The sequence below is a fragment of the Micromonospora sp. NPDC049274 genome (genome assembly GCF_040678875.1).
Taxonomy (GTDB): Bacteria; Actinomycetota; Actinomycetes; order Mycobacteriales; family Micromonosporaceae; genus Micromonospora.
Genome location: NZ_JBFAQS010000010.1, coordinates 1 through 57,671 on the forward strand (window position 1 = coordinate 1; position 57,671 = coordinate 57,671).

Below are 57,671 nucleotides of genomic sequence, written 5' to 3' on the forward strand. Positions count from 1 at the left end.
CAACCTCGACGCCATAACCACCCCAACGAAGAAAACGGAAGGGTGTTGCAACCACCAGTTGAGCCCGCCCTGAAGACGGAAACTGTCCAAGATCTGAGCGGGGCGGGAACATCGGGAGGGGTTGGCTGGTTGTGAAGCTGTGTCGGTGTGATCCAGTGTCCCCGGGCCTCACCTCAATGCCTTCGCGGAATACCGTTCGGCTGGAGCCGCGTCGCGCCACTCGCCGAGAGGCGACCTGCGCACCGACACCAGCGCCGCCCCCGGCCCAACCGGCCGGGGGCGGCGCTGTCTGTGCCGATCGGGCACCATGACCGGCCGGTGGTCGCGGCACAATGGGCCGGTGACTGTCGCTGGGACATGGTCGGAGCAGTCGGGGTTGCTCGTACTGCCCAGCGGGGCGTTGGTGCGCGGGCGTCGGGTCGCCGCGACCGCCCCACCGGCCGACTTCGCGCTGCTGTTGGCGCCCGGCCCGGAGCCGGCCTGGCCACACCGGCGGATCCGGTGGCCTGACTTCTGGGTGCCGCTCGATCGGGTGGACGCCCTCGATGCGTTGCGCGCGGCGCTGCGAAGGGCACACGACGGCGAACGCGTCGAAGTGGCCTGCCGGGGCGGAGTAGGCCGCACGGGAACGGCGTTGGCCGCGCTGGCGATCCTCGACGGCCTGCCGGCCGAGCGGGCGGTGACCTTTGTCCGGGCGGGCTACCACCCGAAGGCGGTCGAGACACCCTGGCAGCGACGCTGGCTGCGCCACATCGCCTGAGCATCGGCACCGCACGCCGCCTCGCGGGTGCGCCGCCACGCCGCTGGCACCGGAGGCCGCGCCGCCACGACGCTGGCACCGAACGCCGCGCCGCCTCGCCGCTGGCACCGGAGGCCGCGCCGGCTCGCCCCGGCCCGCCGCCCGCTGTGCAGCGACGGACGCCGGGCGGGCCGAGTCCGCGTCGACCGCCCCGCCGACCCCTCAACCTCGCGCCGCTGGCCGGTGGACGTACTCGCGCAGGTGGGTGGCGGTGAGGGTTTCCCCGTGGGCGACCAGGTCGGCCGGCGTGCCGGTGAAGACGACGCGCCCGCCGTCGTGCCCGGCGCCCGGACCCAGGTCGATGAGCCAGTCCGCGTGGGCCATCACGGCCTGGTGGTGCTCGATGACGATGACCGTGTTGCCGGCGTCCACCATGCGGTCCAGCAGGGCCAGCAGCTGGTCCACGTCGGCCAGGTGCAGGCCGGTGGTGGGCTCGTCGAGGACGTACGTGCTGCGCTTCTCCGCCAGGTGGATCGCGAGCTTGAGTCGTTGCCGCTCCCCGCCGGACAGGGTGGTCAGCGGCTGGCCGAGGCTGAGGTAGCCGAGCCCGACGTCGACCAGTCGGCGGAGAATGGGGTGCGGGAAGAAGTCGTACGCCTCGGTGACCGACATGGCCAGCACCTCGCCGATGTTCCTGCCGCGCAGCGTGTACGTGAGGACCTCGTCGGTGAACCGCCGCCCCTCGCACCGCTCGCAGACGCTCGCCACGCCGGCCATCATCGCCAGGTCCGTGTAGATCAGCCCGATGCCCTTGCAGGCCGGGCAGGCGCCCTCGGAGTTCGCGCTGAACAGCGCCGCCTTGACGCCGTTGGCCTTGGCGAAGGCGGTACGGATCGGGTCGAGCAACCCGCTGTACGTGGCCGGGTTGCTGCGTCGTGACCCGCGGATCGGGGACTGGTCCACGATCACGACGCCTGACCGGCCGCGTAGTGACCCGTGGATGAGCGAGCTCTTGCCGGAGCCGGCCACGCCGGTGACCACGGTGAGGACGCCGAGCGGGATGTCCACGTCCACGTCGCGCAGGTTGTGCAGGTCGGCGTGGCGGATGGTGAGCTGGCCGGTCGGTTGGCGTACCTCGTCGCGCAGTGTCACCCGGTGGTCCAGGTGCCGCCCGGTGAGCGTGTCGGAGCGGCGCAGGCCGGGGACGTCGCCGGTGAAGCAGATCTGCCCGCCGGCGCCGCCCGCGCCCGGCCCCAGGTCGACGACGTGGTCGGCGATGGCGATGGTCTCCGGCTTGTGCTCCACCACCAGCACCGTGTTGCCCTTGTCGCGCAGGCGCAGCAGCAGGTCGTTCATTCGGGCGATGTCATGCGGGTGCAGGCCGACGGTGGGTTCGTCGAAGACGTACGTGACGTCGGAGAGGCTGGAGCCGAGGTGTCGGACCATCTTCACCCGCTGTGCCTCGCCGCCGGAGAGGGTCGCGGACTCCCGGTCCAGGCTGAGGTAGCCCAACCCGATCTCGACAAGCGAGTCGAGCAGGTCACGCAGGTTGCCGACCAGCGGCGCCACCCCGGGGTCGTCGATGCTCCGCACGAACGCGGCCAGGTCGCTGATCTGCATGGCGGAGCACTCCGCGATGCTGCGTCCGGCGATCAGCGACGACAGGGCCGCGGCGTTGAGCCGGGTGCCGTCGCAGGTGGGGCAGGTGGTGAAGGTGACCGCCCGGTCGACGAAGGCGCGGATGTGCGGTTGCATCGAATCGCGGTCCTTGGCCAGGTAGAGCCGCTTCACCTTGACCGCGAGGCCCTCGTACGTCCAGTTGTTGCTGCCCATCTTGATCTTCGTGGCCGGCTTGTGGAGGAAGTCCTCCCACTGCTGTGGCGTGTAGTCCTGCAGTTTGACGTCCGGGTCGAACAGCCCGGAGCCGACGATGGTCTGCCAGTACCAGGAGTCCACAGCGAAGTTGGGCACGGTGATCGCGCCGTCGTTGAGCGAGCGCTCGACGTCCACCAGCTCGTTGACATCGAGGTCGGAGACCCGGCCCAGCCCCTCGCAGGTGAGGCACATGCCCTCGGGCAGGTTGAAGCTGAACGCGCCGGCGCCACCGACCGACGGCTCGCCGAGCCGGCTGAAGAGGATCCGCAGCATGGCGTACGCGTCGGTGGCGGTGCCGACGGTCGAGCGGGAGTTGACGCCCATCCGCTCCTGGTCGACCACGATGGCCGTGCCGAGGTTGCGCAGCGAGTCGACGTCCGGTCGGTTGAGGTTCGGCATGAACGACTGGAGGAACGCGCTGTAGGTCTCGTTGATCAGGCGCTGGGACTCGGCGGCGATGGTGCCGAAGACGAGCGACGACTTGCCGGAGCCGGAGACGCCGGTGAAGACGGTCAACCGGCGCTTGGGAATGTCGACCGAGACGGCGGCGAGGTTGTTCTCCCGCGCACCCCGTACCTCGATCATGTCGTGGCTGTCGGCGGCGGACCTTGTTGGCTGCGACATGCGAACCCTTCACGAGGTCGTGGCGGGAGATCTCCCGCCGGACTGGCGGATTACATTGTCTCATTCGTCCTCCTGTAGAGCCTTTTGTCGATAGGGCAGCGGGGGTCGCGTCGAAACAAGCAGGAAAGTCTCAAATCACGTGTCAACCGGTACGGTGGCAGCGTGGAGACCGTGCCGAAGGATCGCCTGCGGGCCGTGGACCTCGCCGCCACCGTCGGGATCTCGGTGCAGCAGGTCCGCAACTACGTCGAGGAGGGCGTGCTGCCGCCGGTGCGGCGCACCGCGAGCGGCTACCGGATCTTCACGACCGCGCACGCCCGCGCGCTGACCGTGGCCCGGCGGCTGGCCGAGGGGCACGGCTGGGGCCGTACCCGGGAGATCATGGCGGCGGTGCACCGGGGCGACGTGCCGGCGGCCCTGGCGGCGCTCGACGGCGGCCATGCCGAACTGGACCGGGAACGCGCCGACATCCGCCGCGTGCTCGGCGCCTTCGAGACCGTGCTGGCCAACCCGCCCGCGACCCGGCCGGCCCCGCGCCGCGGCGTCCGCATCGGCGAGGTCGCCGCCCTGGTCGGGGTTCGGACCTCGCAGCTGCGCCTGTGGGAGGCGCGCGACCTGCTGCGGCCGGGCCGCGCGCCCGGCACCAACTACCGGGTGTACGACGAGACCGAGCTGCGGGCGGCGCAGGTCGTCGCGCTCCTGCGCCGGGGCGCCTACCCGTTCGAGATCATCGAGGCGGTGCTGGGCGAGTTGCGCACCACCGGCAGTGCCCAGCGGGTGCGTGCCGAGCTGGCCCGCCGTGAGCAGGACCTGCACGCCCGCAGCCTGCGCCGGCTGCGGGGCAGCGCCGCGCTGCACGACTACCTCGTGGAGCGGGCCGCCGCGGGATGGTCGAGCGGCCAACCGCTCCCGCCGGGCGATCTTGTTGACTAGGGTCGGGCGCATGAGAGCTGCGCTGCTGGCGGTCACGGCGTCCGCCGTCCTGCTCGCCCCCGCGCCGGTCCCGGCCGCCGCGGCAGCCCGCACACCAACGGCAGCCCCGGAGGCCACCGCCGCTGAGGGCAGTACCGCCACGGAGGCCACCGCCACGCCGAGCAGCACCGCCACGCCGGGCAGCACCGCCACGTCGAGCAGCACCGCCACGCCGGGCAGCACCGCCGCGCGGGCCGTGCGCTGCCCACGGGTGGCGGCGCCGGCGGTGTCCCGCCCGCCACGGCCCTCGCCCCCGCCCGCCGTGCCGCAGGCACGGGTGGTCGGCGGCGCCGCGCTGGCCAGCAGCGGCCTGGTCGTGCCGGCCGGAGCGGGCGCGCCACCGGCGATCACCGCCACCTCGTGGTTGGTCGCGGACCTGGACTCCGGCCAGGTGCTCGGGGGCTGCGGCCCGCACGAGTACGGCACCCCCGCCAGCGTCCAGAAGTTGCTGCTGGCGGCCACGATGATGCCCCGGCTCGACCCCGCCCAGACGGTGACCGTGACGGAGGCGGACATGAACATCGAGCCCGGCTCCTCGGCCGTGGGCCTGGTCGAGGGCGGCCGCTACACGATCGAGACGATCTGGCTGGGGCTGCTGCTCAACTCCGGCAACGAGGCGGCGAACGCGCTGGCCCGGCTGGGCGGCGGGCCCGACGGAGCGGCCGGGGGAGTCCGCGCCATGAACGAGCAGGCGCACCACCTCGGCGCGCTCCAGACGCACGCGGTCACCCCGTCCGGGCTGGACGGCCGGGGCCAGTTCACCAGCGCGTACGACCTGGCGCTGATCGCCCGGGCCTGCTTCGCCCAGCCGACCTTCCGGCGGTACGCGCTCACCGAGCAGGCGACGATTCCGGCCCAGCCGGCGCAGCGCACCAAGGGCTTCCAGATCCAGAACGAGAACCAGCTCATCTACCGGTATCCGGGCGCGTTGGGCGGCAAGACGGGCTTCACCGACCTGGCGCGGCACACCTACGTCGGCGCTGCGGAACGGGACGGCCGTCGGTTGGTGGTGACGCTGCTGGGCGCCGAGCCGGCCCCGATGCGTGGCTGGGAGCAGGGGGCGGCCCTGCTGGACTGGGGCTTCTCGCTGCCGCGTGACGCCAGCGTCGGCCGCCTGGTCGAGCCGGGCGAGTTGACCGCCACGCCGTCGGCCGTGCCGTCCGCGCTGGCCGCGCCCGGTGCGCCGCGCCCGGCGGCGGCCAGCGGCCCGGCGCGTACCGGCTCCGGATGGCTGTGGTGGGTGGTCGCGCTGAGTGGCGCGGGAGTGCTGGCGCTGCTGGGCGGGTTGCTGTGGCACCGCCGCCGCCGGTTGCCCGGTCAGATCGACAACGGCGCTCGGCATCCATAGACTCCGGTCTTTCTGGCCAGCACGAGCCCAGGAGGATCCCTGTGTCGAGTGAACTCGGAACGCCGTCCGGCGCGGCGGCACCCCGCCGGTCGGTGCGCGCGCTGACCCGCCTCGCGGGTGTGACGGCGTTCGCCGCAACGCTCATCGTCGGCGCGTCAGCTGCCGCGGTGGCCGCGCCGGTCCCGGCCGACGACGCGGTGAGCGCCGCCGCCGATGCCCGCCCGCCGCGCACCACCCACGGCCCGTGCGCCTACACCGAGACGCCCGACGAGCCGGCCGCCCGGCCGGTGCCGCTGCCGCCCGACCCGCGCCGCACCCCGGAGCGGGGCAGCGTCCGGGTGACCCTCTCCACGAACCAGGGGCCGATCGGATTGACCCTGGACCGGGCCGCCGCGCCGTGCACGGTCCAGAGCTTCCTGCACCTGGTCGGCAAGCGCTTCTACGACCGCACCCCGTGCCACCGGCTCACCGCGTACCCGACGTTGAGCGTGTTGCAGTGCGGCGACCCGTCCGGCACCGGCGAGGGTGGCCCCGGCTACCGGTACCGCGACGAGCTGCCGACCGACCTGCCGCCGGCTCCCACCGACCCGACCGGCGTACGCCGGCTCTACGCCCGAGGCGTGCTGGCGATGGCGAACGCCGGGCCGGACACCAACGGCAGCCAGTTCTTCCTGGTGTACGCCGACTCGGCGCTGCGCCCCAACTACACGATCTTCGGCACGGTCGACGCGGCCGGGCTCGCCACCCTGGACCGGATCGCCGCCCTGGGGATCGCGCCGACGGCCGAGGACCCGGCGCCGGTCGACGGCGCGCCCGCGCAGCCGGTGACCATCCGGCGTGCCGTACGCGCACACCACCACCACTGAGCCGCTCGGCGCGGTGGACGGCCCCCGGGTCGCCCACCGCGCCGCGAGGCGTCCACGTCCGTCGCCCTGACCCGCCCGGCGGTCCCGCGGGTTCGCCGGTCCGGCGGTCCGGCGGGTTCGACGGTTCGGCGGGTCCGGCGGTCCGGTGGGTGCGGCGGGCCGGCAGGCTGGAAGCCGGAATTTTCGCGGCTCGACCGGAACAGGTGGAACCGGAATCCGACCCGGTTCGGCCGTCGGAAGGGAGGGGGTCAGCCGGTCGGCGGGACGGCGGTGCTGTCCCGGACGACCAGCTCGGTGGCCAGCTCCACCCGGGGCGAGTCGATGCCCTCGCCCTGGGCCAGTCGCAGCACCGTCCGCACCGCCAGTCGGCCCATCTCGACCAGGGGCTGCCGGACGGTGGTCAGCGGCGGCGACGCCCAGCGGGCTTCCGGCAGGTCGTCGAAGCCGACCACGCTGACATCGTCCGGAACCCGCAGTCCGCGGCGACGGATGGCCTCGTAGACGCCGAACGCCATCTGGTCGCTGGCCGCGAAGATGCCTGTCGGCGGGTCGGCCAGATCGAGCAGCGCCGTGCCGCCGGCGAAGCCGGAGGCGTGGTAGAAGTCGCCGGGGTAGATCAGCGCGTCGTCCACCGGCACGCCGGCGGCCTCCAGCCCGGCGCGGTAGCCGTCGAGGCGGGCCCGGCTGCACAGCAGGTGCGTCGGCCCGGCCACGAACCCGATCCGCCGGTGCCCGACGGCCAGCAGGTGCTCGGTCGCGGCGAGCCCGCCGGCCCAGTTGGTGGCGCCGATCGTCGGGACGTCCATGGCCGGTACGCCGGCCGGGTCGACGACCACCACCGGCACGTTGAGGCGGCGCAGTTGCGCGTGCAGCGGCGGGCTCAGGTGCGACGTCACGAAGATGACGCCGTCGGTGGCGCGCGTACGCAGGTTCTGCAACCACTGCCGGGCGGCAGTGGGCTGCCGGTGGATCGCGGAGACGACGGTGCCCACCCCGGCGCCGTGCCCGACGTCCTCCACGCCCCGGATGATCTCCACGGCCCAGGGGCTGTCCAGGTCGTTGAAGACCAGGTCGACGAGGCCCGCGCGGCGGACGCTGCGGCTGGTGCGGCGCCGGTAGCCGTGGTGGCGCAGCAGTTCTTCGACACGTTCCCGGGTGCCGGGGGCCACATCGGACCGACCGTTGAGCACCCGTGACACGGTCGGCACCGAGACCCCGGCCTCCCGTGCGATCGCGGTGATGGTCACCCTGCGTCCGTCGTCCGCGTCCACCCGCGTCTCCTTCACCGCTCCGGATGGACGACCACGAGCGTCGTCCATCCAGTGTCCCGGAACGGCACGCCCGCCCCTCGCGCCATCTTGCCTCACGGACGGGGGTTGACGACACGCCAGGTCGGTTCTAGCGTTCGGCTGAGTTACGGAAATGTTCCGGTAATTTGTCGGATGCGTATCGGCGTACGGTCCCGTCTGTGCCGCCCGGCTGTCGGCGTCGGCCACGCTGTGGACGCACCCTGTTCAGTGCCACGTGACAGACAAGGGGCGCCATGCACACGGATCTGCCCGAGGCGCAGCTACGCGAGTACCGCGGCGTGGTGCCGGACCCCGCCGACTTCGACGAGTTCTGGGCCGCCACCCTGGCGCAGGCCCGCGACGCCAACTGGCCGGTCCGGCTCGAACCCGTGGTGACCGGTCTGACCGCCATCGACGTGTACGACGTGACCTTCCCCGGGTTCGCCGGTCAGCCCGTCCGGGCCTGGCTGCGGGTGCCGCACGGGTCCGGCACGGCGCTGCCGACAGTCGTGCAGTATGTGGGCTACGGCGGCGGGCGCGGGCACGCGCTGGAGAACCTGCTCTGGGCGTCGGCCGGGTTCGCCCACCTGCAGATGGACACCCGGGGGCAGGGCTCGGGCTGGAGCCGGGGCGTCACCGCGGACCCGGGCGCGGCCGGCCCGGAGGCGCCCGGCGTGGCGACGCGGGGCATCACCGACCCCCGCACCTACTACTACCGGCGGTTGATCACCGATGCGGTGCGAGCGGTGGACGCGGCCCGGACCCTGCCGATGGTCGACCCGACCCGGGTGGCGGTGCTCGGGCACAGCCAGGGTGGCGCCCTCGCTCTCGCGGCCGGTGCGTTGGCACGCGGTGTGCGCGCCGTGGTCGCCCTCGTGCCGTTCCTCTGCGACATCCCGCGAGCCGTGGTGATCACCGACGCCCATCCGTACCGGGAGATCCGCGACTACCTGGCGATCCACCGGGACGCCGAGGATCGGGTGCTGACCACCCTGTCGTACGTCGACGGCGTCAACTTCGCCCGACGCTGCCGCCGGCCGGCCCGGTACTCGGTGGCGTTGATGGACGACATCGTGCCGCCGTCGGGGGTCTACGCCGCCCACAACGCGCACGCCGGGCCGACCGAACTGTCGGTGTGGCGCTACAACGGCCACGAGGCCGGTGGGATCGACGACGACGAGGCGGCCCTGCGTTTCCTCGACGCGCACCTGGTCGACACCCGCGACGCGGCGCCGACCGTGCCAGCTCCGGCTCCGCTGGCGGCCGGGGGTTGAGCGGGCTCGCGGCGGCCGAGCGCTGATCCGGCGCGTAACCCGGACCGCTGCTGATAGACAGGACGTGTGCGCTGGTCAGGGCGGCTTGGTGGCGGCGTCGCGCTCGCGCTCGTCGCGGTGCTCGGCGGCTGCTCCCATCCGCAACCGCGTCCCCGCCCGGCGGCCCCGGTCCCCGCCTCGGCCCCGGTCGCCACCTCGGCGAGCCCTGCACAGCCGTCGGCCACCCCGTCCCCGTCGGCGACCGGCGGGTTGCCGGGTTTCGTGGTGCTGACCGACCTCGACCCGCGCATCCACGCCGACATCCGCTACGCCACGGCGCACAACTTCGTGGGCCGGCCGATCGTCGGCTACCGCGAGCCGCTGTGCCTGCTCACCCGGCAGGCCGCCGAGGCGCTGCGCCGGGTCCAGGACGCCGCGCTCGCCGGCGGCCACAGCATCAAGGCGTACGACTGCTACCGCCCCCAGCCGGCGGTGGACGACTTCGTCGCCTGGTCGAAGCGCCCCGGCGAGCAGCAGACCAAGGCCGAGTTCTATCCGGACCTGGCCAAGGACCGGCTCTTCGCCGACGGGTACATCGGCGCGCCGACCGCGCACAGTCGGGGCAGCACGCTGGACCTGACCCTCGTCGACGAGCCCCCCGCCAGCCAACCCGCGTACGTGCCCGGGCAGCGTCTCGTCGCCTGCACCGCCCCGCCGGGACGGCGCTTCGCCGACAACAGCATCGACATGGGCACCGGGTTCGACTGTTTCGACGCCCGGGCGCACACCGCCGACGCCCGCATAACCGGCACGGCACGGGAGAACCGACAGTTGCTGCGGCGGCTGATGACCGACGTCGGGTTCGTCAACTACGACCGCGAGTGGTGGCACTACAGCCTCCGCGAGGAGCCGTACCCGGACACCTTCTTCGCCGCTCCGGTGGCCCGCTCCTCGCTCGGCTGACGGTCAGGTCCAGTAGAGGATGCGGCAGGCCGGTACGCGGGCGGCCAGCTCGGCGGTGAACCAGCCGCGCAGCTCCGCCATCGTGTCGCGGGGGTAGACGTACTTCACCGCGCCGAACTTGCCGTGTTTGCGGCTGCGGGACTCCTCGTCCATCTCCAGCCGGGTGTGCGGGTACCAGCCGAGCAGCACCTCCTTGCTGCCCGGCGTGAACCGGTGCGTGATCAGCTCGGCGGTCAGGTCCAGCTGGGGAACCCCGTCGACCGCCGCGCGGACCTGGTCGAGCAGCTCGCCGTAGCGTTCGCGCCAGTCCGGCAGCGGCATGATCGGGGCGATGGTCAGCCCGACGGGGTAGCCGTCGAGCGCGAGGCGGCGCAGCGCGGCGAGCCGGTCCGGCACCCGCGCGGTGCCGCCCTCGAACCGCTCGCTCACCGGGGCGCAGTTGACGCTGAACCGGACCCGGGTGCGGCCGGCGTGCGGCAGCCCGACGAAGGTGTCCACGTCGGCGTACTTGGTGGTCCAGCGCAACTGCACGGGCGCGTCCCAGTCGGCGAAGTGCTGCACCGCCCGCCGCCAGCTGCCGGTCAGGTGTTCCAGCGCGAGCGGGTCGGTGTAGCAGGACGCCTCGAAGGTGGTGCCCTCGTCGGCGCGGCGCGCGTTGCGGCTGGTCACCGTTCCGCGCCCGGCGTACGCGGCCAGTCCGGCCAGGATGTCGTCGAGGTCCGCGTACACCCGGGTCACCGGCGGGCCGGAGAGCGAACCGGCGAGGTAGCAGTACTGACAGTGCGCGGGGCAGCCCTCGGCGAGGTCGACGCGCCAGTCGGCGCTGGGGGCGATGGGTTGCAGAGCACGTCGCGAGGGTGGGCTCACCACGATCGCCATGGTCGCCTTGGCGCGGGCGTACGTCTCCCGGTCGGTCTGCCCGCGTACGCCGGTGAGCCGGTTGGACCGCAGTCGTTCCACCTCGATGCCCAGCGCCCGCACCCGCTCGACGATCCGCTGCCCGTGCGGGTGGTCCAGGGCGGCCGGGGTGGCCACCACCCGGCTCGGGGTCCAGCGACGTGCCGGTCTCGCCGCCGGGGCGAGCCCGGCCAGGTCGCGAGTCGGCACCCGCTCGCCGCTGGCGTCGTGCGGCGCGGCGGGCACGTCCACGGCGAGCGGCATGTCGACGTCGACGGCGTCCGGGCTGGTCATCGGGCCGGGGTACCCGCTGCCGCAGGAATCCCACCCGATCGGCCGGCCCGTGATTGACGCACCGGTCGGCGGCGCATAACCTTTCATCTATCTGTAAACCTTGTGAACAGATAGTTCACGTCGACGCGTCGGCGCGCGTCCCGACCGAAGGGACGATCAGGTGATCGCAGAACTTCCCTCCCGTACCCGAAGGATCCTGGCGGTGTTCGTCGCCCTCGTCGTCGCCGTGAGCGCCGGGCTCGGCCTCGGGGTCGCGCGCAGCGCGCAGGCCGCGCCGACGTTCAAGGTCCTGGCCTTCTACAACGGCACCTGGGACCCCGCGCACATCGACTTCGACCGGGACGCCCGCGCCTGGTTCCCGCAGGCCGCCGCCCAGTACGGCTTCTCCTGGGAGGCCACCACCAACTGGAGCCTGCTGAACACGTCGAACCTGGCCCAGTACAGGGTCGTCATGTTCCTCGACGACGCGCCGCCCGCCGCACAGCGACCCGCCTTCGAGCAGTACATGCGCAACGGCGGGGCGTGGCTGGGCTTCCACGTCAGCGCCTGGACCGACAACCCGTCGAGCTGGAGCTGGTACTACAACACGTTCCTCGGCTCCGGCTCCTTCCAGACCAACACCTGGGAGCCGACCCGCGTCACGATGCGCGTCGACAACCGCACCCACCCGGCCACCCAGGCGCTCCCGGCGACCTTCGCGTCGTCGTTCAGCGAGTGGTACTCCTGGAGCAACGACCTGCGGCAGAACCCGGACATCGACATCCTGGCCTCCGTCGACCCGTCCAGCTTCCCGGTCGGCACGGACCCCAACCAGTCCTGGTACGGCGGCTACTACCCGCTGGTGTGGAGCAACAAGCGCTACAAGATGCTGTACGCCAACTTCGGGCACAACCGCATGAACTACAGCACCAACACCGGCCTGTCCTCGACCTTCGACAGCCCGCAGCAGAACAAGCTGCTGATCGACGGTCTGCACTGGCTCGCCGGTGCCGGCACGGCGCCCACGTCGACGCCGACGCCCACGCCGACGGGCAGCGCCGGCCCGATCTCGCCGACCGCCTGGCACACGGTCGTCAACCGGGGCAGCGGCAAGTGCGTGGACGCGCGGGCCGCCGGCACCGCCAACGGCACGGCCATCCAGCAGTACGCCTGCAACAGCAGCGCCGCCCAGCAGTACCAGTTCGCGCCGACCAGCGGGGGATACCTGCGGGTCAACAACCGTGGCAACAGCGCCCAGGTGCTCGACGTGACCGACCGGTCGACAGCCGACTCGGCGCCCATCCAGTTGTGGTCCTACAGCGGCGGCAACAACCAGCAGTGGCGGGCGGAATCCGAGGGCGGCGGCTACTACCGGCTGGTCAACCGCAGCAGCGGCAAGTGTCTGGACGTGCCGGGCGCATCCACGGCGGACAGCGTCCAACTCATCCAGTACACCTGCAACGGCACGGCCGCGCAGTCCTTCCGCCTGGTGCCGCAGCCGTAAATCGCGGGCGGTAGCGTCCGCGCATGGCCATCCCCGATCGCGTGCCCATCGCGTACGAGTCCGACTATCGCACCCGCTACATCGGTCGGTACGACAAGGGCCAGTTCTTCGGCTCCGTCACCGCGACACTCGCCGACGGTGCCGGAGCCGAAGACGACTGGTACCGACACAAGCGGTGGTACGCGGTGCTGCACCGCTTCGACGCCGACGGCGTGCACACCGACTCGGACATCTGGTTCGCCGGCACCAGCGAGGACGAGGAAGCCTCGGGCACCCGTGCCGAGGCTCGCCTCCTCGACTGGCTCGACGGGCTGCCCGGCCTGGCCTTCGGCGACATCGCCATCGGACTGTTCCAGGTCGAGGTCGACGGGCACGTCTTCGGGCTGGTCGACTGGTCCGCGGAGTACGACGGCGCGGACCACGCCGAGTTTCTCCCCGACGACCTGGGCTTCGACCCGCCCTGGGACGGCTGCTACGACACCTGAGCCACGCGGCGCGGCGCGGCGGCTACCCAGGCCGCCGCAATATCCTTTGCGGACAGCTCCTGTCCCGCCTACCGTGATGTGGAGTACTGCCGACCGAGCACACCCGGGGGGAGCACGCCATGTCGCAACGCACAACCACCGACGCCACCTGGCGCGTGCCGGGTGCCGGTGCCGTCTTGCCGTCCGGCGCGTCGTACCGGTGTCTTGGCCGGCCCGCTCAGAATCGCAACCAGGACCGGTATCCGGGGCGGCGACCTCGCTGACGCCACGCGCGTCGAGCGCGGCCGCCCACCCCGCAGGGGTCGGCGGCCCTTTTCGTATCCGACGAGCTTTCACGCCGGCTTTACCCGGCGCGCGATCATTTACGGTCACCAGGTAGCGCTGGTGTCGGCACAACACGAGGAGACCACGATGGGATTCACCCCTCTCGCCGGTACCCGGGCACCGGTCCGGGTCTGGACCGACCCGTACGCCATCGAGCCGCAGGCCGCTAAGCAGCTGCGCAACATCGGCGCGCTGCCCTGGGTGCAGGGCGTCGCCGTCATGCCCGACGTGCACTTCGGCAAGGGCGCCACGGTCGGCTCGGTGATCGCCATGCGGCAGGCCGTCTCACCGGCCGCCGTCGGCGTCGACATCGGCTGCGGCATGTCGGCGGTGCGGACGTCGCTGACCGCCGCCGACCTGCCGGACGACCTGGCCGGGCTGCGCTCGGCGATCGAGGCCACCATCCCGGTCGGCTTCAACCAGCGGCAGGAGGCGGTCAACCCGCGCCGGATCCGTGGTCTGGAGCAGGCCGGCTGGGACGACTTCTGGAGCCGGTTCGCCGGCCTGGACCGGCGGGTGGCGCAGCTGGAGACCCGGGCCCAGCGGCAGCTCGGGACGCTCGGCGGGGGCAACCACTTCATCGAGGTCTGCCTGGAGCAGGGCGGCGCCGACGAGGGTCGGGTGTGGCTGATGCTGCACTCCGGGTCGCGCAACATCGGCAAGGAGTTGGCCGAGCGGCACATCGGCGTGGCCCAGCGGCTGCCGCACAACGCCGACCTGCCCGATCGGGACCTGGCGGTGTTCCTCGCCGGAACACCCGAGATGGACGCGTACCGGCGGGACCTGTGGTGGGCGCAGGAGTACGCGCGGCGCAACCGGGCGGTCATGCTGGCGCTGCTCTGCGGCATCGTGCGCGAGCACTTCCCGCAGGTCGGCTACGACGAGCCGATCTCGTGTCACCACAACTACGTGTCCGAGGAGAGCTACGACGGGGTGGAGGTGCTGGTCACCCGCAAGGGCGCCATCCGGGCCGGGCGGGGTGACCTGGGGATCATCCCCGGGTCGATGGGCACCGGGTCGTACATCGTGCGGGGTCGGGGCAACCCGGCCGCGTACTGCTCGGCCTCACACGGGGCCGGGCGGCGGATGTCGCGGGCGCAGGCCAAGCGGACGTTCAGCACCGACGACCTGGCCGCGCAGACCGCCGGCGTCGAGTGCCGCAAGGACGCCGGGGTGGTCGACGAGATCCCCGGCGCGTACAAGGACATCACCGAGGTGATGGCCCAGCAGGAGGACCTGGTCGAGGTGGTCGCGCACCTCAAGCAGGTCGTCTGCGTGAAGGGCTGACGAGGGTACGCGCGGGCCGGGAGCACCGGCCCGCGCGTTACCCGTCAGAAGCCGACGAAGACCCGACGCAGGTCGTCCAGGGTCAGCGGACCGGTCACCTGCACGCCGTCCGGCGTGTACTGCGGCCCGAGCCGGCCAACCACCAGCCGCAGCCACGTCTCGGCCGGCAGGGACAGTTCGCCATCGGGCTGCTCCGGCGCGTCGGTCAGCTCGATGTGCTCGCCCAGCCGCAGTCCGAACGTCCGCTCCGGGTCCCGCAGCCGTACCAGCAGGGTGGCCTGGCGGCCGGCCAGCTCCTGCGGCCGGCTCGTCCAGCCCAGCATGCCGCCGATCTGCTCGATCAGCAGCGGCACCGCCTCCGGCGTCACCGCCGCGAACGAGTTGAACGCGACCTCGGCGTCCCACTGGTGCAGGGAGAACTCGCTGAGCCGGAACCGGGCGGCGGTGGCGACGTCGACCGGCTCCGGCAGGAAGCCGAGGTCGATCCGCAGCGTCGAGCGGGTGTCGGCGTCCAGTGCCTCGTACGCCTCGACGAGCCGCTGGTTGGACTCCAGGAAACCGGCAGCGTGCTCCTCGGGGGACATGGCGTCCCAGCGCGCCCAGACGGTGCGGTTGAAGTCGCCGTCGGGCGCGGCGGTGCCCGCACGGGCCGCGGTGAGCGCCGCGAGGCCGATCTCCGCGCCGCTGCCGAGGTGGCTGAGCACCTGGGAGACCTGCCACTCGCTGGCGCCGGAGGGGCGGCGCAGGTCGTCTTCCTTGAGGTCGCGCACGAGAGCGGCCAGCTCCTCGTGGCCGGAGCGTAGCGCGTGGATGATCTGGTCGGCAGCCGTGGACATGTGTCTCCTCAACGGATCTTCGACGATGGTCCGGACGCTACCGGACGGGTACGTCGGCCGGCCCGCTCCGGTCGGGAGCGGGCCGGCCGTGTCACCCGGCTCAGCCCATGTGCACGGCGTTGCCGGCGGGGATGTCCTCCTTGCGCACCTTCACCAGGACCAGGGTGACCACCCCGGCGAGCACGATCAGGGCCGCGCCCCAGGCGAACGCCACGCGGTAACCGTGCACGAGCGCCTCGACCTGGGTGACCGGGTTCGGGGCCCGACCGACCAGGTACGCGGCGACCGCGCTGGTGTAGAAGGTGTTCAGCAGCGCGGTGCCCAACGAGCCACCGATCTGCTGCGTCGCGTTCAGCGTCGCGCTGGCCGCACCGGCGTCGTGCTCCGGCACCCCGACCAGGGCCAGGCTGGACAGCGGCACGAAGGTGAAGCCGAGGCCCATGCCGAGGACGACCTGGGCGGGCAGCAGGAGGGTGAGGAACGAGGTGTCCACGTCGATCTGGGTGAGCGTCAGCATGGCCACGGCGGCGAGCACCGCGCCACCGACCATCAGCGGCTTGGCACCCACCTTCGGCATGAGCTGGCTGGCGCCACCCGCCGCGATCAACACGCCCGCGGTGACCGGCAGCGACGCGAGCCCCGCCTCGAGCGGCTTGTACTGCAACACCACCTGGAAGTAGAAGGTGAGAAAGAGGAACGCCCCGAACAGGCCGGCGCCGATCAGCGTGGAGGCGAGGTACGCCCCGCCCCGGTTGCGGTCCAGGATGATCCGCAGCGGCAGCAACGGGTGGTTGGAGCGCAGCTCGATCACCACGAAGGCGGCGAGCAGCACCACACCGGCGGCGATGAAGCCGAGCGTGGCGGTGGCGTCCCAACCGTCCTCGGCGGCCTTGGTGAAGCCGTACACCAGGGAGACCAGGCCGGCGGTGACGACTACCGCGCCGGGCACGTCGTAGCGGGTGTTGCCGTGCGCCCGGCTCTCCGGCACCAGCGGGATCGCGAAGGCGATCGCGATGGCGGCGACCGGGATGTTGACCAGCAGGCACCAGCGCCAGTGGGCGTACTCGGTCAGCACCCCGCCGAGCAGCAGCCCGACGGCGGACCCACCGCCGGCGATCGCGCCGTACACGGCGAACGCCTTGGCCCGCTCCGTGGCCTCGGTGAACAGCACCGTGAGCAGCGCCAACGCGGCCGGGGCGAGCAGCGCGCCGAAGGCACCCTGCAACGCGCGGGCGGCGAAGAGCATCTCGCCGCTGGTGGCGAGGCCGCCCAGCGCGGACGCCAAGGCGAAGCCGACCATGCCGACGATGAAGGTGCGCTTGCGGCCCCAGTAGTCGGCGATCCGGCCGCCGAGCAGAAGCAGACCACCGAAGGCCAGCGTGTACGCCGTGATCACCCACTGCCGGTTCGCGTCGGTGATCCCCAGGTCGGCCTGGGCCTTCGGGAGCGCGATGTTCACGATGGTGGCGTCCAGGACGACCATCAGCTGGGAGACCGCGATCACCGCCAGCGCGATCCAGCGCCGCGGGTGCGGCGCGCCTGTCGACGTTCCGGCGGCGGGTGCGCCGGGGGAGGTCGAGGTGGTTCCGGACATGGTGAAGCCTTCCGTGGTGCGGATGTCGATGGATCAGGCCTGGGACGGGCGGTCGTGCTGGTAGCGGAGTACCGGGATCAGCACCTGGTCGACGACCTGGGTGAGGAACGCGTCGTCGGCGGGTAGCCCGTGCGCGAGGACGCGGGACATGGTGAGGGCGGGCGCCAGGTCGTGGAACAGCTCCCGTTCGCCGGCGTCCGGGGGGATCTCCCCGCGGGCGGCGGCGCGGACGAGGACGGCGGTGCTGGCCACCCGCCCGGCGGGCAGCACCTGGTGGCGCACCAGGCGTTCCAGCTCCGGGCTGGTCCGCATGGCGAAGGTCAGTGCCTGCATCAGGTCGCAGTCGGCGACGCAGATGGCGGCGGTGGCGCGCAGCAGCTCGATCAGGTCGCCCCGCAGCGAGCCGGTGTCGGGCGGGTTGTGCACGCCGACCTGGCGGTCGCTCAGGGCGGCGACGACCAGCTCGGCCTTGCCGTCGAAGCGCCGGTAGATGGTGGCCTTGCTGATGTGGGCCCGGGCGGCGACGGCGTCGATGGTCATCCGGTCGTAGCCGACCTCACGTAACAGGTCGATCACCACGGCGAACAGGTCGTCGGCGGTGCACCGCGCGGCCCGGGCAGCCGGCACTCCGGCTCCCGCGCTCACCTGTCGACCATCCAGCACCCGTTGACCCCCCGTGAAACGATGTCGTACTGACCCTAGTTCGCGGCCGGCCGTTTCCGCAGGCTTTTATGAGGTGCGTCGCACTCGGTCGACGAAACGATTACGTTTCTGCCTGACGTCTGGCGGGTGAACCCCGTGCTCAACTCCCGCTCGGCGCGAGGATCACCGGCACGGCGACCGTGTGCGTGCGGGAGCCGTCGCGCGCGGACACCTCGTACACCTCGATCGTGCCGTGCTGCTCCCGGGCCGTGCGCCAGCCGACCACCAGCCGGTAGGCGCCCCGGCAGCCACTGCCGCAGCTGGCGGCGCCGAAGCCGGTGGCCACCTCCCGGCCGGCGGCGTCCAGCACCCGGATGCTCACCGTGGCCTCGAACACGTCGGCGGTGCCGGTGACGGTGAGCGGGGCGGTCACCCGGTCGCCGACGCTCGGAGCGGTGACCACGATCGGCGCGAGCAGGTCCGGATAGTCGGCCCGGCCGACGGGCGCGCCGCCGGGAAAGCGGACCTGCCGGACGGTGGGGAACTGGGTGAGCGTCCACACCACCTGCGCCTCGCGCAGTCGCCGACGCTCCGCCGGATCGTCACCCCACGGGACGGGACCGAGCGTCGCCACGCCGTCGGCGATCCGGGTGACCTCGACACCTGCCGGCAGAAGGGTGACCATGCCGGTGGCGGCCTCGGCCGGCGTGGGCCCGGCGGCCAGTTCGGTAAGCGCGAGCCGGGACGTGGTGACGGTGGCCGGCCGGGTGCGCCGGGTGGGAACGAGCAGGCCGGACCGCACGTACCACAGCTCGATCGTCACCGGCTCGGGCCGGCGGGTGCCGGCGGACGTCGGTGCCGGTGGACGGGGCGCGGTGCGGGTGGCCGCCGCCGACGGGGTTGGCCCGGTCGGCGGCCCGCTCGGCGGGGTGGACGCGGCCGACGGGCGGGCTGTGGGTGGAGGGCTCGGCGGCGGCGCGGTGGGCGCCGCGCCCAGGACGCCGGAGCGGGGGGTGCCGCACGCGCCGAGCAGGAGCGCGGCGACGAGCACCGGCACGCCCACCGCGCGCCACCCGCCGCGCCGGCCCACCCCGACCGCGCCGCGCCGGCTCATCCGACACCCTCCGACGGGCCGGCGGCGGCCGCGGCGTCCTCGTCGGGGTTCCCCGCCGGGCGTGGTACGCCGCTGGGTGGCCCGCCTGGGCCGAGCGCCGGCAGCTCCAGACGGAAACGAGTGCCGGCGCCCGGCGCGCTGCGGACGCTCAGCACCCCGCCGAGCAGGGCGGTGTGCTCCCGGGCGATGGCCAGGCCGAGCCCGCTGCCCGGCGCGGACCGCGACGCGTCGACCTTGTGGAACCTGTCGAACACGTGCGGCAGGTGCTCGGCGGGAATTCCCGGCCCCTGGTCGGTGACCTCGACGACGACGAGCGGGCCGGCCCCGGTCACTGTCGCCCGGATCTCGCCGCCGCCGTGCTCGACCGCGTTGACCACCAGGTTGGCCAGGACGCGCTCCAGGCGGCGAGGGTCCGTGCGCAGCGCCACCGGGTCGCCGATGACCAGCACGCGGTCCGACCAGCCGCGCGCCGCGACGATCTCGCGCAGCAGCGCGGGCGCATCCACCGGCTCGACGCTCGGCCGTTCCCGCCCGGCGTCCAGCCGCGAGACCTCCATGAGGTCCTCGACCAGGCGGCGCAGCCGGGCCACGCCGCCCACCAGCAGCCGCGCCGCCGGCCGGGCGTCGTCGGGTAGCCGGTCCAGCTGCTCGCCCAGCAGCGAGGCCGCGACCACCAGGGCGGTCACCGGGGTACGCAGCTCGTGCGCCACGTCGGCGGTGAACCGCCGCTCACGGGCCTGTGCGGCCGACAGGGCGGCGATCTTCGACTCCAGCGCCTCGGCCATCTCGTTGAACGACGCCGCCCAGACGCTGAACTCGTCGCGCCCGCGTACCGGCAGACGGGTGGCGAGCAGCCCCTCGGTGAGTGACCGGGCGGCGCGGCTGGCTCGACCCACCGGCTCCAGGGTGCGCCGGGCCAGGAGGTGACCCACCCCGGCGGCGACCAGCACGACGAGCACCCAGCCGGCCAGCAGCGCGGTGCGCACCTGACCCAGGTCGGCGGCGATGTCGTCCTCCACGGTGATCACGTACAGCTCAGCGGTCGAGCCGGGGATGCGTCCGCCGACCACCAGCAGTCGGGGTCGCTGGGCCGGCGTCGAACGCTGGTAGGCGAGCTGCCCGTCGGCGACCGCCGCCCGCAGTCGCGCGCCCAGGGCGGGAGCGTACGCCGGGTGGGAGGGGCGGACGGGGCCGTCGACGAGGAGGACGTGCCGGCCACTGCCCTCGAAGCTGGTGAGCAGCTCCGTGCCGCGCTGCTCGGTCAGGGGCAGGAACTCGCCGGCGAGCAGGAGCTGGTAGCGGGCGTCGGCGGCGGCCTGGTGCAGCGAGGCGTCCAACCAGGACTGCCGCAGCAGCAGCCCGGCCCCACCGGCGAGCAGTCCGGCGGACACCCCGGCGACCAGCACGAACGCGATCGTCAGCCGGCGCCGCAGGCGGCCCGGTGCCACCGCTCGTCCGGCCATCGCCGACCTCCCGTCAGCCCGTGGACAGCTTGTAGCCGACGCCGCGCACGGTGCGGATGCGCCGTGGGTGCGCCGGGTCGTCCTCGACCTTGGCGCGCAGCCGCTGCACCGCCACGTCGACGAGCCGCGAGTCGCCCAGGAAACGGTGGTCCCAGACCAGGTCCAGCAGCAGATCCCGGGTGAAGACCTGGCCGGGGCGTCGGGCCAGCTCGAGCAGCAGACGGAACTCGGTGGAGGTCAGGGTCACCTCCCGGCCGTCGCGGCGTACCACGAAACCGCCCGGATCGATCTCCAGGTCGCCGACGGCGATGGTGTGCGAACCGACAGGCGCGCTCGCCCGCCGCAGCACCGAGCGGACCCGGGCCACCAGTTCGGGCAGGTCGAAGGGTTTGCGCAGGTAGTCGTCGGCGCCGCACTCGAGGCCGACCACCACGTCGAGCGTGTCGGTGCGGGCGGTCAGCATGAGGATCGGCACCTGGCTCGTCCGCCGGATCTCCCGACAGACCTCCAGGCCGTCCAGGCCGGGCAGCATGACGTCGAGCACGATCGCGTCGACCGGGTGGGCTCGCCAGGTCAGCAGCGCCTGCCGCCCGTCGACGGCGGTGTCGACCCGGAAACCGGCGCGACGCAGGCCGAGGGCGGTGACCTCCCGGATGGAGGCGTCGTCCTCGACCACCAGTACGCGGCCCTCCACCATCTGAGGGTAGACCCGCCGCGACGCTGCGCGGCCCTGGCGAAACGGTCGGTGTCGGCGGCCGGTCGGGGCGGTGACATGGGAACGGTGGTCCTCGACCTCCGGGGGGTGCTCCACGATCTTGGCAACGGCTACCATCGGGTCGCCAACAGCGATGGCCGACCCGCCCGGACCGCCGCCACCGCGTGACCCGTTCACCTGAGAGGACACGACGTGCAACGTCATGGCTGCGTGATCCGGCTTCGCCCGGAGCACCGGGAGACCTACCTGCGCCTACACGCCGAGGTCTGGCCGAGCGTCGAGAAGACGCTGCGCGAGGCGAACTTCCGCAACTACACCATCTTCCTCCACGGCGACCTGCTCTTCGGCTACTACGAGTACGTCGGCGACGACTACGAGGCCGACCTGCGGCACATCGCCGCCGATCCGCAGACGCAGGAGTGGTGGAAGCTGACCGACCCGTGCCAGGAATCGGTGGCCGAACCCGGTTCGGGAGACTGGTGGGCCCCGATGCGGGAGGTCTGGCACCTGGCCGACGAGGCGGATGCAGAGGCGGGTTCCCGCGGCTAGGTGGTGTCTCGCGGAGCATGAATCTCGCTCGAATGACGTGACGTGGTGGACAGCGAGTGGAGGGTTACCGGGCCCGCCGGCCGAGGATCCACTTGTCGTCAACATGCGAAACCTATCGTTCGAGCATGAGCACCGCAGACGCCGACGGCCCTGTCCTCGACGCGGAGCAGTTCGACCGCCTCGCCAGCTACGGCACCGAGGAAGAGGTCCAGCCGGGACAGGATCTGTACGCCGCCGGCGACAACTCCTACGACTTCTTCCTGTTGCGGACGGCCACCGCGGAGGCGGTCCGCGACGCGACGGCGCTGGAGCCTGAGCGCCTCATCTACCGGCGCGGACCAGGCGAGTTCCTCGGCGAACTGAGTCTCCTGACCGGGCAGCAGGTCTTCCTCACGGTCCGTGTCGTCACGGCCGGGACTGTCGTCCGGATCTCGGCCCCGGAACTGCGCCGCGTGCTCGCCGAGCAGGTCGACATCGCCGACGTCCTGATCGAGACGTTCCGCGCTCGGCGTGAACTGATGCGCGGTGCCGCCGGCAACGCCCTGGAGATCGTCGGTCGGCCGCACGCGGCGGAATCGCTGGAGCTGCGCACGTACGTGACCCAGATGCTCCTGCCGCACGCCTGGCTCGACGCGGCCTCGCCGGCCGGGCGGGAGCTCATGCGGACGGCAGGCGTCGGCGAGGACGACCTTCCGGTCGCGGTCACGGCCGGCCGGGTACTGCATCGCGCCACCCCGGGCACTGTCGCGGAGGCGCTCGGCCTGACCTACGTCGCCACGGCGCGCAACCCAGACCTGATCGTGGTCGGCGCCGGGCCGGCGGGGCTGGCCGCTGCGGTCTACGGCGCGTCCGAGGGCCTCGTCACCGTGTTGCTGGACGGCGCCGGCCTGGGCGGCCAGGCGGCCAAGAGCGCGCGGATCGAGAACTACCTGGGCTTTCCCGCAGGTGTCAGCGGCGAGCAGTTGACCCGGCTGGCGATGATCCAGGCGCTGAAGTTCGGCGTCCAGATCTACGCGCCCTGCGCGGTGGTCGGCCTCGATGTCTCGGACGAGTCGCGGCCCGTCGTGGAGCTGGCGGACGGGACCCGAATCGAGACGTCCGCGGTCGTCGCCGCCACCGGAGCGCGGTACCGCCGCCTGGACATCGAGCGCTGGGCGGAGTTCGAGCAGAGCGGATGCATCAGGTACGCCGCGACCGAGCTGGACCTGCGCGGCTACGAGTCGCAGCCGGTGGCGGTCGTGGGCGGAGCCAACTCCGCAGGGCAGGCGGCCCTCTCCCTGGCCGCACGCGGCTGCACCGTGCATCTGGTGGTGCGCTCAGCCGACCTCGGGGCGAAGATGTCGACGTACCTGGCCGACCGGATTCACGCCCATCCGCAGATCCGCGTTCACACCCGCAGCACCCTGCGAGAGCTTCAGGGTGACGACACACTGGCGGCGATCGTCGTGGCGGCAGAGGGCGAGCGCGAGAGGCTGGTCTGCCGAGGCCTGTTCTGCTTCATCGGCGCCGACCCGGCGTCGGACTGGATGAAGGGCATCGCCACTGACGACAACGGTTTCGTGCTGACCGACAGCCGGCTGCCTTCCGGCACGCACCAGGCGCCGCTGCCGTTCCAGACCAGCGCCCCCCGTGTCTTCGCGGTCGGCGACATCCGCTCCGGCTCCACCAAGCGGGTGGCCACCGCTGTCGGTGAAGGCGCCGCCGCGGTCTCCGCGGTGCACGCCGTACGGGCCAGCTGAGCCTGGTCTCCGATCGGTGTCGACCGTCCGGCGGGCCCGCACAGTGGTCCCGCCGGACGGAGACGATCGAGGTTACGCGCCGGCCCGGCTCACCAGCGAGATCAGCTGATCCGCCGCCGGACCCGAGGAAGCCGGGTTCTGGCCGGTGATGAGCAGCCCTTCGCTCACCACGTAGGACTCGAAGTTGCCCGCCTTGGAAAATTCGGCACCCTTGGCGACCAACTCGTCCTCGACGAGGAAGGGCACGACCTTGGTCAGGCCCATGTACTCCTCCTCGCTGTCGGTGAACCCGGTGACCCGCTTCCCGGCGACCAGGGGCTTGCCCTCGGACGTCGCGCAGTGCCGCAACGCGCCCGGAGCGTGGCACACCAGCGCGATCGGCTTGCCCGCCGCGACGACCTGCTCGATCAGCCTGATCGAGTCGTTGTCCTCGGCGAGGTCCCAGAGGGGGCCGTGGCCGCCCGGGTAGAACACGGTGTCGAAGTCGTCGACGGACACCGAGTCGAGCCGTACCGTCGTCTCGAGCTGGCGTTGTGCCTCGGCGTCCGCCGTGAACCGGCGGGTCTGGTCGGTCTGGAAGTCCGGCTCGTCGCTCTTCGGGTCCAGGGGTGCCCGGCCGCCCCGGGGCGAGGCGAGCGACACGTCCCACCCCGCGTCGCGGAACCGGTAGTAGGGCGCGGCCAGTTCCTCGAGCCAGAAGCCGGTCTTGTGCCCGGTGTCGCCCAACTGGTCGTGCGAGGTCAACACCATCAGTACCCGTGTCATGTCCACTCCTTGCCTCATCAGTTGACTCTCACGTGCCCTGGTTCGCCGTGAACATTCCTGGGCCGAGGATGAGGCCCGTCACGGGCTTGGTAGTTGTACGTGCCCGTGGTTTACGAATAGTTGACGAGAGGCAAGGCTCGGCACCGATGTCGATGCGTACCCTCTGACCTGCCGTTGGTCAGTCGGAATCAAGCGAATGTGCACTGGCCCCCCGTAGCCTTTCGAATGTGCGAGGCTGGCCGGCCGAATGCCTTGAGGCGCGAGTAACTACGCCGGTGGCCGCATTGACACAAACTTTCTACGGAGTGGTCGAGCCACGTCATGCCCACGATCAAGAAACCCCGGACCACGGCCCGTCGCATCGAGCAGGCGTGGTCGGGCAGCCCCGGCACAACGTCATCCACCGACGATTCGGTAGCCGGTGAATACGGGAAACTGTTCGCCTCCTTCACCGTCGACCCGCAGGGCACTGTCTCGTTGACCGACCTTGCCAACCGGCTGCGCGCGTCGGGGATCTCGGAGGCTGATCCGCGTCTGGCCCAGGTCTGGGGCGAGCTGCGTCCCGCAGTGGGCGCCGAGGGGCCGGCACGCCTGGACCTGACCCGCTTCATCGCACTGTGCAGGGCGGGCGGCGGCGTCATCGAGAAGTCGCTTCGCGGGGATCTCGTCATTCCGGACTTCGCCGCGCTCCGAGCGGAGATATTCGCGATCTACGAAGGGCTCCGGGGTGTCGACGAGGGCCAGGTCGCCGACTACATCCCGCAACTGGGCCGCGTCGATCCGGAGAAGTTCGGGATCGCGTTGTGCACCACCGATGGGCAGCGCCTGGCGCTGGGAGACGCCGAGAGTGTCTTCTGCGTCCAGTCGGTCTGCAAACCCATCAACTACTGTCTCGCGCTGGAACAGCACGGCGCCGAGCAGGTCCACCGACATGTGGGGCGGGAGCCCAGCGGTCGCGGGTTCAACGAGCTGACGCTGAACAGCGAAGGGCTCCCGCACAATCCGATGATCAATTCTGGGGCCATCATGTGCTGCTCGCTGCTGCGCCCCAGTTGGGAGATGGCCGACCGCTTCGACCACGTTGCTGAGACGTGGCGCAGGTTGGCCGGTGGCGGGGCGGTCGGGTTCAACAACGCCGTCTACCTCTCGGAACGCCGTACGGCCGACCGGAACTTCGCCCTCGGCTACTTCATGCGTGAGCACCGTGCCTTCCCGGACGGGACGGACCTCACCGAGACGCTGGAGTTCTACTTCCAGTGCTGCTCGATCGAGGTCGACGCACGGTCGCTGTCGGTTGTCGCCGCCTCGCTTGCCAACGGCGGCGTCAATCCCCTCACCAGGGAGCGGATCTTCTCGGCCGACACCGTACGCAAGTGCCTGTCCCTGATGTCGTCGTGCGGGATGTACGACTACTCCGGGGAGTTCGCCTTCACGATCGGTCTGCCGGCGAAGAGCGGCGTCTCGGGCGGACTCATGATCGTGGTTCCCGGCGTGCTGGGGATCTGCGTCTGGTCGCCGCGCCTCGACGCGCTGGGCAACTCCGTCCGAGGGGTCGCCTTCTGCGAGGCCCTCGTCAACCGGTTCAACTTCCATGTCTACGACTCCCTGGCCACCGGCGAGGACTCCGGCAAACGCGACCCGCGGCGCGGGCGCAACGAGGAGGAGGTGGCGTCGACCACGCGGTTGCTGTGGGCCGCCAGCCACGGTGATCTGGAGTACGTCCGGCTCGCGCTGGCGGCGGGAAAGGACCCCGACTCCGCCGACTACGACAGACGTACGGCGCTGCATCTGGCCGCCTCCGAGGGAAACCTCGACGTGGTCCAGTACCTCCTGGACCGCGGGGCCGACCCAACTCTGCGGGACCGCTGGGGAGGCACCCCGCTCTACGACGCCGAGCGAGGCGCACACGATCGCGTCGTCACGGTGCTCACGTCGGCGCTGCGCGCTGCGAGTCCGGCAGCGGACACCCACCCCGTGCGAACGGACGCGCCGCTCGCGGCGGTCTGAGCCACGCACTCGTCCGATCACGATTTCGACTGGCCATCCGGCCCGTTCACAGGAGAAAGAGACACATGGCGTACAAGGCTGAATACATCTGGATCGACGGCACCGAGCCGACCGCGAAGCTGCGGTCGAAGACGAAGATCATCGCCGACGGCGTCGAGCCGGGTACCTGGGGCTTCGACGGCTCCAGCACCAACCAGGCCGAGGGCCGCAGCTCCGACCGGGTCCTGGAGCCGGTCGCCACCTACCCCGACCCGATCCGGGGTGGGGCACACCTGCTGGTGCTGTGCGAGGTGTTCAATATCGACGGCACTCCGCACGAGTCGAACGCCCGGGCCCTGCTGCGCCCGGTGGCCGACCGGTTCGCGGCCCAGCAGCCCCTGTTCGGCATCGAGCAGGAGTACACGTTCTTCCAGGGCTCCCGTCCCCTGGGCTTCCCCGACGGTGGCTACCCGGCCCCGCAGGGTGGCTACTACTGCGGTGTCGGCGCGGACGAGATCTACGGCCGCGCCGTGGTCGAGAAGCACCTGGACAACTGCCTGGCCGCCGGCCTGACCATCTCCGGCATCAACGCCGAGGTCATGCCCGGCCAGTGGGAGTTCCAGATCGGCCCGCTGTCGCCGCTGGAGGTCGCCGACCAGCTCTGGATCGCCCGTTGGCTGCTGCACCGCACGGCCGAGGACTTCGGCATCTCCGCCACCCTGGAGCCCAAGCCCGCGCGGGGTGACTGGAACGGCGCGGGCGCCCACACCAACTTCTCCACCGGCGCGATGCGCGAGAACTACGCCGCGATCATCGAGGCCTGCGAGTCCCTCGGTCGGGGCGACAAGCCCCTGAAGCACATCCGCAGCTACGGCGCCGGTGTCGAGGCCCGCCTTACCGGTGCCCACGAGACGGCGCCCTGGAGCGAGTACAGCTACGGCGTCTCCGACCGGGGCGCCTCCGTCCGCATTCCGTGGCAGGTGGAGATCGACAGGAAGGGCTACATCGAGGACCGTCGGCCCAACGCCAACGTCGATCCGTACACCGTCACCCGTCTCATCGTCGACACCTGCTGCACCGCACTGGAGGCGGCCGACCTCGCCTGAGGCACCGGCCCCTCTTCCTGTACGAAACCCAACCGCCGCCGCTGTGACGCGGCGGCGCTCAACACGTGGAGTGCACCTCGATGCCCGAAGGCTTCGACGCGGATGACACCGCATTCGTCCTGACCAGGAGGGAGCCGGACGTGCTGCGTCGACTGCGTACGGTCGGCTTCGCCGCATGGCTGCGAACGCCGGCGCAGGGGGACTGGGGCTACCACATCCACGCCATCGCGCCCTCCGACATCGATCGGTCGACAGGTGCGCGGAACCCGGCCGGCGACTATTACCTTGGCCGTAACGGCCCGGCCAACCGGGGGACCGACGATGGACCGGCAGTCAGTCCCGAGCGGACCTGGGAGGTACCAGCGCACGCTCTGCGGCTCACTGGCTCTCCACACCGGTATACAGAGGAGCGAACGTGTCCATCCGTAGTAGCCGCATCCTGCGCGGCACCGTCGCCGTGCTCACCACGGCCCTCACGACCGCGGCGATCAGCGTCGTCAGTTCCACCGGAGCCCAGGCCGCCGTGAACACCTCAGCGAGTTACCTGGTGGTCTACAACAACAACATCGAGAACTGGCTGCCGAGCTCCTGCGCGGACGGTTACAGCTGGGACCGACTGATCACCTACATCAAGGGTCGGCCGCTGAGCCCGGACATCTTCACCGTGCAACAGGTGTCCAACCAGACGCAGCTCAACACCCTGACGCAGCGCCTCTCCGACGAGCTGCCCGGCACGTACACCGGGCAGATCGCGATCGCGAGCCCGGGTTCGATGGGTTACACCAGCACCTGCGGCAGGTTGAAGAACCAGCAGACCAACGCGGTCATCTACCGGTCCGACCGGTTCACCTTCGAGGACGCCACCCGTTGGCGGTCCGACGCCCCCGAGGACTACGACGCCGGCACCGGCGGGTGCCAGAACCTCGAACCCACCCGCAGCAGCCAGGACCGCGTGCACAACGTCGCCGTTCGGCTGCACGACAACGTCCGCAACGAGGACGTTTCGGTGGCGTCGATCCACTGGCCGACCAACACCTGGCACGGCCCCATGTGCGCCGACGAGAACATCAAGGAGGCGGACGAGGCGATGGACCGCCTCGGCGGCGGCCTGAAGATCGTCGCAGGTGACGCCAACGCCGAGCCCGAGGACGCGGGATGGTGGAACGACGGCAAGGCCGACGGGTACCGCGACCCGATCGCGGAGAAGTGCGGCAGCCGCGACTGCTCCTCGACGTACGACACCAACGGCAGCCGGCGGATCGACTTCCTGCTGGTCAAGAGCGGCACCGGCTTCAGTAACGTCGCGACCGTCACGCCCTCGATGACCGGCGGCGAGTACTCCGAGCACCGAGCCCTCACCGCCTACGTGAACTACTGACGATCTGGCTGAGCTGCCCCGTTGTCCGTACTCGGGTATGGCGTGCCGTGTTCCTCCGCGATGCGGATGATCGTCCTGCCCGGGGTGCGGCGGTGTCGGACGAACGCCGCGGCCGCTTCGGAGAGCGGCCGTACGGCGCCGACGACGGGCTTGAGCCGCCCGGTCCGGACGCGGTGGACGAGGTCGGCCAGCCGGGCGCGGTCGGGTTCGACGACGAAGAAGACGGCACGCCCGTCCCTCGGCTGGACGGTGGGCGGCGCGGCGATGGTGACGAGGGTGCCGCCCGGGCGTACCAGTTCGGTCGACCGCCGGAGGATGTCGCCGCCGATGACGTCGAGCACCACGTCCACCTCACCGACGTGCTCCAGGCCCTCGGCGTCCAGGTCGACGAAGGTCTGCGCGCCGAGGGTGCGAGCCAGTTCGCGGTCGTCGGCGCGGCCGGTGCCGATCACGTGGGCGCCCACCTCGCGGGCGAGCTGGACGGCGATCGAGCCGACCCCGCCGGCGACGCCGTGGACGAGGACGGTCTGACCGGTCGTGAGGTGGGCGTGGTCGAACAGCGCCTGCCACGCCGTCAGTCCGGAGATGGGCAGCGCCGCGGCCACGGTGTGGTCGATGTCGGCGGCGAGCGGAGCGAGGTTGCGAGCCTCCACCGCGGTGTACTCGGCCAGGGATCCGTTGCGCGCCCAGTCGGTCAGTCCGAACACCCGCTGACCCACGGTGAGACCTGTGGTCCCGTAGCCCAGCTCGACGACGACTCCGGACACCTCGTGCCCGGGGATGCTGGGTGTCCGGTCGCGGCCGGCACGATCGGTCCACGTCGCCGGCCAGTCGAGCTCGCCGGGGGTGAAGCCCGCGGCGTGCACGCGCACGATGACGTCGTTCTCCGCGGCGTGCGGGTACGGCATGTCGGTGAGGGTGAGCCCGTCGACACCCGCGTCACGGTCGTGCACGGTGATCGCTCGCATGATCGAGTCCTTTCGAACGGTTCGTCGGTGTGGCCGGCGGTGCGGGCCCGACGCCTGGCCGCCGCGTGACGCCGACCGCGTAAGCCCGCGTCCGGTCAGCTCGGCCAGGGTGAGCCGACGATCCGCTCGACAGTCGTCACGCGATCGAGATCGGGGATGAAGTGTTGCAGGATGTCGGAGTTCACGGTGCCGTTCGTGGTGTCCGGGCGGTTCCGCAGCCCGTCGAGGTGGGCCCGCAGGAACTCGTTCTTGAAGTCCCCGCGGGGATGAACGGCGAGGATCTCGTCCAGTTGATCGTGGTTCAGCTCGTCCAGGCCGAGGCCGAGCACGTCGGTCAGGACGCCGAGGTAGGTGGTGGCGATCTCCGGGCCCATCCGGTCGGGGATGCCCGGTGTGGTGTGCAGGGCGACCGCGGTCCAGACGGTCTCGGCGGCGGCCGTCGAGAAGCCCCGGTCGAGCAGAAATTTCCGCGCGTGGTCGGCGCCGTCGACCTCGAAGCGCTGTTCGACGTCGGAGAACGGTGTCAGGAGACCGCTGTCGTGAAACATGGACGCCAGATAGAGCAGTTCGGGATCCGGTTTCACGCCGAGCCTGTGCGCGTGCGTCAGGCCGAACAGAAAGACCCGTCGGGAGTGGTGATAGATGAGCGGTCTGGTCGTCTCCCGGATGTGCCTGGTCGCTTCGGCGACCGCCGCCGTATCGGGAATCTCGAACCCCGCGATGACCTCTGACATGCCCTCCGACCTTCCCGGCGTGATGTGCGAACGTCCTGGTGGCCTCCATGCTGCCCACCGATCGTCGTACGCTGCCGCCCTCATCCGGCCAGGAACCACTCACATCCGGACGGGGAAGTCGCGAGGTGGGCTACGGCTCCATGAGGATCACCGTCATCTCCGGTAGTGGCGTGCTACCAATACCCGGTGTCCATGCCGCCCCACCGCGTCGCGATCTTCGTCTACGACGGAGTGACGCTGCTGGATGTCGCAGGTCCGGCGGAGGTGTTCAAGGAGGCGAACCGCTTCGGCGCCGACTACCGAATCGTGCTGCTGTCGCCGACGGGCGCGGACGTCACGTCGAGTCTCGGCGTTCGGATGGCGGTCGACGGCGCCGTCTCCTCCGAGCCGGCCTTCGACACGCTGCTGGTTGCCGGGTCCGACCACTATCCGCGCGCCCACGTCCCCGCCGACCTGGCCGAGGCCGCACGGAGACCGGCGGCGGTGGCCGGAAGGGTCGCATCGATCTGCACCGGGGCGTTCGTCCTCGCGGCTGCCGGCATCCTCGACGGCAAGCGCGCCACCACGCACTGGCAGGTCGCGCACGAGTTGGCTGCCCGGCATCCGACCTGCCGCGTCGAGCCCGACGCGATCTACGTGCGCGACGGCAGCACGTACACCTCGGCGGGGGTGACGGCCGGCATCGACCTGGCCCTCGCTCTCGTCGAAGAGGACCACGGGCCCGACGTGGCGCGCGAGGTCGCACGCGCCCTGGTGGTGTACATGCAGCGAGCGGGCGGCCAGTCCCAGTTCTCCGCGCCGCTGCAGGGCCCGCCGCCCCGCTCGCCGGCGCTGCGGCGGATCGCCGACATGGTGACCGCGAACCCCCGCGGGGACCACTCGCTCGGTGAGCTCGCCAAACACCTCAACGTGAGCACCCGGCACCTCACCCGGCTCTTCCACGACGAGCTGTCCACGACACCGGCCCGCTACGTGGAGAACATCCGATTCGACCTGGCCCGGGCGTTCCTCGACCAGGGCCACACGGCGACGCAGGCCGCGACCCTCGCCGGGTTCCCCAGTTACGAGAGCATGCGGCGGGTCTTCGCCAGGAAGCTGTCGATCAGCCCCGCCGCCTACCAACGACGGTTCAGCACGGCCCGCCGCCCCCACCATGATTAGTGGGCGGTTCCGCTCACCACTGGTGGGCGACGTCCAGCACGACGCGGCTGTGCGCGCCGGGGCCGGCGAGCGTGAACGTGCGGAACGGCAACCGGGCCCGTACGCCTACCGCGAAGGTGCTGTAGCCCTCGAAGCTGCCGCCGAAGACGACGTCGCGCAGCGTCGAACAGCGCAGCACGTTCGCGATGTGCTCGCCCACCGCGTAGGGCACGGTGCCCTGGTGCTCGTCGTCGTACGCCGGGGCCCGCAGCGAGACCCGCAGCAGCGCGTCCCCGGCGGTGTACGGCGACAGCGCCAGCCCTTCGCCCTCGGTCCACGTCTCGCCGTAGCCGACCGCGTAACCGTCGACCGGGCCGGCGAACTCGAACACCACCCGGTCGTAGCAGTCCTGTCGCCCGGTCCGTACGCCGACCAGCGGGGCGTCGCTCAGCGCGCCGGCCGACTTCTCGCCGCTGCCCCAGGTGATCCCGCAGTACGCCGATCCGGTCGTGGTGCCCGCCGCGGTGCTGCTGCCCGCGCTGGCGACCAGACCGGCGACGACTACCGCCAACGCGGTCAGTGTGCTCCTGATCCTCATGGTGATCTCTCCGTTCGATGCCGGGGCCACGTCGCGGCAGCGTTGCCGGTGACCCTCAGCCGTCACGGTCGTCCTCTCGTGGCACGCGCGCTTCGCCGCCGCGTAACCGCCGGGTAACAGTGGCCGACGGTCGTCGGACGACCGCAGGGGAGCGCGTGAAGTCCGGATACCCTCCCCAGCCACGGCGTGGCCGGGTCACCCACGCCGTCCCACCATGCGGTACTGTGCCGGACAGTCGACACCTTCGAGGTGAGCCTGTGCCTGCCGTCGCCGCCCTCGTCCTGACCCTCGCCCTCGCGCCCACGCCGTCCCCGTCGGCCACCTCGGGCCCGGTCGGCGACATCCTCGGTGGCGTCGGCCGCATCGTCGACGGTGTGCTCGGCGGTCACGGTGCGCCGAGTGCGACGCCGACGCCTAGCGTCACCCCCACCGTGACGTCCGCGCCGGGCCGGCCACCCGCGACCGGCCAGCCCAGCCCGGCGGCGCCCGCCGTGCCCGCCGGGTCGTCGGCCGGTGTCCGGGGTCCGGCCACCCCCGACCGCCCGGCCGGTGGCTCCGGCACCGACGCCCAGGACGCGGCCGTGCCCCAGCGCACCGGTGACACCCCAGCGTCCGAGGTCCCGCCGACGCTCGCCAGCCCCGCCCGCGGTGGCTGGCCGCCCGTGTCCTACCTGCTGGTCGCGGCCGTCCTGGCGGTGCTGGCGCTGCTGCTCCTGCGTCGCCGCGCTCCCGAATCCTCCGCCGCTCCCACACCGGATCCCACTCCGCAGCCGGATCCCGCCCGGCAGCCGGATCCCGACCCCGGGCCGGACAATGTCCGTCGCCTGCCGACCACCCTCAACGGCATCTACGAGCTGGGTCGCCTGGATGAGCGACTCGAGCAGGAGCGCCGGCGCGGCACCTGACGTACGGCCTCCCGGTCGTCGGGGTCAATGCGCCGGATAGGCGCCCTCGCGCCGTGGGATCTCGTCGTCGTACGCCCCGACCGGCCCGCCGTAGCGGGTCGTGCCGTTCGGGTAGGGCCAGGCCCCGGCGCGGCACCCGTGCAGGCCCAACGTCTGCTGCTGCATCACCGGCGCCGGCCGGCCCCGCCCCGGGCAGCGTTCGTGACCGAACCCGAGTTTGTGCCCGACCTCGTGGTTGACCATGTACTGCCGGTAGGTGGCCAGGCTCGCGCCGTAGCCCGGCACCCCGGTGACCCAGCGCGCCACGTTGAGCACCACCCGGGCACCGTTGCGGCACGACGTGTAGCCGTCCGGCTGGTCCTGGCAGAGGGTGTCACGGGTGCCGGGGGTCGCCAGGTAGATGGTGAAGTCGGTCGCTTCGGTGGCACCGACCCGGCGCAGCCGCCACGTCCCGTCCGCCGTCCATCCGCGCCTGTCGTTCAACGTGGCGGAGACGGCCGTGGCGATGTCGCCGGCCGTGAGGCCCCGGATGTCGCGCTCCACGGCGACCCGGTAGCGCAGCAACTGACCCCTGCTCCCTCCTCCACCCGTCGTCTCGGCCGCGGCCACCGACCAGCGGTTACTGCCGGTGGCGGGATAGTGAACCGGTACGACAGTGGGCGCCGCCGTCGCGACGCCGCCGCTCCCGGCCGTTCCCGCCGGCCGTCCCGCCGCGACCGCCGGCGGCAGGCCGGTGGAGTCCGGTCCGGCCGCGGAACCGCCGGCCGGCCCGTTGCCGGCGGCGGGCCGGCCACACGCGGTGAGCAGCGCCACGGCCAGCAGTAACGCCGCTGAGGCTCGGTACCCCCGACGGGTAGCCTTCGTCGACATGTTCCTCTCCCCTCGCGTGCCGGTCTGCGGCGACGCGGGAGAGAAGACGGGCGAGACCGGCAAAAGGTTGACCTCGCGAGGACTCAACCTTTGCGGGCTCTCGCCCGTCTGTAGCGGTGTGGCACGGGGGAGGGTTCGCGGTGGCGCGGGGTGACGCGGAGTTCGTCGAGTTCGCGCGGGCGGCGTCCGCGCGACTGGTGCACGCCGCGTTCCTGCTGACCGGCGACCACCACCAGGCCGAGGACGCCGCGCAGACCGCGCTGGTCCGCACCTACGCGTCGTGGTCGCGGATCCACGACGACGACGCCTACGGGTACGCCCGTCGCACCCTGGTCAACCACCTGGTGGATCGGTGGCGGCGGCCGATGCGGGAGTACCCGACCGAGGAGGTGCCGGAACAGCGGCGTGGCGACGTGGCCGACGATGTGACGACCCGGCGCTGGTTGGTCACCATCCTCGGTGCGCTCAGTCCTCGGGAGCGGGCCATCGTCGTGCTGCGCTACTACTTCGACCTGCCGGAGGCGCAGGTGGCCCGGGAGCTCGCCGTATCCGTCGGCACCGTCAAGAGCACCAGTTCGCGCGCGTTGGAGAAGCTGCGTACCGCCGTGCCCCGCACCGCCGACGAGGAGGCGCGTCGATGAGCGAGCTGGATCGGCTCCGCCACGCCATGCGGGTGACCGAACGCCCGGATGCCACGCTCGACCTGGCCGCCGTCATGCGTGCGGGACGGCGGCTGCGTATCCGTCGGCGGATTGCCGGCGGTGCTGCGGCGACGCTCGTGGCAGGGCTGGCCGCCGTCGCCGTGGTGGCGGTCGACGCGTCCGGCCCGGGCGGTACGGCACCGACCGGTTCCGCACCACCGGTCGCCGTCGCGCCGCCCTCGGTCGCCGTCGCGCCGTCGACTTCGGCGTCGCCGTCCACGTCGCGGGAGCCCACGCCACCGCCGACGATGGCCCGCGACCTGCCGGGTCCGAAGCCCCTGGGCCAGGTGATCGACACGGGGGTGCGGCAGGGCGTCGACTGGCGGGTCTGCTACGTCGTCGCGGTGTCGGTGCCCGGCGCACCCAAGGTGACCATCGGGTTGGCCGCCGGTCGTCGCGCCCCCGACGGCACGTTGCGGACCGACATCGTGGTCAACGACGTCGAGGGCGCCGACCGCAGCCCCGGGTTCCACCAGATCGGCTACGACGAGCGCTCGTCGGCCGTGCCGACGCCCACCTTCGGCTACTTCGTCGGCCCCGCCGAGCGGATCATCGGCACGGTGGACGGTCGGCAGATCGATGCCCGGCTGGCGCGCTGGAGCATGGACAAGCAGGTGGTGATCTTCTGGTTCGACCCGGCCACGCTCACGCCGGGGGAGCGGCTGGACGGCATCATCGCCCGGGCCCCGGACGGCCGGCGGCTCTGAGACGCCGGCGGCGGTGAATCAGGCCGGATCGGTCAGCCTGCGCTCGATGGTCACCGTCGTGCCCTCGCCGGTGGAGACCAGTCGTACGTCGCCGTAGGCGTTCATCAACAGCGCGCCCCGGCCCCGGTCCATGGCCGGCCGGCGGTCCCGCCAGGTGCCGAAGTCGCGCACCGAGATCCGGACCCGGTCGCCACCGACCTGGAGCCGGACCCGCACCTCGGGGCGACTGGGTCGTTGTGCGTGCTCGACGGCGTTGTTCATCGCCTCCGACGCGGCGAGCAGCAGATCCTCCAACACGTCCGCGTGGACGTCCACCTCGGCCAACGCCAGCCGGACGTCGTGACGCATGGCGGCCGCCGAGGTGGACACCGACGGGTACGTCCATTCCACCGCCAGGGTGTCGCCGAGCCCGCCGTCGGCCGTGCCGACCGCGGACGCGCCGGCCAGTCCGCCGCCGGCCGGTCCCGGGTTGGCCGGTGCCCTGTTGGCCGGTCCCGGGTCGGCCGGCTCGGCGGCGGCCCTCTTCCCGTTGGCCGGTCCCGCGTCGGCCGGCTCGGCGGCGGAGCGCACGGCGGGCGCGCTCCCGGTGGGCTCCGCCGCTGGCGGAGCGGGCGCGCCGGCGGTGACCCCGGCGGTTCGCCTCGGCCCCGGGGCGTCGACCGTGCTCGGGCTGTCGTCGGCGGCCGGTCGGGTGGCATCTTCGCCGGCCGGTGCGGCGGGGTCGTCGCCGGCCGGTGCGGCGGGGTCGTCGCCGGACGGGTCGGTGCGGGCACGGCGGATGGCGGTCCGGATGCGGGCGATCAGCTCCGCGGCGGCGAACGGCTTCACCAGGTAGTCGTCGGCGCCGAGGCTGAGACCCACCACGCTGGCCTCCTCGCCCGCCCGCGCGGAGAGCACCAACACGGGCAGCGCCCGGGTCGCCGGGTCCGCGCGCAGGCGACGGACCAGGTCGAAGCCGTCCAGCACCGGCATCATCACGTCGGTGAGCACGAGGTCCGGCGGCTCCCGGTGGATCGCGTCGAGGGCCTGCCGGCCGTCGGTGACCGACCGCACCCGCCAACCCTGAGCGGCGAGCAGCCGACTCAGGTACGCGCGCATGTCGCTGTTGTCGTCGGCCACCAGGATCCGGGCGCCTGCCAGCTCGTCGGTGGCCGGGCCGGGAGCCACGGCGGGCTCGGCGACGCCGCCGGCCGGGTCGGTCAGCCAGCCCACCGCCTCCGCGACGGCGGCGCGGGCCGCGCCTCCATGTCCGTTGGACGCTGGCCCGGCCGTTGTCGTACGCCGCGCCGCCGACCACGGCAGGGCCACGGTGAAGGTGGTGCCCGCACCCACCTTGCTGGTCACCCGGACCTCGCCGCCCTCCAGCCGGGCCAGCTCGTGCACCAGGGCCAGGCCGATGCCGGTGCCCTCGTGACTGCGCGAGCGCGCGCCCTGCACCCGGTGGAAGCGCTCGAAGAGCTTCGGCAGGTCCGCCTCGGAGATCCCGATTCCGGTGTCGGCGACGGTGAGTCGTACCTCGTCGTGGTCGGCGTGCACCGCGATCCGGATGCGGCCGAGGAACGTGTACTTCAGGGCGTTTGACAGCAGGTTGGTGACGATGCGTTCCCAGTTGACCGGGTCGACGGTGACCGGCCGGGGTAGCGGCGGGCAGTCGACCTCCAGGGCAAGGCCGGCCCGTTCGACGGCGGCCCGGAAGACGCTTGCCAACTCGGCGGTGAGGGCGGCAAGGTCGACCTCGCGGGCATCGCTGCGAGCCTGGCCCGCCTCCAGGCTGGAGAAGGTGAGCAGGCTGTTGACAAGGGTCAACAGCCGGGTGGCGTTGCGCCAGGCGGTCTCGACCCGCTCCCGCTGCGCAGGCGCCAGCGGCGCGCCGGTGTCGGCGAGCGCGTCGGCGAGCGGCCCGAGCATGAGGGTCAGCGGAGTACGGAACTCGTGGCTGACGTTGGTGAAGAAGGTGGTCTTCACCCGATCCAGCTCGGCCAACGTCTCGGCCCGGCGCCGCTCCTGCTCGTACTCCTTCGCGTTGCGGACCGCCACGGAGACCTGTTGGGTGAGCAACTGGTAGAAGGAGCGGTAGGCCTCGTCCAGCTCCCGGTTGGGGCTCACGCCGGCCAGCAGGACGCCGAGCGGCTGGTCGTCGGCGGCCGAGGGCAGTGGCAGCGCCAGCGCGGTGCGGGTGGGATCGCCCCACGGGCCGGCGGGCACGGGCAGTCGGTCCGCGATGCCTGTCACGTCGACGGCTCGACCCTGCGCGGCGTCCGCCAGCGCCCAGGCGCGGGCCGCCGGGCTGGGGTCGGCCATGTCGACGACGTCCGGCAGCGCCCCGGCCACCGTGGGGGCACCGCCCGTGCGGGCCGTCCGACGCAGCACCGCGCCGTCACGTAGGTAGATCGCGGCGAACGGCACGTCCAGCGGGTGGCCGCCGATCGCGTCGATCAGCCGGGCGCAGGTGGCGTCGACGTCGACGGTGCGCCCGTCGCCGCGCAGGCTCAGGTCGCGCAGCAGTCGCAGTCGCCGTTCGCCGACGACCTGCTCGGTGACCTCGCTGCACACCGTCAGCACGCCGACGGTGCGGCCGTCGTCGTCGCGGGCCGGGGCGTGCGAGACGCTGAAGTACGCCTCCTCGCGGTAGCCGGCGCGCTCCAGCAGGAGTTGCAGAGCGGGCACCCAACTGGCCACCCCTGTCGTCATGGCCTGCTCGATCAGGGGGGCGAGGACGTCCCAGCCCTCGGCCAGGGTCACCCGCACGTCGTCGCCGAGCGCGGCGGGGTGCTTGTCGCCGATCAGCGCGGAGTACGCGTCGTTGTAGAGCTGGGAGAGGCGCTCGCCCCAGAGCAGGAGCATGGGGTAACGGGAGGAGAGCACCACCCGCACGGCGGAACGCAGGCTCTGCGGCCAGCTCGACACCGCGCCCAGCGGGGTGTCGGCCCAGTCCAGTTCCGCCATCAGCCGACCGGTGTCGCCCCCGTCGTCGAACAGGTCGGTGCGGGGTCGTGTCACGCTCGACCCGGCCTCATCGCAAGCCCCCCGTTCCGGGCCCGACGACCCCTGCTGGCGTTACCTACCCATCCTGGCACCTCTACTCACCTGTGCCGACGCCGGTACCCATCGTCGAACCGGCGGGGGTTCGGGACGAACGTCCGATGCCGAAGACATAGATCTCTGTAAGTGTCTCGGTTATCCCTCCAACCCCCGAGGAGCCCCCATGAGAGGCAGAACGCTGAGCGCGGGAATCGCGCTCGCCGTGTTCGCCGGGATGACGGTGACGCTGGCCGCCCAGCCGGTGAGCGCGTCACCCTCCGCCGCGACGACAGCGACCCGGCCGACCGCCGGGTCCGCCGCCGTCCTGGCGGCGCCGGACATCTCCGTCACCAATGTCCAGGCGCACCTGACCCAGTTCAACTCCATCGCCAGCAGCAACGGCGGCAACCGGCGGGCCGGCTCGGCCGGCTACACCGCCTCGGTCAGCTACGTGAAGAGCAGGCTCCAGGCGGCCGGCTACACCGTCAGCGAGCAGACCTGCTCCAGCTGCACGTACCCCTCGAACAACCTCATCGCCGAGTGGCCCGGCGGTCCGGCCGACCAGGTGGTCATGTTCGGCGCCCACCTGGACAGCGTCTCGGCCGGCCCGGGCATCAACGACAACGCCTCCGGTTCGGCCACCCTGCTGGAGAACGCGCTGGTCCTCGCCGCGCAGAACCCGACAATGACGAAGAAGGTGCGCTTCGCCTGGTGGACCGACGAGGAGCAGGGGCTCAACGGCTCCCGGTTCTACGTCAACTCGCTCTCCAGCACCCAGCGCGGCTACATCAAGGGCTACTACAACTTCGACATGGTCGGCTCGACGAACGGTGGCTACTTCATCAACCGGGTCAGCTCCACGACGGCGGCGCCGCTGAAGGCGTACTGGGACTCGTTGGGGCTGCAACCGGAGGAGAACGTCGAGGGTCAGGGCCGCTCCGACGACTACTACTTCCAGCAGGCCGGCATCCCCACCTCCGGGTACGCCGCGGGCGCGAGCGCCCGCAAGAGCAGCAGCCAGGCGGCCAAGTGGGGCGGCACCGCCAACGCCGCCTACGACTCGTGCTACCACCGTTCCTGCGACACCACCGCCAACGTCAGTGCCACGGTGCTGAACCGGGCGGCCGACGGCGTCGCGTACGCGCTCTGGCAACTCGCCGTGGGCAGTGGCACCCCGACCAACGACTTCTCCGTGGCGGTGAGCCCCACCGCCCGTACCGTCGCCCGGGGCGCCAGCACCACCGCCACCGTCACCACCGCGACCACCTCGGGCTCGGCGCAGACGGTCAGCCTCACCGCCTCGGGCGCGCCCAGCGGGGTGAGCATCTCCTTCAGCCCGTCATCCGTGACGTCCGGTGGGTCGGCCACGCTGACCCTGACCGCGTCGGCCAGCGCGGCGACGGGCACCGTCACGGTCACGGTCACCGGCACCGGATCGGTCACCCGCACCGCGAGCCTCACCCTCACGGTGACCGGCACCGGTGGCTGCGCCGGCGGGCAGGTGGTCGGCAACGGTGGCTTCGAGAGCGGCAGCACGCCGTGGACCGCCAGCTCCGGCGTGATCACCAATGACAGCGGCCAGCCTGCCCGGACCGGGTCGTACAAGGCGTGGCTCGACGGGTACGGCGGCAGCCACACCGACACCCTGTCCCAGTCGGTGACCATCCCGGCCGGCTGCGCCAGCTACACGCTGTCGTTCTGGCTGCACATCGACACGGCCGAGACCACCACCTCCACGGCGTACGACAAGCTCGTCGTGCAGGTGGGTTCGACCACTGTGGCGACGTACTCGAACCTCAACGCCGCCACCGGCTACGCCCAGCGCACGGTGAACGTGGCCGGGTTCGCCGGGCAGACGGTGACAGTGAAGTTCACCGGCACCGAGGACTCGTCGTTGCAGACCAGCTTCGTGATCGACGACGTGACACTGCAGGCGAGCTGAGGAGACGTCGGGTGGGGGCACGGGCCCCCACCCGACGTCTAGTCACGGGTGTCTATCTCTGGTAGAAATCTTTCAAGGCCGGCCCCTGATTCGCAGAATTCCGCCCCCACGCGAACGGGAGTCCCATGTCACACACCCGATCCACCCTGCGCCGCCGCGTGCGCACGCTGCTCGTGGCCACCCTCGCCACGGTCGGCGCCACCTTCGGCCTGGCCGCCCCGGCCTTCGCGATCAGCCACTCCAGCGCCACCTCGCAGCTGCGCGCCGCCGGCATCTCCTGGACCTCAAGCGGCAACTGCAGCGACCGCAACGTGGCCACCTGCACCTCGTTCGACGGCGTCCGGCAGGCCACCATCGACGGCATCATCACCTTCAAGCGGGCCAGCGGCTGCGCGGTCACCATCACCGCCGGCACCGAGGTCGGGCACGCCGGGGGCACCTACAGCCACTGGACCGGTTACAAGCTGGACATCGCGTTGAGCACCTGCATCCAGAACTACATCTCGGCGAACTACACCTATGTCGGCTACATCGCAGGCTTCGGTTACCAGTACCGGGCGGCCTCGGGCAACCTCTACACCAAGGAGGGCAGCCACTGGGACATCCTCTTCTACAGCTGCGGTGGCTGCTGAGCGACGGATGACGGGCCGGGGGCGTGGAGGGAGCTGACCGCGTACCCGAGGATGGGCCGCCGCCGGGATCCCGGCGGCGGCCCGATCACGGCCGTGGCGTCGCGGCTCAGGGAAGCTGCGGGTAGAGCGCGGCGACCCCGCCGGCGAGCCCGGCCTGCACCTGCCGGCTGGTGTCGTCGGTGACGATCTCGTACGCGTCGGCCTCGATGCCGTCGATGCCGATCCGGGCGATCACCGCCGGGTCGGACTTCGCGGCGGTGACCCCGGCGGTCATGTCGGTGTCCATGTAGCCGACGTGCAGGCCGGACACCCGGACGCCCCGCTCGGCGAGCTGGACGCGCAGCGCGTTGGTCATCGCCCACTCGGCCGACTTCGCGGCGCCGTACGCCCCGACGTTCGGGAAGTTGACCCAGGACAGCGCGGAGAGCACGTTGAGGATCGTGCCGCCGCCGTTGCCGGTGATGACCGGCGCGAACGCGCGGATCATCGACAGGTTGCCGAGGTAGTGGGTCTCCAGCTCCAGCCGGACGAGCTTCAGGTCGCCGTCGAGGAGATCGGTGCCGGTCTCGATGCCGGCGTTGTTGATCAGCAGGTTCACGTCGCCGGCGAGCTGCGCGGCGGCGGCCACCGAGGCGGGGTCGGTGATGTCGAGGCGCACGGGCGTGACGCCGGGCAGGTCGACGCTGTCGGGGTTGCGGGCGCCGGCGTAGACCGTCGCGCCCCGGGCGACGAGTTCGGCGGCCAGGTGTCGGCCGAAGCCCCGGTTGGCGCCGGTGACGAGGGCCGTGCTTCCAGCGATCTTCATGGGAGTGCTCCAGGTTCGTGGTCGGTGCGGCGCGACGGTGCTTCGCCGATCGGAACGTTATCCAGCTGACTTCTGTTGAGCAAAGTCAGCTATGTCACGCCCGCGCATTCCGCGGATCGGGAATACGACCGGACGCGGGCACGACGGCGCCGGTGACGACTCGTATCCTTTGCGCGAACCTCCGCACGAGCCGAGAAGGGAGACGGTGTGAGCAACCAGGCCGAGACGTTGGAGTTCCAGGCCGAGGCGCGTCAGCTCCTCCAGTTGGTGGTCCACTCGATCTATTCGAACAAGGACGTCTTCCTGCGGGAACTCATCTCGAACGCGTCCGACGCCCTGGACAAGCTGCGGCTGGCGACGCTCGTCGACAAGGATCTCGTCGCCGACACCGACGACCTGCACGTCGCCATCGAGGTCGACCGGGACGCCCGCACGCTTACCGTCCGGGACAACGGCATCGGGATGACCCGCGACGAGGTGGTCCGGCTGATCGGTACGATCGCCAAATCCGGCACCGCCGAGCTGCTGCGCCAGCTGCGCGAGTCCGCCGACGCCCGCGCCTCGCAGGACCTGATCGGGCAGTTCGGCGTCGGCTTCTACGCCGCGTTCATGGTCGCCGACCGGGTCACCCTGCTGACCCGCAAGGCCGGCGAGACCGGCGGCACCCGCTGGGAGTCCACCGGCGAGGGCACCTACTCGATCGAGGCGGTCGACGAGGCACCCCAGGGCACCACGGTCACCCTGCACCTCAAGCCGGTCGACACCGAGGACAACCTGCACGACTACACCGCCGAGTGGACCGTCCGCGAGATCGTCAAGCGCTACTCCGACTTCATCGCGTGGCCGATCCGGATGAGCGTCGAGCGTCCGGGCGCCGACGGTGAGGCCGCCACCAGCGAGGTGCAGACCCTCAACTCGATGAAGGCGCTCTGGGCGCGGCCGCGCGACGAGGTCGACGCCGCCGAGTACAACGAGTTCTACAAGCACGTCAGCCACGACTGGGCCGACCCGCTCGAGGTCGTGCACATGAAGGGCGAGGGCACCTTCGAGTACGAGGCGCTGCTGTTCCTGCCCAGCCACGCCCCGCTGGACCTGTTCTCCCCGCAGGGCCGCCGCGGCGTCCAGCTCTACGTCAAGCGCGTGTTCATCATGGACGACTGCGAGGCGCTGGTCCCCACCTACCTGCGCTTCGTCAAGGGCGTCGTCGACGCGCACGACCTGTCGCTGAACATCTCCCGCGAGATCCTCCAGCAGGACCGCCAGATCCAGATCGTCCGCCGTCGCCTCGTCAAGAAGGTCCTCGCCACGGTCAAGGACCTCAAGGGCAACCACCCCGAGCGCTACCGCACCTTTTGGACCGAGTTCGGCACGGTGGTCAAGGAAGGGCTGATCGACGACACCGACAACCGGGACTCCCTGCTGGAGATCCTGTCGGTCGCCTCCACCCACGACGCGGCGGAGCCCACCGACCTGGCCGGCTACGTCTCGCGGATGAAGGACGGCCAGAGCGACATCTGGTACGCCACCGGCGACTCCCGCGCCACCATCGAGAACTCCCCGCACCTGGAGGCGTTCCGGGCCAAGGGCCACGAGGTGCTGCTGCTCACCGACCCGGTCGACGAGGTGTGGGTCGAGCGTGTCGGCGAGTACGACGGCCGGCCGCTGCGCTCGATCGCCAAGGGCCAGGTCGACCTGGACACCGACGAGGAGAAGCAGCAGGCCGAGGCCGAGCGCGAGCAGCAGCGGCAGGAGTTCGCCGCGCTTGTGGAGTGGCTGGGCACGACCCTCGCCGACAGCGTTCGGGAGGTTCGCCTGTCGTCGCGGCTCACCACCTCACCGGCCTGCGTCGTGGGCGACGCGCACGACCTCACGCCGACGTTGGAGAAGATGTACCGGGCGATGGGACACGACGTCCCCTCGGCCAAGCGCATCCTGGAGATCAACCCCGGTCACCCGCTCGTCACCGGACTGCGCAAGGCCCACGAGCAGGGCGACTCCGCCGAAAACCTGACCGAGACCGCCGAGCTGCTGTACGGCCTGGCGGTGCTCGCCGAGGGCGGTGAGCTGGCCGACCCGGCCCGGTTCACCCGTACGCTCGCCGACCGGCTGGCGCGCACCCTCTAGCCGTACGACCTTCCGGCCGGCGGGCTCCGCACAGCGGACCCGCCGGCCGGTCCCGTCACTGGCCCGGAATCACCAGACCGGACTCGTAGGCGACCATCACCGCCTGGGCTCGGTCGCGCAAGTGGAGTTTGGCGAGCAGATTACCGACGTGCGTCTTCACCGTGTGCTCGCTCAGGTGGTGGTGAGCGGCGATCTCGGCGTTGGACAGACCGGCAGCGATCAGGCACAGCACGTCCGTCTCGCGAGCGGTAAGCGCGGTCACCGCGGCCGCCCGGGCCGGATCCGGGTGACCGCGCCTGTGCAGTTCGCCGATCACGCGTGCGGTGACGCCGGGGGCGAGCAACGCGTCGCCGGCGGCGACCACACGGACCGCGTTCACCAGGTCGGCTCGGGGGGCGTCCTTGAGCAGGAAACCGCTGGCCCCGGCGCGCAACGCCGCGTACAGGTAGTCGTCGGCGTCGAACATGGTCAGGGCGAGGACCCGGCTCGGCGTACGGGCGCAGACCTGCCGGGTGGCGGCGACGCCGTCGAGGACGGGCATCCGCATGTCCATCAGGACGACGTCGGGTCGGTGTTCGAGGGCGGCACGCACCGCGTGCGCGCCGTCGGCGGCCTCGGCGACCACCTCGATGTCCGGCTCGGCGCCGAGGATCGTCGCGAATCCGGCCCGGAACAGGTCCTGATCGTCGGCGAGCACGACGCGCAGCATCAGCGCGACACCACAGGCGTCGAAGGCCGCGGGGCGACAACGGCGACTCCCACCATCAGGCCACCGCCGGTGCCCGCAGGGGGAGGGTGGCGGTGACGATGAAGCCGTGGCCGTCCGCGGCGGGACCGGTGCGCAGGGTTCCACCGCAGGCCTGGGCGCGCTCGCGCATGCCGACGATCCCGTATCCGGGCCGGCCCGCGCCGGAGGCCCGATCGCCGTGACCGTCATCGGTGATCGACACGGTAAGCGCCTCAGCGGTGTGAGCCAGCAGGACGTGGACCGACAGTGCCCCGGCATGCCTGACCACATTGGTCAGGGACTCCTGCACGATCCGGTAGGCGGCGACCCCGACGTCCGCGGGCGGTTCGACGAGCGCCCCGGCCGGCGACCCGGACCGGACTCCGTCGACGGTCCCTGCCGGTGCGGACGCGACTGTGAGAACGGCGTCCAGCCCGGTGGCGCGGACGCGTTCGACGAGGGCGGTGAGGTGAGCCAGGCCTGGCTGGTCGAGTGGATGGTCGCCGGGCTCGTGCAGGCTGCCGACCGCGCGGCGGAGTTGGACGACCGCGTCGCGGCCGGTGGCGGCGATCGTGGCGAACGTGGCGTCGGCACGGTCCGGGTGGGGGCGGACCAGGAGCGGCCCCGCCTCCGCCTGAACGATCATGACACCGACCGCGTGGGTGAGGATGTCATGCAGGTCGTGGGCGATGCGGGCGCGCTCGCGCAACACGGCCGCCTCCCGCTCACCAGCGACGCGACGCTCGCGTTCGGCGAGGGCTGCGGCCTGGGTACGGCGCGCGCGGGCACTGGTGCCCAGGGCGTACGAGAAGATGTAGGCGACCGACAGGTAACGCAGCACCTCCACGTCCGGGTGCGGATGGAGCAGCGACACCACCAGGCCGGCCGCGGTGAGCACGATGCCGAGCAGGCGGATCGGCAGGGATGACCGCGCGGCGAACGTGTAGAGGCAGACGAGCGGGCCGACCGGCAGCAGCGGGGGTGCGCCGAGCGTGGCCGAGACGGTCGTGGCGACGCCCACGACGACGGCGACGGCAACCAGCGCGCGGTCCCGCCACAGCACCGGCACCGACGACAGGACCGCGAGCGGCAGCACCCACCAGGCGCGTGGCCCGCCGACCAGCGCGGGCAGCACGGTCGCGGCGACGGCGGCCACGGTGACGGCGAGATTGACGTACCGCTTCACCTCGGCAGTATCGTCCGGCGCGGCACTCCCGCGCCTCCCGCCACGGGACCAGATCGAACCCGGTTCGTACGGCGATCCGTCCCCGCCGTTCCGGCCGCACGATCGACGCATGATGACGATCGTCGCCGCCCTCCTCAGCGGCCTGCTCTGGCTCGGTGGTTCCGGGCTGCACCCCGTCGCCGCGCTGACCTGGCTCGCCCCGGTTCCGCTGGTCCTCGCCTCGCTGCGGGTACGTCCGCGTACCGCACTCGGCGCGACGCTCCTCGCCTGGTCGATCGGTCAGCTCGGCATGGTGGGGTACTACCTCGACACCCTGCGCCTACCGGTCCCCGCGGTGGCCGGTGTGTTCGGGCTCGGCCTCGGCCTGGCGGGCGGCACGGTCCTGCTCGCCCGGGAGTTGCTGTTGCGCGGGCGAACCGTGACCGCCGTGCTCGCCGTGCCGTCCCTGTGGGTGCTGGGTGAATACGGCGCGTCCCGCCTGTTCCCGCACGGTGCGTGGTGGAGCCTCGCCTACTCGCAGGCCGACATCCGGCCGGTCATCCAGGTGACCGCCCTCGCCGGCGTCTGGGGCGTCACCTACCTGCTGCTCGCCGTCCCGATCGCCCTCGCCGCCCTGCTCGGCGACGTACGGCGAACCCGCGTCAGTCGGCTCGGCAGCCTGCGCCCCGCCGTCGCCTGCCTGCTCGCCCTCCTGGTCGGCTCCGGCGCGTGGTCGGCCTGGTCGCTGAACCGTTCCCCGGAACCGGCCGCGCCGCTGACTGTCGGCCTGGTCGCCCTGCGGCAGCCCGAGGACGGACTCCCGATCGACGAATCGGCCGGCCGTGACCTGCTCACCCGCTATGCGCCGCGGGTCGCGAGCCTGGCCGACCGCGGGGCGCGCGTCGTCGTACTGCCGGAGAAGGTGTTCGCCGTGACGGATTCGACAGTGCTGCTGCTCGTGGACGCGCTCCGGCAGACCGAGGCCCGGGTGGTCGTCGGCGCGGTGCTCCGACGGGCCGGCACGGCGCACAACGTAGCGCTGGTGCTGGACCCGTCCGGGACGGTCACGACGTACACCAAACAGCATCTGATCCCCGGCCTGGAGGACTGGCTGACGCCTGGCGACGAGGCGCTCGTGGACGGGCGGTTCGGCGTCGCGATCTGCAAGGACCTCGACTATCCCGGCCTGGTCCGACGCTATCGGGCGGCCGGCGCGTCGGTGCTGCTCGTTCCCGCCCTGGACTTCACCGCCGACGGCTGGCTGCACAGCCGCATCGCCCTGGTGCGGGGTGTGGAGAACGGGCTCACAGTGGTCCGCGCCGCCGCGTCCGGCCGGCTCACGGTCACCGACGCCGGTGGCAGGCTGCGGGGCGAGGACAGTGCCGGTGACGCGGAGTTGCTGGTCAGAGCCGCTCCGACGACCGGTTGGCGCACGGTCTACTCGCGTACCGGGGATTGGTTGCCATTGCTGTCTGTTGCCCTGTTGGTCGTGGCTGTCGGCGGCGTGCGGCGGCGGTCCGCTACCGGTGGACAGCGGTCCACGATGGTCGCTGCATACTGAGCACGCGCCCGCAACAGCTGGAGGTGACGCCCCGCGTGGGCCGGTGAAGAACGTCGGGCGGCTCCGTCACGAAGTCCTCGACGAAGTCGACAGCGAAGTCGTCCACGTCCACCGCGCCGAAGGACCGCTCCACCCTGTCGCAGATCGTCGACAGCCACCGCCAGGCGGGCGGCTGGCAAGCCCTGTACGAGCGCAACCGGCAGCTGATCGGCGCCGACCCGGGCCTGATCTTCCCGGGTCAGCGGCTCGCTCTCTGACGTACGACACTCGAACGCTCGGCCGGGTCACCGGCCGAGCGTTCGGTCGTTCTACGGCCCCGGTCGGGGCGCGGTCACGCCGCGGCGGACGCCCTCGACCCCCGGCGCGACATCACCGCCGTGGCGTCGCGGTCCCAACGGGGGGCGGGTGCCGCCGCCTCGCCGGGCCAGCCCGTGCCGACACCGTCGCCGTCACCGCCGCTGGTCATCTCGACCGAGTCGGCAGTCCTGCGAGCCAGCCGCAGCGACTGCTCGGCACCCGCGCGAGCCGAGCACGGCCAGGACTGGCCGGCGCACTGGAGGTTGCGGCAGTGACCCTCGTCGTCGGACTCGTGGGCACTCAGCACGTCGACCGCCAGCTGCCAGAGCAGGGGGTCGGTCACGTCGTGCGGGCGTTCGGCGCGCCGGCTCGGTCGGTTGCTCGTGTCGTCGGACATGATGGCCCCCCTCGTCAGGCTGTTCCCTACAAGGGTCACCCGTGAGCCGGCGGCTAAACCGTCGACCTGCTGTGATGTGTCTCCGGTCGCAGCTGGCAGGGCCCCATACGTCGCTCAGTCCGGCAATAGCGGCATCTCGACGCCCGGGTCCCGGCCGAGGAGCACCGCCCGGGTGAGCGCCGCCGAGCCGAAGCGGTCGCGCACCGCGTCCACCGCGGCGTCCAGGTCGGCGCCGGTGTCGGCCTCGAACGGCAGTTCCGGCTGCACCGGGTTGTCGTCGAGGTTGCCCACCGAGACGCCGATCAGGGTGACGCCCCGCCGGTCGATCTCCGGCAACGCGGCCCGCAGCAGTGCCCGCGCGGCGGCCAGCAGCGGCGTGGTGTCCGCTGTCGCCTTGCCGATGGTGTGCGAGCGGGTGGCCCGGGTGTAGTCGCCGAAGCGCAGCCGCAGCACCACCGTGCGCCCGGACCGCCCGGCCGAGCGCATCCGACGGCTGACCCGGTCGACAAGGCCGGCCAGGATGGCGTCCAGCTCCGTCGGCGCGTGCGGGGTGCGACTCAACGCGTGCTGCGCGCCCATCGAGCCCCGGCGGCGGCCCACCTGCACCGACCGGGGGTCGCGGTTGTGGGCCAGGGCGTGCAGGTGCCGGCCGGCGCCCGCCCCGAGCAGGGACACCAGCGCGGCCTCGCCGAGCCGGGCCACCTCCCCGACGGTACGGATCCGACGTTCCCGCAGCTTCGCCGCGGTGACCGGGCCGACGCCCCAGAGCCGTTCCACAGGCAGCGGGTGCAGGAACGCCACCTCGGCGTCCGGGGCGACGACCAGCAGCCCGTCCGGCTTCGCCACCCCGCTGGCCACCTTCGCCAGGAACTTCGTCCGGGCGACGCCCACCGTGATCGGCAGGTGGACGCGCTCGCGGACCTCCCGGCGCAGCCTCTCGGCGATGTCGGCCGGTGCGCCGACCAGCCGCCGCAGGCCGCCCACGTCGAGGAACGCCTCATCGATGGAGAGCCCCTCGACCAGCGGGGTGGTCTGCCGGAAGATCTCGAACACCGCCCGGCTGGCCTGCGTGTACGCCGCCATCCGGGGCGGCACCACTATCGCGTCCGGGCACAGTCGGCGCGCCTGCTGGCCGCCCATCGCGCTGCGCACACCCCGCGCCTTCGCCTCGTAACTGGCGGCGAGCACCACGCCGCCGCCGACGATCACCGGCCGCCCCCGCAGGCGCGGGTCGTCGCGCTGCTCGACCGACGCGTAGAAGGCGTCCAGGTCGGCGTGCAGGATGTGGGCGCCGGTCGACACGAACACATGTTCGCACGGCGCCCGACCATCGCGGCAGTGAGCTGGGCGAACACCCGGTCAGTCGAGGCAGAACTCGTTGCCCTCGGGGTCGGCCAGCACGAGGTGACCGGCGCCGAGTGGGGGAGCGGGCTCGTGCCGTGCGAGACGGGTGGCGCCACGGGCGACGAGCCGTTCGGCCTCCGCCTCCAGCGCCGCCATCCGGTCGTCACCGGTGAGCCCGGGGGCGGCCCGCACATCGAGGTGTACGCGATTCTTGGCCTGCTTGCCCTCCGGCACCCGCTGGAAGAACAGACGCGGCCCCGCGCCCTTGGGGTCGACCACCGCCGACGCGTCGTTGCGGCGCTCCGGCGGTACGCCCATCGCGTCCAGCGCAGCCTCCCACGAGTCGAAGTCCCCGGGTGGGCCCTGCAACTCGTAGTCGAGGACGTCGGCCCAGAACGCCGCCAGGCTGGCCGGGTCGGCGGCGTCGAACGTTATCTGCACCTCGCGGGCCATGACAGCTCCCTCGTCTCCGGTCTGATTGGTCATGCTGCCACCCTCTCGTGGCTGGCGGACAGGATCGTTCCGCTATTAATGAAACGATCGGCGGGTGACGGTGGAGGCGACGACCGAGCGGGTGCTGCGGATGCTGACCCTTTTGCAGCGGCGGTCGTCGTGGACGGCCACCGAGCTCGCCGTCGAGCTGGGTGTGACCGACCGCTGCGTACGCCGCGACGTGCAACGGCTGCGCGCGCTCGGCTATCCCATCCACGCGTCGGCGGGCGTGGGCGGCGGCTATCAGCTCGGCGCGGGCACCCGGCTGCCGCCGCTGCTGCTCGACGACGAGGAGGCGATCGCCACCGCGGTTTCCCTGCGGCTGGCGTCGGGGGGCACGATCGCCGGGGCGGGCGAGGCGGCCCTGCGGGCACTGACGAAACTCGACCAGGTGATGCCGGCGCGGCTGCGGGCCGAGGTGCGAGCGGTGCACGGCTCGACGGACACGCTCATCGGCCCGGTGGTCGAGATCGACGCGGAACTGCTTGTGACACTCGCCCGCGCCTGTCGCGACGCGGTACGGGTGCGGTTCACCTACGCCGGCCGCGACGGCGGGGAGCGGGAGCGGACGGTCGAGCCGGTCCGGATGGTCACCACCGGCCGTCGCTGGTATCTGATGGCCTGGGACGTCGACCGCGACGACTGGCGTACGTTCCGCCTGGACCGGATGCGGGCCACGGTGGCCATGACCTGGCGCTTCCCGGCGCGCGACCATCCGGATCCGATCGCTTTCGTGCAGCGGTCAGTGACCGACGCGCCCTACCGCTATCTGGCCCGGGTGCGGGTGCACGCCCCACCCGAGCGCGTGCGGGAGGTGGTCCCGCCGCAGGTGGGGCGCGTCGAGGTCGGTGGTGACGGCTGGTGCGTGCTCGTCGTCGGCGGCGACAGTCTGGACTGGCTCGCCGCGCACATCGCCCGCCTTCCCTATGAGATGGAGGTGGTCGAACCCGCGGAGCTGCGCGAAGCCGCCGCACTGCTCGCCCGCCGTCTCGCGGCGATGGCCGGTTCGGCGTCCGAGCGCACGGTGTAACGCCGCAGCGACACAGGGCTGCCGTCCGGGGCGGTCCACGATGCCGTGCCGGTGCCCGTGCACCGCCATCCGGTCCGCTCGTAGAGGGCGACTGCCGCGGGACTGTCGGCGACCACCTCGAGCACCAGACCCAGCCCGCGCGCATCCGCCCAGTGCCGCGCCCGGCCCAGCAGAGCGGTACCCAGCGCCGACCCCCGAGCGGCCGGCGCCACGAAAAGGCGAGAGACCTCGGCGGTCGGCCCGACGGGCGGCTCCTCCGCCGGATCGGGCAGGCGACGTACCGCGACGTGTCCGACGATCGTTCCGGCGTCGACGGCGACCCAGGCGCGCGTCGGGTGCGGCTCGCGTAGCCAGCGGTGCGGGTCGGCGGGCCAGTTCAGCGGATAGCGGTCGAGCCGGTGGACGTCGGCGAGCGCCGCGACGCAGCCGTCGAGGTCGGCGGCACGGCGGCGGCGGACGCGCGGTGGGCTCACAGGTCGTCGAAGGGACGGGCGTAGCGGAACTCGCCACGGATCGACTCGCGCCACGCGGTCAGCGGGCGGGCCATGAAGTACCGCGGACCCCACGGCTGCGGCGGGGTGACGCCCAGTTCGACGGCGGGCCGGAACCCGAAGCGTGGGTAGTACTCGGGATGCCCGAGCAGCACCACGAGGGGTTCGTCGCGGGCCTCGGCCGCGCCGAGCACCGCGTGCATCAACGCCGTGCCCACGCCGCGCCGCTGCCAGCCGGGCAGCACGCCGAGCGGACCCAGGCCCAACGCCACCGACTCACCGCCCACCCGGCCGCGGGTGGCCACCACGTGCCCCACCACCTGGCCGTCCGAATCGATCGCCACCAGAGAGTACGCGGGCAGCCAGCCCTGATCGGCCCGCAGCGCGTCGACAAGCGTCGCCTCGACAGGCATTGCCCCGAGCGGCGTCGCCTTGGCGGGCGTCGCCGGGGCGCACGTCGCCTCGACAGGCGTCGCCTCGACCGGCGCGCCATCGCCCGTGGTCGTGGCGAAGGCGGCGGCGTGCACCGCCCGGATGGCGTCGACGTCGGCGGGCGTCTCGCGTCTGATCAGCACCGCGCCACGATACGGGTGTCTCCGGCAGCGGCTCTACGCGTTTCTCGACGGCGGTCAGCCGATGACGCAGCGTCGGCCGGGTCCTCATTCTCGGTCGGCTTCGTCGACTGTCGACAGCGGATGCTGCGTGTGACCCGATCCTCGTCCGACCCACGCGAGGCGGCCAGGAGGCATGTCGCGGCAACGGCATATACCTGTGAGTCATAGTTATGACTCACAGGTATATCGCTCGTCGGGTCGATGGCCCCGGGATCGGCCCACGTCGACCGCCGGGCCGAGTGCCGGGCCCCAACATCTAGCACCGCGCCGAGTGGCGGGCCGCGCCGAGTGCCGCGCCGGCGCCGGGCCGGGCCGCGCCAGGCCAAGCCGAGATGGGGTCGAGCGCTGCACCGGGCCGGGCTGGGCCGGATCGACCGCCGGGCCACGTCACGGCGAGGCCACGTCAGGGCCGGGCCACCTCTCAGGTCAGGCCGGCAAGGTAGCGGCCGTTACCCGGAGCGGCACGTTGCGCTGGGCTCAGCCGATGGCGGTGGCCGACGGAGGGGCGCTGCTGCCCCGGGGCACCTCCGGGGTCATCAACCGGATGATCTCCTTCTGGTCGGCCGGCGAGGGCAGACCCCAGTGCGGACGGTAGCCGTACACCTCGTGCAGTGGGGTGGAGCCGGTGCGGCCGTCCAGGATCTCCACGGCGTCCGTGCCGATCAGGCCGGGGTGTTCCACGCCGCACGCCTCGGCGACCTTGGTCAGGTCCCGGCGCAGCGTCTGCAGGTAGTTGGCGGCCCGGACGGACTTGAGCGTCGGGTCGAGGCCCCGGGCCAGCCACGCGTTCTGCGTCGCCACCCCGGTGGGACAGGTGTCGGTGTGGCACTTCTGCGCCTGGATGCAGCCGATCGACAGCATCGCCTCCCGGCCCACGTTGACCATGTCGCAGCCGAGCGCGAACGCCACGATGGCGTTGTCCGGAAGGCCGAGCTTGCCGCTGCCGACGAACACCACCTGCTCGTGCAGGTCGTGTTCGGCGAAGACCTTGTAAACCCGGGAGAAGCCCTGTTGGAACGGCAGCGACACCGAGTCGGTGAAGATGAGCGGCGCAGCCCCGGTCCCGCCCTCGCCGCCGTCGACGGTGACGAAGTCGACTCCCCGGCCGGTGTCCCGCATCAGGCTGGCCAGATCCTGCCAGAAGCTCAGGTCACCGACAGCCGACTTGATGCCGACGGGCAGGCCCGTCTCGGCGGCCAGCAGCTCCACCCAGTCGAGCAGGCTGTCACAGTCGGAGAACTCGGCGTGCCGCGACGGGCTGACGCAGTCCTGACCGGCCGGGATGCCCCGGGTGGCGGCGATCTCGGCGGACACCTTCGCCCCGGGCAGCAGCCCGCCGAGGCTCGGCTTGGCGCCCTGGCTCAGCTTGATCTCCAACGCCCTGACCGGTGCGCCGGCGACCAGGTCCTTCAGCCGGTCGAGGCTGAACCGGCCGTGCTCGTCGCGGCAGCCGAAGTACGCCGTGCCGAGCTGGAAGACCAGATCACCGCCGTTGCGGTGGTACGGCGACAGGCCACCCTCGCCGGTGTTCTGCAGGCACCCGGCGAGCGCGGCCCCCTTGTTGAGGGCGGTGATGGCGTTGCCGGAGAGCGAACCGAAGCTCATCCCGGAGATGTTGACCACCGACTCCGGACGAAAGGCACGTGCCCGCCCCCGCGCCGCCCCGAGCACCTTCGCGCACGGCAGCCGCACGTCGTGCCCGGCGGTCGGGGACGACGGCGGCACGGCTCGACCGAACGTGCGGTGCTTGATGATCGGGTAGCCGGGCGTGAACTCGATGTCGTTGTCCGTGCCGAAGCCGAAGTAGTTGTTCTCCTGCTTCGCCGAGGCGTACACCCAGCGGCGCTGGTCGCGGGTGAACGGGCGTTCCTCGTTGTTGCCGGCCACGATGTACTGCCGCAGCTCCGGCCCGACGGCCTCCAGCAGGTACCGAGCACGGCCCAGCACCGGGAAGTTGCGCAGCAGCGCGTGGTCGCGCTGGATCAGATCCCGCGCGGCGAGTGCCGCGACGGCGGCGGCGACTGCGGGTACGGCTCGACGGGCCCATCTCATGCCGGGCAACCTTTCCGCCCGCGCCGTCGCCCAAACCGCCGACGCTTCGACATTGTGCTGCTCAGGCGTGTGGCGCGTGCTGGTGACAGGCGTTCGCCCACGGCGGAGGCGGCCCGGTGTCATCCCGCGCCGCCTCCGGACGGGATCAGTGGTGCGTGAACGACTGTCGGACCGTGCCGCCGACGATCGTGCACCACGTGCTCGTGCTGAGCTTGCCGTTGCGGGGCAGCCCGTGCAGCGCCTGCAGGTCCTGCACGGCCCTGCGGGTGGCATGGTCGTACGCCCCGGTGACGGTGACCGCGTACCCCTTGGTCGCGAGGATCTCCTGGACGGCCGTGACCGGCGCGCCCACGGCGTGCTGGTCCAGCTCCGGCGCCAGGGTCTCCCAGGTGGGCGTGGTGAGCGTGGCGTCCACGTCCACGGCGATGCCGTTGCGGGCCTGCCAGTCCTGCACGGCGGCCACGGTCGCGGCGTCGAACGTGCCGCTGACCGTCACGGCGTAGCCACGGTAGGCCAGCAGGTGCTGCACCACCCGGACCGACGGCGAGTTGACGAACCGCCACAGGTCCGGCCAGCGGCGCGCCGGCACGTCACCCAGCTTGGTGCCGAGGGCCGCGTGGACCCGCCGCCGCAGAGCCGGGAACTGCCGATAGAAGGCCGCGCCCGGGCAGTCGGTGGTCCTGAAGTCCCAGTGGCCGAAGATGTCGTAAGCGTGCAGCCCGTACTGCCGGCAGATCGTCACACAGAGCTTGACCAGCGAGTCGGTCAGCGCCTCCGGCGGCGTCTCGGTGACGTAGGTACCCTCGTTCTCGATGCCGATGGCCCGGCCGTTCTCGCCCGGACAGTGCGCCGAGATCATCTGGCGGTCGCCCGCCTCGAGGCGTTCCAGGCTGCCCCGGCGGCCCTCCAGCACGTAGCCGCCACGGCTCACCGTGAAGTGCTGGCCGGTGTCCGACCAGCCGTTGCCGTCGATGTGCAGGTCCTGGCAGTCGTGGGCCAGCTTGACCGCCTGCTCGCGGGAGTAGTCGGTGACGTTCGGGAACGCCATGTGATGCACGATGATCTTGTTGGTGGCGATGGCGCTCACCGACAGCGGGTCCTTCGGCGGGCGGGCGGCCCACTCGTCGCAGCTGATGATCCAGTCCAGGTCGGTGCCGGGAGCGGCCTGCGCCGCGTCCGAAAAGGCGAGTTCGCTTCCGACGACGGCGACCGTGGCCGCGCCGAGACCGGCCCGCAGCAGCGTTCGGCGGTCCACTTCGGAATGGTCGACGTGCATGACATCTCCTCCTGCGGCCGACGGCGGGGGGATGAAAAGTAGCTCCAGTGGCCGCACGCACTCCGGAGAATATTGCCAAAGTTCGCCCGCGCGCTAGACCCTGCGGGATCGCGGGAGCACCGGGTTGCCGCGCCGCCATCCCTGATCGGCGGGACAGTCGCGAACCGGTAGGCGTTTCCGCCTGAGCGGGTGGGGGTAGGTCGGTGGCCTATCATTCCGGCTGCTCCGCGTGGAGGAACGACCATATGAGTGACAACGTCAGCGACGCGGTGGGCGACGCCCTTCGCTCGGTGATGCTCTTCCTGCCCAAGGCCGTCGCCTTCCTGGCGATCCTGGTGGCCGGTTGGCTGATCGCCAAGGCCGTACTGAAGATCGTGGAGAAGGTCCTCGAACGCGTGGGCTTCGACCGGGCCGTCGAGCGCGGCGGCATCCGCCGTGCCCTGAGCCGCTCCCGGTACGACGCCAGCGACATCGTGGCGAAGCTCGTCTACTACGGGGTGCTGCTGCTCACTCTGCAACTCGCCTTCGGTATCTGGGGGCCCAACCCGATCTCCGACCTGATCACCGCCGTGGTCGCGTGGTTGCCGCGCGCCTTCGTCGCGATCGTCATCGTGGTGGTCGCCGCCGCCATCGCCAACGCCGTCAAGGACATCATCAGCGGCGCGCTCGGCGGACTGTCGTACGGTCGGGTGCTGGCCGGTATCGCCTCGGTGTTCATCCTCGGCCTGGGCGTCATCGCGGCGCTCAACCAGATCGGCGTGGCCACGGCGGTCACCACCCCGGTGCTGATCGCCGTGCTGGCCACCGTGGGCGGCATCCTCGTCGTCGGCGTGGGCGGGGGCCTCATCCGTCCGATGCAGGGTCGCTGGGAGGCGTGGCTGACCCGCGCGGAGCAGGAGTCGGCGCTGATCGCCTCGCACGCCCGCGCCTACCACGCCAGCCGCCGCGAGGCCGAGGCCGAGGCGGAACTGGCCCGTTCGGCGACCACCCGCCCCGACCCGGTGGCCACCCCCGCGCCGGCCCGATCGACGGACCCCGAGGCCACGCAGGTGGTGACCCGCCCGACCGACCCGGAAGCCACCCAGGTGACGGCCCGTCCTGTCGACGCGGATGCCACGCAGGTGGTGACCCGCCCGGCCGACGCGGATGCCACGCAGGTGGTGACCCGCCCGGCCGACGCGGATGCCACGCAGGTGGTGACCCGCCCGGCCGACCCGGACGCCACGCAGGTGGTGCGGTCGTCGACCGAGGACACGACGCAGCTGGTCGCCGGGGACGCGCCCGCCGTCACCGTCCCGGCCCGGGAGAGCGCCGAGGACACCACTCAGGTGGTCGCCCGTCCGGCCGACCCGGACGCGACGCAGGTGGTGGGCACCGGCCGGGAGGCCGACACGACCCAGGTGATCAGCGGTGGCACCGTTCCCGGGCAGCGCACCGGCGACGACAGCGAGGCGACGACTGTCATCCCGCCGGTGGACCCGAACCGGCGCTGAACCGCAGCACGACAACGGGGCGGGATCCGGCCGATCCCGCCCCGTCCCCGTGGCGCCGGCACGCCGAAAGCGCTGGCCGGCACGCCGAAAGCGCTGGCCGGGCACGATGACGCCGGTCTAGCATCGCCGACATGACCTGGCGACATTGATCCGACGCCGTAGGCCGCACCCGTGGGCCGCCACGGACACCGCACGTCCGGTGTCCGTCTCCACTCCCACGGGAAGGCCCCATGACCCACCTCGCCTCGCGCGCGCCCGACCCGGCGGTCCGCCGGCTGTCGACGACCCTCTACGGGTACGCGTTCCTCAGTGACCTCGTCCTGCTCTATCCGCTGTACGTCGTCCTCTTCGCCGACACCGGCCTGTCGGTGGGGCAGATCTCGTCGCTCTTCGTCATCTGGTCGGCCGCCGGCATCCTGTTCGAGGTGCCGTCCGGCGCGTGGGCCGACGTGGTGTCGCGCCGGCTGCTGCTGTGCCTCGCCCCGCTGGTGACGGCCGGCGGCTACGCGCTCTGGGTGCTGGTGCCGTCGTACCCGGCCTTCGCGGTGGGGTTCCTGTTGTGGGGCGCGGGCGGGGCACTGGTCTCCGGCGCTCTCGAGGCGCTGGTCTGGACCGAGCTGGATCGGCTCGGCGCCGTCGGACGGTACGCCCGGGTGCTCGGTCGGGCCCGGACGGCGGGCGTGCTCGGCGTGGTGGTCACCGGGGTGCTGGCCGGGCCGGTGCTCGCCGTCGGCGGATACTCGGCGGTCGGCGTGGCCAGCGTGCTCGCCTGCCTGCTCGCCACCGCCGTCGCGACCCGCTTCCCCGAACACCGCCGGCCGCCCGGCACGCCACCGTCGCTCCCCGCCCACGAACCGGCGTCGGCCGCGCATGAACCGGCGTCGGCCGCGCATGAACCGGCGTCTGTCGTGTCGCCCGCCGTCGCGCTGGCGGGCGACCGTCCGCCGGAGATCGGGTCGGACGACGACATCGATCTGACCTGGTGGGACACGCTGCGGG

At 72.0% G+C, this 57,671-nt stretch carries 49 protein-coding genes and 1 pseudogene (1 of these 50 running past the window's edge); 25 read left to right on the plus strand and 25 right to left on the minus strand.

Translation table 11 applies throughout. The annotated features are described in order from the left end of the window. Positions 1-340 precede the first annotated feature (340 nt). Positions 341-760 carry a protein-tyrosine phosphatase family protein gene (locus tag AB0K10_RS19610; RefSeq protein WP_363685320.1) on the plus strand — a complete coding sequence of 140 codons (420 nt, stop codon included), beginning with the start codon at positions 341-343 and terminating at the stop codon, positions 758-760. A 201-nt stretch (positions 761-961) separates the two neighbouring features. Here the strand turns inward: AB0K10_RS19610 and AB0K10_RS19615 are convergent, their stop codons facing one another. Next, positions 962-3,238: an excinuclease ABC subunit UvrA gene (locus AB0K10_RS19615; protein ID WP_363685322.1), complete on the minus strand. Its 2,277-nt coding sequence runs from the start codon at positions 3,236-3,238 to the stop codon at positions 962-964. 162 nt (positions 3,239-3,400) lie between these two features. On the opposite strand from AB0K10_RS19615, the gene AB0K10_RS19620 reads away from it, so the two are divergent. Genes AB0K10_RS19620 through AB0K10_RS19630 form a run of 3 tightly spaced genes read left to right on the plus strand, consistent with a single transcriptional unit; the run spans position 3,401 to position 6,424 of the window. Beyond that, complete coding sequence (locus AB0K10_RS19620; protein ID WP_363685324.1) at positions 3,401-4,171, plus strand: MerR family transcriptional regulator; 771 nt, start codon at positions 3,401-3,403, stop codon at positions 4,169-4,171. Positions 4,172-4,181: 10 nt separating this feature from the next. Further along, the gene (locus AB0K10_RS19625) at positions 4,182-5,558 is read left to right on the plus strand and encodes a D-alanyl-D-alanine carboxypeptidase (RefSeq protein WP_363685325.1); all 1,377 of its coding nucleotides are present in this window, start codon (positions 4,182-4,184) and stop codon (positions 5,556-5,558) included. 41 nt (positions 5,559-5,599) lie between these two features. Further along, a complete protein-coding gene (locus AB0K10_RS19630; RefSeq protein WP_363685327.1) occupies positions 5,600-6,424 on the plus strand; it encodes a peptidylprolyl isomerase in 825 nt (274 codons plus the stop codon). Between the two features lie 248 nt (positions 6,425-6,672). Here AB0K10_RS19630 and AB0K10_RS19635 read toward each other — a convergent pair whose 3' ends face one another. Further along, complete coding sequence (locus AB0K10_RS19635; RefSeq protein ID WP_363685329.1) at positions 6,673-7,695, minus strand: LacI family DNA-binding transcriptional regulator; 1,023 nt, start codon at positions 7,693-7,695, stop codon at positions 6,673-6,675. Between the two features lie 272 nt (positions 7,696-7,967). On the opposite strand from AB0K10_RS19635, the gene AB0K10_RS19640 reads away from it, so the two are divergent. Together AB0K10_RS19640 and AB0K10_RS19645 are read left to right on the plus strand one after the other, a co-directional pair. Next, on the plus strand, positions 7,968-8,987 hold the full coding sequence (locus AB0K10_RS19640) for an acetylxylan esterase (protein ID WP_363685331.1): 1,020 nt from the start codon (positions 7,968-7,970) through the stop codon (positions 8,985-8,987). A 66-nt stretch (positions 8,988-9,053) separates the two neighbouring features. Beyond that, positions 9,054-9,929: a M15 family metallopeptidase gene (locus AB0K10_RS19645; RefSeq protein ID WP_363685333.1), complete on the plus strand. Its 876-nt coding sequence runs from the start codon at positions 9,054-9,056 to the stop codon at positions 9,927-9,929. A 3-nt stretch (positions 9,930-9,932) separates the two neighbouring features. Here the strand turns inward: AB0K10_RS19645 and AB0K10_RS19650 are convergent, their stop codons facing one another. Next, complete coding sequence (locus tag AB0K10_RS19650; RefSeq protein WP_363685335.1) at positions 9,933-11,120, minus strand: spore photoproduct lyase family protein; 1,188 nt, start codon at positions 11,118-11,120, stop codon at positions 9,933-9,935. A 160-nt stretch (positions 11,121-11,280) separates the two neighbouring features. On the opposite strand from AB0K10_RS19650, the gene AB0K10_RS19655 reads away from it, so the two are divergent. The 3 genes from AB0K10_RS19655 (at position 11,281) to AB0K10_RS19665 (ending at position 14,699) form a co-directional block, all read left to right on the plus strand. Next, positions 11,281-12,603 carry an RICIN domain-containing protein gene (locus tag AB0K10_RS19655; protein ID WP_363685337.1) on the plus strand — a complete coding sequence of 441 codons (1,323 nt, stop codon included), beginning with the start codon at positions 11,281-11,283 and terminating at the stop codon, positions 12,601-12,603. Positions 12,604-12,626: 23 nt separating this feature from the next. Continuing rightward, positions 12,627-13,088 (plus strand): hypothetical protein, encoded by a 462-nt coding sequence (locus AB0K10_RS19660; protein ID WP_363685339.1) that lies wholly within the window; start codon positions 12,627-12,629, stop codon positions 13,086-13,088. A gap of 411 nt (positions 13,089-13,499) precedes the next feature. Beyond that, the gene (locus tag AB0K10_RS19665) at positions 13,500-14,699 is read left to right on the plus strand and encodes an RtcB family protein (RefSeq protein WP_363685341.1); all 1,200 of its coding nucleotides are present in this window, start codon (positions 13,500-13,502) and stop codon (positions 14,697-14,699) included. Positions 14,700-14,743: 44 nt separating this feature from the next. Here AB0K10_RS19665 and AB0K10_RS19670 read toward each other — a convergent pair whose 3' ends face one another. The 6 genes from AB0K10_RS19670 to AB0K10_RS19695 form a co-directional block, all read right to left on the minus strand. Continuing rightward, positions 14,744-15,535 (minus strand): maleylpyruvate isomerase family mycothiol-dependent enzyme, encoded by a 792-nt coding sequence (locus tag AB0K10_RS19670; RefSeq protein WP_363685343.1) that lies wholly within the window; start codon positions 15,533-15,535, stop codon positions 14,744-14,746. A 100-nt stretch (positions 15,536-15,635) separates the two neighbouring features. Next, a complete protein-coding gene (locus tag AB0K10_RS19675) occupies positions 15,636-17,129 on the minus strand; it encodes an MFS transporter (protein WP_363685345.1) in 1,494 nt (497 codons plus the stop codon). A 33-nt stretch (positions 17,130-17,162) separates the two neighbouring features. Further along, positions 17,163-17,774 (minus strand): TetR/AcrR family transcriptional regulator, encoded by a 612-nt coding sequence (locus tag AB0K10_RS19680; RefSeq protein WP_363685347.1) that lies wholly within the window; start codon positions 17,772-17,774, stop codon positions 17,163-17,165. A gap of 157 nt (positions 17,775-17,931) precedes the next feature. Further along, positions 17,932-18,885: a Gmad2 immunoglobulin-like domain-containing protein gene (locus AB0K10_RS19685; protein ID WP_363685349.1), complete on the minus strand. Its 954-nt coding sequence runs from the start codon at positions 18,883-18,885 to the stop codon at positions 17,932-17,934. Then, a complete protein-coding gene (locus tag AB0K10_RS19690) occupies positions 18,882-20,348 on the minus strand; it encodes a HAMP domain-containing sensor histidine kinase (protein ID WP_363685351.1) in 1,467 nt (488 codons plus the stop codon). Before AB0K10_RS19690 ends, AB0K10_RS19685 begins: the two co-directional genes overlap by 4 nt. 13 nt (positions 20,349-20,361) lie before the next feature. Then, entirely contained in the window at positions 20,362-21,042 is a 681-nt protein-coding gene (locus tag AB0K10_RS19695; protein ID WP_363685353.1) for a response regulator transcription factor, read from the minus strand. Positions 21,043-21,255: 213 nt separating this feature from the next. Between AB0K10_RS19695 and AB0K10_RS19700 the strand changes: the two genes are divergently transcribed. Continuing rightward, positions 21,256-21,612, plus strand: a complete 357-nt coding sequence (locus AB0K10_RS19700; RefSeq protein WP_363685355.1) for an L-rhamnose mutarotase — start codon at positions 21,256-21,258, stop codon at positions 21,610-21,612. Between the two features lie 125 nt (positions 21,613-21,737). Next, positions 21,738-23,351 carry an FAD-dependent oxidoreductase gene (locus AB0K10_RS19705; RefSeq protein ID WP_363685357.1) on the plus strand — a complete coding sequence of 538 codons (1,614 nt, stop codon included), beginning with the start codon at positions 21,738-21,740 and terminating at the stop codon, positions 23,349-23,351. Between the two features lie 72 nt (positions 23,352-23,423). On the opposite strand, the gene AB0K10_RS19710 is transcribed toward AB0K10_RS19705, so the two are convergent. Then, positions 23,424-24,116 (minus strand): type 1 glutamine amidotransferase domain-containing protein, encoded by a 693-nt coding sequence (locus AB0K10_RS19710; RefSeq protein WP_363685359.1) that lies wholly within the window; start codon positions 24,114-24,116, stop codon positions 23,424-23,426. Positions 24,117-24,437: 321 nt separating this feature from the next. On the opposite strand from AB0K10_RS19710, the gene glsA reads away from it, so the two are divergent. The 3 genes from glsA (at position 24,438) to AB0K10_RS19725 (ending at position 28,586) form a co-directional block, all read left to right on the plus strand. Continuing rightward, positions 24,438-26,123, plus strand: coding sequence for a glutaminase A (gene glsA, locus AB0K10_RS19715; protein ID WP_363685361.1), 1,686 nt, complete (start codon positions 24,438-24,440; stop codon positions 26,121-26,123). Positions 26,124-26,188: 65 nt separating this feature from the next. Then, complete coding sequence (gene glnII / locus AB0K10_RS19720; protein WP_363685363.1) at positions 26,189-27,208, plus strand: glutamine synthetase; 1,020 nt, start codon at positions 26,189-26,191, stop codon at positions 27,206-27,208. A 415-nt stretch (positions 27,209-27,623) separates the two neighbouring features. Next, on the plus strand, positions 27,624-28,586 hold the full coding sequence (locus tag AB0K10_RS19725) for a hypothetical protein (protein WP_363685365.1): 963 nt from the start codon (positions 27,624-27,626) through the stop codon (positions 28,584-28,586). Here the strand turns inward: AB0K10_RS19725 and AB0K10_RS19730 are convergent. After that, entirely contained in the window at positions 28,580-29,554 is a 975-nt protein-coding gene (locus AB0K10_RS19730; RefSeq protein WP_363685367.1) for an NADP-dependent oxidoreductase, read from the minus strand. The two genes, AB0K10_RS19725 and AB0K10_RS19730, sit on opposite strands and share 7 nt — an antisense overlap. 95 nt (positions 29,555-29,649) lie before the next feature. After that, positions 29,650-30,288 (minus strand): HD domain-containing protein, encoded by a 639-nt coding sequence (locus AB0K10_RS19735; protein ID WP_363685369.1) that lies wholly within the window; start codon positions 30,286-30,288, stop codon positions 29,650-29,652. Between the two features lie 192 nt (positions 30,289-30,480). Here AB0K10_RS19735 and AB0K10_RS19740 point away from each other — a divergent pair, with 192 nt between their 5' ends. Continuing rightward, a complete protein-coding gene (locus AB0K10_RS19740; RefSeq protein WP_363685739.1) occupies positions 30,481-31,449 on the plus strand; it encodes a GlxA family transcriptional regulator in 969 nt (322 codons plus the stop codon). A gap of 13 nt (positions 31,450-31,462) precedes the next feature. On the opposite strand, the gene AB0K10_RS19745 is transcribed toward AB0K10_RS19740, so the two are convergent. Further along, positions 31,463-32,026 (minus strand): hypothetical protein, encoded by a 564-nt coding sequence (locus AB0K10_RS19745; RefSeq protein WP_363685371.1) that lies wholly within the window; start codon positions 32,024-32,026, stop codon positions 31,463-31,465. A 257-nt stretch (positions 32,027-32,283) separates the two neighbouring features. Here AB0K10_RS19745 and AB0K10_RS19750 point away from each other — a divergent pair, with 257 nt between their 5' ends. Further along, positions 32,284-32,931, plus strand: coding sequence for a hypothetical protein (locus AB0K10_RS19750; protein WP_363685373.1), 648 nt, complete (start codon positions 32,284-32,286; stop codon positions 32,929-32,931). Positions 32,932-32,955: 24 nt separating this feature from the next. Here the strand turns inward: AB0K10_RS19750 and AB0K10_RS19755 are convergent, their stop codons facing one another. Beyond that, positions 32,956-33,801 (minus strand): DUF3152 domain-containing protein, encoded by an 846-nt coding sequence (locus tag AB0K10_RS19755; protein WP_363685375.1) that lies wholly within the window; start codon positions 33,799-33,801, stop codon positions 32,956-32,958. A 140-nt stretch (positions 33,802-33,941) separates the two neighbouring features. On the opposite strand from AB0K10_RS19755, the gene AB0K10_RS19760 reads away from it, so the two are divergent. After that, on the plus strand, positions 33,942-34,442 hold the full coding sequence (locus tag AB0K10_RS19760; RefSeq protein ID WP_363685377.1) for a SigE family RNA polymerase sigma factor: 501 nt from the start codon (positions 33,942-33,944) through the stop codon (positions 34,440-34,442). After that, positions 34,439-35,209, plus strand: a complete 771-nt coding sequence (locus tag AB0K10_RS19765) for a hypothetical protein (RefSeq protein WP_363685379.1) — start codon at positions 34,439-34,441, stop codon at positions 35,207-35,209. Before AB0K10_RS19760 ends, AB0K10_RS19765 begins: the two co-directional genes overlap by 4 nt. A gap of 18 nt (positions 35,210-35,227) precedes the next feature. Here AB0K10_RS19765 and AB0K10_RS19770 read toward each other — a convergent pair whose 3' ends face one another. Then, a complete protein-coding gene (locus AB0K10_RS19770) occupies positions 35,228-38,209 on the minus strand; it encodes an ATP-binding protein (protein WP_363685381.1) in 2,982 nt (993 codons plus the stop codon). Positions 38,210-38,414: 205 nt separating this feature from the next. On the opposite strand from AB0K10_RS19770, the gene AB0K10_RS19775 reads away from it, so the two are divergent. After that, entirely contained in the window at positions 38,415-40,172 is a 1,758-nt protein-coding gene (locus tag AB0K10_RS19775) for a M28 family peptidase (protein WP_363685383.1), read from the plus strand. Between the two features lie 125 nt (positions 40,173-40,297). Next, positions 40,298-40,804, plus strand: a complete 507-nt coding sequence (locus AB0K10_RS19780; protein ID WP_363685385.1) for a hypothetical protein — start codon at positions 40,298-40,300, stop codon at positions 40,802-40,804. Between the two features lie 106 nt (positions 40,805-40,910). Here AB0K10_RS19780 and AB0K10_RS19785 read toward each other — a convergent pair whose 3' ends face one another. Further along, a complete protein-coding gene (locus AB0K10_RS19785; RefSeq protein ID WP_363685387.1) occupies positions 40,911-41,609 on the minus strand; it encodes an SDR family oxidoreductase in 699 nt (232 codons plus the stop codon). 207 nt (positions 41,610-41,816) lie between these two features. On the opposite strand from AB0K10_RS19785, the gene htpG reads away from it, so the two are divergent. Then, on the plus strand, positions 41,817-43,733 hold the full coding sequence (gene htpG, locus AB0K10_RS19790) for a molecular chaperone HtpG (RefSeq protein ID WP_363685388.1): 1,917 nt from the start codon (positions 41,817-41,819) through the stop codon (positions 43,731-43,733). A gap of 55 nt (positions 43,734-43,788) precedes the next feature. Here the strand turns inward: htpG and AB0K10_RS19795 are convergent, their stop codons facing one another. Together AB0K10_RS19795 and AB0K10_RS19800 are read right to left on the minus strand one after the other, a co-directional pair. Further along, positions 43,789-44,442, minus strand: a complete 654-nt coding sequence (locus AB0K10_RS19795; protein ID WP_363685389.1) for a response regulator transcription factor — start codon at positions 44,440-44,442, stop codon at positions 43,789-43,791. A gap of 55 nt (positions 44,443-44,497) precedes the next feature. Beyond that, positions 44,498-45,646 (minus strand): histidine kinase, encoded by a 1,149-nt coding sequence (locus AB0K10_RS19800; protein WP_363685390.1) that lies wholly within the window; start codon positions 45,644-45,646, stop codon positions 44,498-44,500. 109 nt (positions 45,647-45,755) lie between these two features. Here AB0K10_RS19800 and AB0K10_RS19805 point away from each other — a divergent pair, with 109 nt between their 5' ends. Next, on the plus strand, positions 45,756-47,186 hold the full coding sequence (locus AB0K10_RS19805; RefSeq protein WP_363685391.1) for a nitrilase-related carbon-nitrogen hydrolase: 1,431 nt from the start codon (positions 45,756-45,758) through the stop codon (positions 47,184-47,186). A gap of 331 nt (positions 47,187-47,517) precedes the next feature. Here AB0K10_RS19805 and AB0K10_RS19810 read toward each other — a convergent pair whose 3' ends face one another. The 3 genes from AB0K10_RS19810 to AB0K10_RS19820 form a co-directional block, all read right to left on the minus strand. Then, positions 47,518-47,880 (minus strand): hypothetical protein, encoded by a 363-nt coding sequence (locus tag AB0K10_RS19810; protein WP_363685392.1) that lies wholly within the window; start codon positions 47,878-47,880, stop codon positions 47,518-47,520. A gap of 114 nt (positions 47,881-47,994) precedes the next feature. Next, positions 47,995-49,182, minus strand: coding sequence for a DNA polymerase IV (gene dinB, locus AB0K10_RS19815; RefSeq protein ID WP_363685394.1), 1,188 nt, complete (start codon positions 49,180-49,182; stop codon positions 47,995-47,997). Between the two features lie 57 nt (positions 49,183-49,239). Then, positions 49,240-49,677 (minus strand): VOC family protein, encoded by a 438-nt coding sequence (locus tag AB0K10_RS19820; protein WP_266245222.1) that lies wholly within the window; start codon positions 49,675-49,677, stop codon positions 49,240-49,242. Between the two features lie 94 nt (positions 49,678-49,771). Here AB0K10_RS19820 and AB0K10_RS19825 point away from each other — a divergent pair, with 94 nt between their 5' ends. Further along, a complete protein-coding gene (locus tag AB0K10_RS19825; RefSeq protein WP_363685396.1) occupies positions 49,772-50,746 on the plus strand; it encodes a YafY family protein in 975 nt (324 codons plus the stop codon). Here AB0K10_RS19825 and AB0K10_RS19830 read toward each other — a convergent pair. From AB0K10_RS19830 to AB0K10_RS19845, 4 genes are all read right to left on the minus strand, one after another. Beyond that, a complete protein-coding gene (locus AB0K10_RS19830; RefSeq protein WP_363685398.1) occupies positions 50,641-51,219 on the minus strand; it encodes a GNAT family N-acetyltransferase in 579 nt (192 codons plus the stop codon). The genes AB0K10_RS19825 and AB0K10_RS19830 overlap by 106 nt on opposite strands. Further along, a complete protein-coding gene (locus AB0K10_RS19835) occupies positions 51,216-51,812 on the minus strand; it encodes an N-acetyltransferase (RefSeq protein ID WP_363685400.1) in 597 nt (198 codons plus the stop codon). Before AB0K10_RS19835 ends, AB0K10_RS19830 begins: the two co-directional genes overlap by 4 nt. 516 nt (positions 51,813-52,328) lie before the next feature. Then, positions 52,329-53,903, minus strand: coding sequence for an FMN-binding glutamate synthase family protein (locus tag AB0K10_RS19840; protein WP_363685402.1), 1,575 nt, complete (start codon positions 53,901-53,903; stop codon positions 52,329-52,331). Positions 53,904-54,048: 145 nt separating this feature from the next. After that, positions 54,049-55,179: an N-acetylmuramoyl-L-alanine amidase gene (locus tag AB0K10_RS19845; RefSeq protein WP_363685404.1), complete on the minus strand. Its 1,131-nt coding sequence runs from the start codon at positions 55,177-55,179 to the stop codon at positions 54,049-54,051. Positions 55,180-55,424: 245 nt separating this feature from the next. Here AB0K10_RS19845 and AB0K10_RS19850 point away from each other — a divergent pair. Together AB0K10_RS19850 and AB0K10_RS19855 are read left to right on the plus strand one after the other, a co-directional pair. Further along, positions 55,425-56,066, plus strand: a pseudogene (locus AB0K10_RS19850) (hypothetical protein); the annotation flags it as partial. Positions 56,067-56,902: 836 nt separating this feature from the next. Next, positions 56,903-57,671, plus strand: partial view of an MFS transporter gene (locus tag AB0K10_RS19855; protein ID WP_363685406.1) — the 5' portion only. 557 nt of this gene lie beyond the right edge of the window; 769 of the gene's 1,326 nt are visible here — the first part of the coding sequence; the start codon lies at positions 56,903-56,905; the stop codon falls past the right edge of the window.

Coding starts and splice junctions, on each gene's coding strand:
- AB0K10_RS19615 (WP_363685322.1), bottom strand. CDS start 3,238: ATGTCGCAGCCAACAAGGTCCGCCGCCGACAGCCACGACATGATCGAG.
- AB0K10_RS19625 (WP_363685325.1), top strand. CDS start 4,182: ATGAGAGCTGCGCTGCTGGCGGTCACGGCGTCCGCCGTCCTGCTCGCC.
- AB0K10_RS19640 (WP_363685331.1), top strand. CDS start 7,968: ATGCACACGGATCTGCCCGAGGCGCAGCTACGCGAGTACCGCGGCGTG.
- AB0K10_RS19650 (WP_363685335.1), bottom strand. CDS start 11,120: ATGACCAGCCCGGACGCCGTCGACGTCGACATGCCGCTCGCCGTGGAC.
- AB0K10_RS19660 (WP_363685339.1), top strand. CDS start 12,627: ATGGCCATCCCCGATCGCGTGCCCATCGCGTACGAGTCCGACTATCGC.
- AB0K10_RS19665 (WP_363685341.1), top strand. CDS start 13,500: ATGGGATTCACCCCTCTCGCCGGTACCCGGGCACCGGTCCGGGTCTGG.
- AB0K10_RS19670 (WP_363685343.1), bottom strand. CDS start 15,535: ATGTCCACGGCTGCCGACCAGATCATCCACGCGCTACGCTCCGGCCAC.
- AB0K10_RS19675 (WP_363685345.1), bottom strand. CDS start 17,129: ATGTCCGGAACCACCTCGACCTCCCCCGGCGCACCCGCCGCCGGAACG.
- AB0K10_RS19685 (WP_363685349.1), bottom strand. CDS start 18,885: ATGAGCCGGCGCGGCGCGGTCGGGGTGGGCCGGCGCGGCGGGTGGCGC.
- AB0K10_RS19690 (WP_363685351.1), bottom strand. CDS start 20,348: ATGGCCGGACGAGCGGTGGCACCGGGCCGCCTGCGGCGCCGGCTGACG.
- AB0K10_RS19705 (WP_363685357.1), top strand. CDS start 21,738: ATGAGCACCGCAGACGCCGACGGCCCTGTCCTCGACGCGGAGCAGTTC.
- AB0K10_RS19710 (WP_363685359.1), bottom strand. CDS start 24,116: ATGACACGGGTACTGATGGTGTTGACCTCGCACGACCAGTTGGGCGAC.
- glsA (WP_363685361.1), top strand. CDS start 24,438: ATGCCCACGATCAAGAAACCCCGGACCACGGCCCGTCGCATCGAGCAG.
- glnII (WP_363685363.1), top strand. CDS start 26,189: ATGGCGTACAAGGCTGAATACATCTGGATCGACGGCACCGAGCCGACC.
- AB0K10_RS19730 (WP_363685367.1), bottom strand. CDS start 29,554: ATGCGAGCGATCACCGTGCACGACCGTGACGCGGGTGTCGACGGGCTC.
- AB0K10_RS19735 (WP_363685369.1), bottom strand. CDS start 30,288: ATGTCAGAGGTCATCGCGGGGTTCGAGATTCCCGATACGGCGGCGGTC.
- AB0K10_RS19740 (WP_363685739.1), top strand. CDS start 30,481: ATGCCGCCCCACCGCGTCGCGATCTTCGTCTACGACGGAGTGACGCTG.
- AB0K10_RS19745 (WP_363685371.1), bottom strand. CDS start 32,026: ATGAGGATCAGGAGCACACTGACCGCGTTGGCGGTAGTCGTCGCCGGT.
- AB0K10_RS19755 (WP_363685375.1), bottom strand. CDS start 33,801: ATGTCGACGAAGGCTACCCGTCGGGGGTACCGAGCCTCAGCGGCGTTA.
- AB0K10_RS19765 (WP_363685379.1), top strand. CDS start 34,439: ATGAGCGAGCTGGATCGGCTCCGCCACGCCATGCGGGTGACCGAACGC.
- AB0K10_RS19775 (WP_363685383.1), top strand. CDS start 38,415: ATGAGAGGCAGAACGCTGAGCGCGGGAATCGCGCTCGCCGTGTTCGCC.
- AB0K10_RS19780 (WP_363685385.1), top strand. CDS start 40,298: ATGTCACACACCCGATCCACCCTGCGCCGCCGCGTGCGCACGCTGCTC.
- AB0K10_RS19785 (WP_363685387.1), bottom strand. CDS start 41,609: ATGAAGATCGCTGGAAGCACGGCCCTCGTCACCGGCGCCAACCGGGGC.
- AB0K10_RS19795 (WP_363685389.1), bottom strand. CDS start 44,442: ATGCTGCGCGTCGTGCTCGCCGACGATCAGGACCTGTTCCGGGCCGGA.
- AB0K10_RS19805 (WP_363685391.1), top strand. CDS start 45,756: ATGATGACGATCGTCGCCGCCCTCCTCAGCGGCCTGCTCTGGCTCGGT.
- AB0K10_RS19810 (WP_363685392.1), bottom strand. CDS start 47,880: ATGTCCGACGACACGAGCAACCGACCGAGCCGGCGCGCCGAACGCCCG.
- AB0K10_RS19820 (WP_266245222.1), bottom strand. CDS start 49,677: ATGGCCCGCGAGGTGCAGATAACGTTCGACGCCGCCGACCCGGCCAGC.
- AB0K10_RS19840 (WP_363685402.1), bottom strand. CDS start 53,903: ATGAGATGGGCCCGTCGAGCCGTACCCGCAGTCGCCGCCGCCGTCGCG.
- AB0K10_RS19845 (WP_363685404.1), bottom strand. CDS start 55,179: ATGCACGTCGACCATTCCGAAGTGGACCGCCGAACGCTGCTGCGGGCC.